Source organism: Blautia sp. HCP3S3_B11, from assembly GCF_052064435.1.
GTDB lineage: Bacteria > Bacillota > Clostridia > Lachnospirales > Lachnospiraceae > Blautia_A.
Genome location: NZ_JBQHVP010000008.1, coordinates 115,343 through 173,013, shown reverse-complemented (window position 1 = coordinate 173,013; position 57,671 = coordinate 115,343). Strand labels below are relative to the sequence as shown.

The following is a 57,671-nucleotide window of genomic DNA, read 5'->3' as shown; positions in this document are numbered from 1 at the left end:
TTTTCAACCAGATATTATCCTGACCGTGAGGATCTTCAGCTAAAGATTCTTGGTGGTAAATTTAGGGGGAATCTCTGGAATCTTCGGAAAATGATATTCACAAAATAAGAAAATAAACGTATAATAAAGCAGGTGGGAAAGAAAATCCTCAGTCGGTTTCCCTGCCTGCTTTTTTGACATATAAATAGTTCTGATATTGTAAATGCAAGTCAGAAAAGGATATGTCCGGATGAGATACGTGTTTTATACCGGCTGTTTATTATAGAAATAAGGATGATTGCAGAGATGCTAATGCAATTGTCCTTTACATAAATTGTAACTGATCAGTCTTCTCACAGGAGATTGCTGAATAGTTACTATAAATCAATAATAAATAAGCAGATGCTAATAACAAGTCTGCGGAAACAAAAGAAATCGAATGTATGGCAATATAGCCGGAGATTTGTAATTTAGATGGAGAGTTCGATGAATTATACTTACATTGTCAAATGTGCAGACGGAACTTTTTATACGGGGTGGACAAACTGTTTGCAGAAACGGCTGAAAGCACATAATGAGGGAAAAAACGGAGCGAAATATACAAAGGCCAAAAGGCCGGTGACGCTGGTATATTATGAAGGTTTTTCCACAAAGGAAGAGGCAATGAGACGGGAGTACCAGATTAAGCAGCTTACCAGAAATAAAAAACTGGAATTGATGGATTTCTGACCAGATTGTACAAGGAGGACAAAAAAGATGAAAAGGATGACAAAATGGCTTGCAGTGTGTGCTGCATGTATGGCGTTCAGTGTTCCGACCATGGCAGCAGAGATGCCTGGAGTTACAGTGACACCGACTCCGGTTGAGACACCGGATATTACACCAATCGAAACACCGACACCAACACCGAAACCACAGGTAAAGAATGGCTGGTATACTTACGCGTCAAAGAATAAAAGATATTATAAAGATGGACAGTATCTGACCGGAATGCGTAAAGTTCAGGGAAAAATCTATTACTTTAGTCCTAAAGGTTTTATGAAAACAGGATGGATAAAGTATAACAATAAGAAATATTATTTCGGCTCAAATGGAGTAAGATACAGTGGTGTCAAAAAAATTGATGGAAAATATTATTATTTCAGTGATAAGGGTGTTCTGAGAACAAAGACTGTCAAAGTTGGAAATACGACATATTACTGTACAGAAAAAGGAATTCTGGAAGCCTGGAAGAAGGGAAGCACTTTTTATTATCCGAGTGGAAAGAAAATGAATTCCACAAAAGCATATGAATATGAAACTTTACAGAGAGCAAAACAGGTTGTCAATGCGATCACAAAACCAAGTATGTCAAAAAGTGAGAAGTTTGAGACTTGCTTTAGATGGGTAATGTATCAGCATTATTATGATACCAGAAGAATTTTCTACAACCAGACTGCATGGCCGGCATTATATGCTAATGACTATCTTATCCTGAGTGGAAAAGGCGGAGACTGCTTCTCTGATGCATGTTCTTTTGCATACCTTGCAAAGGCGCTGGGATATACAAATATTTATGTTTGTGTAGATACAACAGCAACTGATGGAAGCGGACATTGCTGGGCTGAAATCGGCGGCAGAGTATATGATCCATTATTTGCAGAAGCTAAGAGCTACTATGGATACTTTGGTGTAGGATATGGTTCTTATGGATTATATCCGGAGAGACGAGTGGCTGTTTAACCGAATCAAGTAAGTCCCCTGCGGAGGTTGCGAGGAGCAATAAGCAGTGGGTGGGACTTGCTTGTATCAGGAGGGGTACAAGCCCCGCCTGATAAACTGCGGAGCAGTTATTCGGTTATGAGCAAGTAGCGAAAGTGGATTGCGAATATCCGATTGACTATATAAATTTTGAAGAGTTTTAAAATTGAACATATAAAAAGATGCTCTGGCAGATTACATTGTGACTGTTCAGAGCATCTTTTTGAGTTATTCGGTGTAGAGCCACGTAGCGGAAGCGGATTGCGAATATCCGACTTTATGACAATTCCAGAAAATAAGATACATTGTTTATACTGGTAATGGTGCTACAAAGAAATACATTACAACAAAGTGGCAGGCACTTCCAAGCATAACAAAAATGTGGAAGATTTCGTGAGAACCGAAGTTCTTATGTCTGGAATCAAAGAATGGAACTTTTAATGCATAGATCACACCGCCAATAGTATAAATGATTCCGCCAGCCAGAAGCCAGCCAAATCCTGCGCGTGGGAGTGCATGGAAAATAGGAACAAATGCCAGTACACACAGCCATCCCATACCAATATAGAGCACAGAGGACAACCATTTAGGACAAGTGATCCAACAGCCCTTTAAGATGATGCCAAGAATCGCAACGCTCCATACCAGTGCACATAAAATATAGCCAATGTGGTTATGAAGGACAATCAGGCAGACCGGAGTGTAACTTCCTGCAATCATAACGAAAATCATCATGTGATCCATTTTCCGAAGTCGTCTGTTGACTTTTTCCGTAGAGTCTACGGAATGGTAGATAGTACTGGCTGCATAAAGCAGAATCATAGTCAGGATAAAAATACTCAGAGCTACGATGTGGATTACGTCATAGGAACGTGCAGCCTTTACAATAAGGGGAATTGCCCCGGCAACAGCGAGAAGCAGAGCGATTCCATGTGTAATAGCACTTCCGGGATCTTTTAATTTGAGTTTCATAAAAATCGCCTCCATTTATGTGAGTAAATAAAAACAATGACATGTAGTTATCGAAACTATATAATAAGTATACGATTACTATAACACAAATATTCAAAAAATCAAGTATATATTTTGAGAATCAAAGAAAAAGATTTTGGAAAAGATTTTGGAGTATGGAAAATAGTTGAAAATACGCGATAAAGCTCATATAATGAGATTAATTGAAAAATCAAGTATTGTTGGATAAGTAAGTGACAAGGGAGGCAGTTCCATGGGGAAAACCATAACGATATGTTTTACAAATAATAAAGGCGGAAGTGGAAAATCTACCACTTGTTCTAATCTTGGAGCGGCAATGGCTCAGGCTGGAAAGAAGGTTCTTCTAATTGATGGAGATATGCAGCTGAATTTGTCACTTGCGTTTTTTTCAGAGGACTGGGTGCTGGAGCATGCAACAGGGGAGAAGAATCTGTATTATGCGATTAAAAAGCAGGAAGACCTAAGTAGTTATGTGGTACATACTCCATATGAAAATCTGGATCTGATTCCGTCTTCTACCTTAATGAGTTCTATAGAATATGAACTTTTTACAAAATGGCAGAGAGAATTTATTCTTCGGAAATGTCTTCAGAAGATTAAAGAGACAGGAGCTTATGATTACATTTTGATTGATGCACCGCCTACACTTGGAGGCTGGGTTATGAATATTTTGTGCGCTTCAGACAAAGTGATCATTCCTGTTGAGGCAAGCCCATGGGGGATGTTTGGACTTGCAAATATGTTTGAATTTCTTAACGAAGTCAGACAGATTTCTCCGGATCTGGAAATAGCCGGAATTGCAGTGACGAAGGTGGATACAAGAAAGAATTACTATAAGCAGACTATGGAAACTTTGCATGAACTGGAGGATATCCATGTATTTGAACAGATCATCAGAGTGGACAGTTCTGTAGAATGGTCCCAGGATAACAGTATTCCGGTTGTTGAATATAAAAGATCAAGCAGAAGTGCCAAAGAATATACAAAGTTAGCAGAGGAGGTAATGAAGCTATGCCAGTAGGAAAAGAAAGTATTAAGCGGGCTGCAAATGCAGGTGCAAAGAAAACCGTAAAAAGATCTGTGATTTCCACACAGGATGCGGAAAAACTGGAGGCGGTATTTGTTACAGAGGACAGGAAAGAATCAATAGATGGACCTGTTCATATTAAGGATGAACTTCCGGTTTATCTTCTTTAAAAAAGGAAAAGGAATCATTTTTTTATTGATAGATTAGTCAAACGGATTATCAATAAAAGAAAGATTCCTTTTTATATAATCGATTGTGTGATGGTAATGGGGTGTTATTGTTATTATGGAGACAGAAGAAAAGAAAATATATACAATTGATGATATTGCCCGGGAACTGGGAGTCAGTAAAACAACGGTATCCAGGGCAATTTCAGGAAAGGGACGAATCGGACAGGCAACCAGGGACAGGGTTCTTGCGTTTATCAAGGAGCATGATTATCGTCCAAATGTTGTTGCAAGGGGACTGGCACAGAGAAAAACTTATAATATTGCATTATTGATGCCAAAGGATTATGTTGCTACAGAATTTCTTTTTTTTAAAGACTGTATGAATGGAATCTGCGAGGTTGCTTCAGCCCACGATTATGATATTATCATTTCGATGGTTGATGGGGAAGATGTGTCACAGATTGAGAGGCTGGAGGCAAACAGAAAGGTAGACGGAATTATAGTAAGCAGAGCTGTGGTCAGTTCGAAAATACAGAAATATCTGAAGAATTGCAGAGAACCTTTTGTGCTTATAGGCCCTACAAGTGATCCGGAGATTCCCTTTGTAGATAATAAAAATCAGGAGGCCGGAAAAGAATTGACCAGCATTTTACTGATGAAGGGAATGCGCCATCTTGCACTGCTTGGCGGAAATGAGTCTTATAATGTTACAGGAAGCAGATATCAGGGATTCTTGGATGCACATCAGGAATTGGGAATTCCTGTTGATAAAAATCTTATTTTCATGAATGCAGATAATCAGCTGGTTATATCGGATGCAGTAAGTAAATTATATGAAGCAGGTGCAGACGGCATTGTATGTATGGATGATGTGATCTGCAGCATGTGTATGAGCAGTTTAAGGGAAAAAAAGATACAGGTTCCGATGCAGATGAAGCTTGCAAGCATGTATGACAGTAAAAATCTGGAATATCACAATCCTCCGGTTACCAGTATTAAATTTGATACCACAGGACTGGGGCAGATGGCATGTATCAAGCTTCTGGAAATACTGGGAGAAAATCCACAGGAAGAGATAAAACCACTTAATTATCAGGTGATTTTAAGGGAATCAACACAGTAAAAAGCAGAGGCAGTGTTGCTTTCTGATATCATAAAAGTGTAGTTGTCAGAGAATAATTAATGCTGGCATCTGCACTTATTTTGTTGCAGAAAATTATAAATCCCGACAGGATTCTTTACTATAAAAATTATGATGGAAACGATTGCGCAAAAAGAGTGAAACAGTAACATGAATTGTGCAATATAGCAAAAACAAAGATGAAAATTTAGATAATAATGGCTAATTGACTTTGAGAATATATTGGAATATACTAAAAACATGAACAAGCGGTTGCGCAAACAGAATAAAAGAGCTTTTAGGCAGCGGAAATTATGGGATGTTTGTGTATGACACCAGAAATCAGGAGGAAGAGAAAATGAGAAAAAATGTAAAAAAGGTAATCGCACCATTACTGGCAGCAGCTATGGCACTTTCCTGCACAGTATGTGTAAGCGCAGCAGAGGATGAGACAATTAAACTGACTGTATGGGGCGCTGAGGAAGATCAGAATTTATTAAAAGAACTGACAGATAAATTCCAGGAGAAGTATGCAGATCAGAAATTTGATATTCAGATTGGAGTAGAATCTGAGTCTACTGCAAAAGATACAATTCTGACAGACGTAGAGGCAGGTGCAGATGTATATGCATTCGCAGATGATCAGCTTCCGGATCTTGTAAAAGCCGGAGCACTTCTGAAACTTGATGATTATGCAGAGGCGCTGCAGCTTGCAGATACAACACTTGATGATGTAAAAGCTGCAAACGTTGAAGGCGCTATTGATGCAGCAACAATTGATGGCAGTCTGTATGCATTTCCAAGAGCAGCTGACAACGGATATTTTCTTTATTATGATTCATCTGTAATTTCAGAGGAAGATGCAGCAAGCTGGGACAGCCTTCTTGAAGCAGCTGATAAGGCTGGAAAGAAAGTTGGTATGACACTTGCTTCCGGATGGTACAATGCTTCTTTCTTCTATGGAGCAGGATTTACAACAGGACTTAACGATGACGGAACAACAACTATGGACTGGAACGGAACAAGTGCTGACGGATATACAGGTGTTGATGTAGTAAAAGGAATGCTTGATATTGCATCCAATCCGGCATTTATGGCAGTTGCTGATGGTGATATGTCTAATCAGCTTGCATCCGGTAATCTGGTAGCATGCGTCTCCGGTACATGGGATGCGATTACAGCACAGGATGTATTTGGTGACGGATATGCAGCAGCAAAGCTTCCTACATTTACAGTTGGTGACAAACAGGTTCAGCAGGGATCTGTTGCCGGTTACAAATATGTTGGTGTAAACGGTTATTCTGAGAATTCCGGATGGGCAGTTCTTCTTGCAGAGTACCTTACAAACGAAGAGTCTCAGCAGATGTTCTTTGATCAGAGAGAAAGTGGTCCTTCAAACAAGAATGTGGCAGCATCTGATTCTGTTCAGGAAAATGTAGCTCTTGCAGCACTTGCAGCTCAGTCTGAATATGCACAGGCTCAGAAGGTTGGCGGAAAATATTGGGATCCTGCAAAGACATTCGGAGAACTGATTGCACAGGGAACATTATCTGCAGACGATGATAACGCAATCCAGGAAGCACTTGATAATCTGGTAGAAGGTGCTACTGCTTCTGTAGAATAATTGTAAAATAAAAAAATTATATAACAGATTTTAAAAATGGCCCATATGCATAACGACATGTGGGCTGTTTTAAGAAAACGGCAGATGCTGTCTGAGAAAAGACAGTAACAAAAATGAAATGACGAGGAGGAGAGATATGGCAGCACAGGACAATAATTCTGCTGCAGCGGCAGTGAGTGGATTCTTTAAATCCATCGGTGGATTTTTCGCTGACTTTGGTACTGCTGTAGTGAAAGGTGATGCCTTTGTAAAGCTGTCCCTGATCTGGATGGGCGCAGGCTATGCAAAGCGTAAACAGTATGTGAAAGCAGTACTGATGACATTGCTGGAGATCGCAGTGATCGTTTTTTCAGTGAAATTTGCAATGCAGTATGTACCAAAATTCAGTACCCTTGGTACTGTAAAGATGGAAAAAGTCTTTAACATGAAAACAATGAAAAGTGAATTTAATGATTATGATAATTCCTTTACGATTCTGTTGTTTTCATTGTTCAGCTTTGTTGTATGGTTTGCGGCAGCTGTTGTGTGGTTTAAGAACGTGATCAATGCTTATACACTTCAGAAAATGGAAGAAGCGGGAAAGCATATCAATACTTTTAAAGAAGATCTCAGATCACTGACAGAAGAGAAGTTTCATATTACATTACTGACACTTCCGGTACTTGGAGTTGTGATTTTCACATTAATCCCAATCTTACTTCTGATCTTTGTAGCATTTACAAATTATGATCAGCAGCATATGCCTCCTACTGAGTTGTTCTCATGGGTAGGTTTCAGTAACTTTATCAGTTTGTTTGGCGGCGGCGGTCTTACATCTACGTTCGGATATGCATTTGTGCGGGTTCTGGGATGGACACTTGTATGGGCTTTCTTCGCAACATTTACAACTTATATCGGAGGTATCCTGCTTTCACTGCTTCTTAACAGCAAGAAGACAAGACTGCCGAAGATGTGGCGTACTTTATTTATCGTAACGATTGCAGTCCCGCAGTTTGTATCACTTCTGCTGGTGCGTAATTTCTTCTCCAATGGTGGTATCGTCAACACAATCTGTCACAGCATTGGACTGACCGGATTCTTAAGAAGCATAGGACTTGTGTCCACAAGCTATATTCCGTTTCTTTCTGCTCCGGGCTGGGCACATGTAATGATCATTCTCATTAATATCTGGATCGGTGTTCCGTATCAGATGCTGATCGCAACAGGTGTCCTGATGAACCTTCCTTCTGACCAGCTTGAGAGTGCAAGAGTAGACGGCGCAACAACCTTCCAGATATTCAGAAAGATCACAATGCCATATCTGCTCTTTGTAACAGGACCTGCTCTGATCACAGATTTTGTAAAAAATATTAATAACTTTAATGTTATTTATCTGCTCACACAGGATGTTTATACAACAACGAACCAGGCAATGGCAAGCTCACAGGCAAAAGAGGTTGACCTTCTGGTTACCTGGCTGTTCCGTCTGACTCAGGATTACTACAACTATAAGATGGCATCAGCAATCGGTATTATCGTGTTTATTATCTGTGCAGTATTCACCCTGGTTGCATTTAACAGGATGATCAAGGGAGATAAGGAGGGAACATATCAATAATGAAAAAGATGAAAGATAGTCGTACTTCTTCTATAGTATTACATAATTTATTGATCGCAGTGCTGGCATTTATCTGGCTGATCCCGATCATCTGGCTGGTATGTACCTCCTTCAGTGAATATTCAGGAATGAATACCAGTACATTTTTTCCGAAGGAATGGAGCATCAGCAATTACATGAAGCTGTTTCATTCAGATTCTGTATCTCAGTTTCCGCAGTGGTTTCTGAATACATTTATCATTGCATGCTTTACATGTGTAATTTCCACTATGTTCGTACTGATGGTTGCATATGCCACATCTGTTATGAGATTCAAGATGAGAAAACCGCTGATGAACATGGCAGTTATCCTGAATCTGTTTCCTGGTATGCTGGCAATGATAGCAGTTTATTTCACACTGAAATCCTTTAACCTGACAAACAGCTATGCCGGTCTTATCATGGTTTATTCCGCTTCTTCAGGTCTTGGTTATCTGATCGCGAAAGGATTCTTTGATACAGTTCCGAGAGCGCTCTGTGAGGCTGCCAGAATTGACGGATGCAGTGAGGCAAGAATCTTCTTCCAGATGGTTCTGCCCATGAGCCGCCCGATCGTTGTTTATACAGTTATCAGCAGTTTCCTGGTACCGTGGATGGATTTCGTGTATGCGAAGATGATTCTGAATGCAGGTATTTCTTCTAAATATACAGTTGCAATTGGTCTGTACAAGATGCTGGATAAGAGTCTTATCAATTCTTATTTCACTCAATTCTGCGCAGGTGGCGTACTGGTATCTATACCGATTTCTATCTTGTTTATGATCATGCAGAAATTCTATGTGGAAGGAATTACAGGCGGTGCTGTAAAAGGTTGATGTTATGAATATGACAACGGGAAGAAGAGGAATCGTCTGGAAAACTCCGGATATCACAGCTGATGGGCTGAAGATGTTTGCATGTATTGCCATGCTGATCCAGACAATCGGAGTTGCTGTTATTGAAAAAGGACTGATCCATCTGGATCAATATACACAGGACAGTCTGAATCAGGCGATGGCCCAGGATTCCCGTTTGATGACACTTGCGGGAATCGGTTCCATCATGCAGCTTATCGGCGGGATGGCGATTCCCGTATTTACATTTCTGCTGGTAGAAGGCTTTCGGAATACTTCTGATTATAAGAAGTATCTGCTTCTGATGGTATTGACTGCGGTGATCAGTGAGATTCCTTATGACCTGGCAGTGGGCGGGAAAATTATGGACTGGTCAAGCCAGAATGCGATGGTTACCATGAGTATCTGTCTGATCATGCTGAAATGTCTGGACATCTTCAAGGATGGTTCTGGATTTACAGGAGGGCTGGTCAGAATGCTGATCGTGCTGGCTGCTGTGGTCTGGGTAAGTCTGTTTAGAGCGGAATATGGATTATGTATGGTGCTTTTGACAGCAGTATTTTATGTGTTTTATACACAGAATATTTTGAAAACAGTACTTGGCTGTATCATCAGCCTCATGTATATAACAGGTCCCCTGTCTTTCTATGGGATTTGGTGTTACAACGGTGAACGAAAAGACCGCATTAATAAATATGTTTATTATGCTTTTTATCCAGTGCATCTGCTGGTGCTTGGAGTAATTGCGAAATATGTTCTGTAAAGACTAAAACGAAGATAGCGAATTAAGAGGAGAACAAGTATGGACTTTAGAACGGACAAGCTGCTCCACGGCGGCGACTACAATCCTGAACAGTGGTTAAAAAGACCGGATATTCTGGAAAAGGATATTGATATGCTGGAGGAATCCGGATGTAATGTGGTAAGCCTGGGTATTTTTTCCTGGTCTACACTGGAACCGGAGGAGGGAGTTTTTAACTTCGGATGGCTGCAGGAGATCATTGATAAACTTTATAAGAGAGGAATCTCTACGATCCTGGCTACACCTTCAGGTGCCAGACCGAAATGGATGGCAGACAAATATCCGGAAGTGCTCCGTGTAGATGAGACACGTCATAGAGCACTGTTTGGATTCAGACATAATCATTGCTATACTTCTCCTGTTTACAGAGAGAAGGTACATATCATCAATAAGAAACTGGCGCAGGAAGTTGCCACACATCCGGGTGTTATCCTGTGGCATATTTCAAATGAGTATGGCGGAGAATGCCATTGTCCTCTTTGCCAGGAAGCATTTCGTAACTGGCTGAAAGAGAAATATCAGACGATTGAAAACCTGAATGATCAGTGGTGCACAACATTCTGGAGCCATACTTACAACAGTTTTGATCAGATTGAAAGTCCTTCTAAAATTGGTGAGACACAGCTTCATGCATTGAACCTGGACTGGAAACGTTTTGTTACTCATCAGACAGCAGACTTCATTCATCAGGAGATTGCCGCGCTGAGAGAAGGTGGAAGCACACTTCCGACAACCGCAAATCTGATGCATTATTTCGGAGGTCTGGATTACTTTAAAATTGCAAAAGAAATTGATGTGGTTTCCTGGGATACTTACCCGACATGGCATAAAGAAGCAGTGATCGATACGGCTTATGATAACGGAATGTGCCATGATCTGATGCGCTCTCTGAAAGGTAAACCATTCTTCCAGATGGAGTCCTGCCCGACTTCTACAAACTGGCAGAGCGTCAGCAAGTTAAAGAAACCTGGAATGCTTTTTGCACAGTCTATGCAGGCAATCGCACATGGTGGAGAGGGTGCTCTTTATTTCCAGATCCGCCAGAGCAGAGGTGCTTCTGAGAAGTTCCATGGCGCGGTGATCGATCATTACGGTGGAAATGATACGAGAGTATTTAAAGAGGTTTCCAAAGTCGGAGCAACTTTAAAAGAGTTAAAGGAACTGGCGGGAACGACAATGAGCAGTCCGGTGGCCATGATTTATGACTGGGACAGCCAGTGGGCAATGGAAGACAGCCAGGGCCCGAGAAATAAAGGTCTGCATTATCTGGAAGCAATGCTGAAATTCTACAGAGGTTTCCGTAAGCAGGGCGTGAATGTAGATGTGATCGATATGACTTGTGATCTGGACAATTATAAAGTGCTGGCGCTGCCAATGGTTTATATGTTCAAAGAAGGTTTCGCAGAAAAAGTTCGTGTATTTGTGGAGAACGGCGGTGTTCTGGTGACAAGTTACTGGTCAGGAATCGCAGATGATACTGACAGATGTTATCTGGAAGGAACTCCGCATGGACTGATGGATGTGCTGGGAATCAGAAGTACAGAGATTGATGGTCTTTATGACTGGGAAGAGAATTCTTTCGTTCCTGTACCGGGTAATGAACTTGGAATGGATAAGACTTATACTTGCAAGTATCTGTGTGACCTTGTAGAACTTCGCGGGGCACGTACTTTAATGACTTATGGAAGTGATTTCTATGAAGGATATTCCTGCCTGACTGTCAATGAATATGGCAAAGGCAAGGCATGGTATGTGGCAGCAGATGCAGATAAGGAATTCTATGGAGATTTCCTTGAGAAAGTATTAAAAGACAGTGGCGTTTCCTGTGGAATCAAAGAAGAGATTCCGGATGCACTGGAGATTACAGTGAGAGAGAATGGAAATGCGAAATATTATATTTACCAGAACTTCGGAACAGAGGCTGTCAGCATTCCTGCACCGGAAGGAGAGGTAAGCTGGATCTATGGCAACGGAAACGATAAACTTGAAGTTTATGGTCTTGCAGTTGCAAAGGTTATCGTGTAAAATAAATAGCGATGGATGAGGAAATCCCTTCACTTTGAGCAGAGATTGAGGCTGCCTGGTGGAGGGGTTCTTTTTATAGAGAGGTACATAAAATATGATTTCAAAGACGCAGATGAGAAATATGTCGGGAAACGCTTCTTAATTGAATTAAAGGTAAAAAAGTTTATCTGTGCTGCGCTTACAGAACAGTAATGAATATGAAAAATACAGTTTTCAGTGTGAGATTATTGATGAGGCACAGTTTATTAAGAATGCCAATACACAGGCTGCTAAAGCAGTAAAAGAGATTCAGACAGGATTCAGACTGGCGTTGACAGGAACACCGGTGGAAAATCGTCTCAGTGAATTATGGAGTATTTTTGATTATCTGATGCCAGGTTTTCTTTACAGCTATAAGAAATTCCGGGAAGAGGTTGAGATTCCGGTAGTTCAGAATTCTGATGAAGATGCGATGAAGCGTTTGCAGAAAATGATACGTTCATTTGTACTTCGAAGATTAAAGAAAGAGGTTCTGACCGACCTTCCGGACAAACTGGAAGAGAACATGTTTGCCCAGCTGACAGGAGAGCAGCAGAAACTTTATGATGCTCATGTAAAACGAATGATGTTGATTCTTGATAAACAGTCTGAAGAAGAGTTTAAATCATCTAAAATTACAATTCTGGCGGAACTTACCAGATTGAGACAGATTTGTTGTGATCCGTCATTAGTCTTTGAGGATTATAAAGGTGATTCTGCAAAAACAGAGATGTGCCTGAATATGATTCGTAATGCGGCAGATATTGTAATTCATTTCGATCCATGGTGGAATCTGGCAGTGCAAAATCAGGCCACAGACAGAGCTCACCGAATTGGCCCGAAGAATGTGGTAAATGTTTACAAACTGATCGTAAAAGATACGATTGAAGAGAATATTATGAAGCTTCAGGAAAAGAAACGTGAGCTGGCAGATCAGATTCTGGAAGGTGAAAATCTGAATGGCAGCAGCTTGACAAGAGAGGAATTAGTAGAACTGCTTACCGGAAAATAATAAAAGAAAAATAACGATTTTTGGTAAATATGGAAATGTATATTCTGCCTGTTTTTCCACATAATAACCATACAGCACATGATGTAAAAATTCTTGCAGACAGAAGCGTAAAAATATAATGTTTAAGATATATTTAGACGAAGTGTTGCAGGGAGTGTAAAAAATCTGAAGACTAATATTATAGCCTTCAGAACAGGAAAAACAGGAGGAAGAAAAGTGCATGAAAGCTACAGGAATCGTTCGGCGTATTGATGACCTTGGCAGAGTTGTAATTCCTAAGGAAATCAGAAGAACTTTGCGGATAAAAGAAGGAACACCTTTGGAGATTTTTACGGATCGGGAGGGAGAAATTATTCTTAAAAAATATTCACCGATCGGAGAGTTAAATATTTTTGCAAAAGAATATGCAGAGGCTCTGGCTCAGTCTAGTGGGATGGTAGCGTGTATTACTGACCATGACCAGGTAGTAGCTGCGGCAGGTCAGGGCAGCAGGGAATACGTGGGGAAACCTATCAGTAAAGCTCTGGAAGAAACAATTTCGGAGAGAGGTTCGGTGTTTGCCAATGGAAATGACAGAAGCCGGATTCCAGTGACACAGGAGCAGAGAGAACCACTATATTCGCAGATCATGCAGCCGATTATCAGCGCAGGAGATGCAGTGGGTTCAGTGCTTCTGCTTGGAAAGAATGAGAGAGATGTGATGGGAGAGTCGGAGAAGATGCTGATAAAGACGGCAACCGGTTTTCTTGGAAGGCAGATGGAGCAATAATAATTTATAATAAATTAATGGAATCTTCAGAAACCAATAGTGGTAACTGAGGATTCTTTTTTGTATAATAAAAAACGATGAAAAGGAGGAGCTATACATGATAGCAATTTATTTAGCACCGCTGTATTTGTTGGTGTGTGCTTATATTCTGTTTAGAAGTATACATTGGATTCAGGTATTGCATGCTGTTTTTCAGAATGTGTGGGTGTGCAGGGGAATCGGTTTTGTTTATCTTTTTGTTGTGTTCAGTATTCTGATTGCATTTATGATGCCGGATTCTGGTTTTCGGAGATTTATGAAACTTCTGAGTAATTATTGGCTTGGCGTTCTGGTGTATGCAATTATGACGCTGGGAATCGCTGATGGCGTGAGATTGATCATTAAATATACACTGAAGAATATCAATTTTCCGGGAAGAGAGATTCTTTTCAGTAATGTGGGAACTGCGGTCATTGGTACGATATGTGCGGTGATTATTTCAGTAATAAGCATTTATGGAGTAATCAACGCCGGAAATATACAGACCACGAAGTACGAGATTTCCATTTACAAGAAAGCGGGGAAATTAAAGTCGCTAAATGTGGTACTGATTGCGGATCTTCATCTGGGATATAACATTGGATGTCGTCAGATGGAGCAGATGGTAGAGAAAATTAATGCTCAGAATCCGGACCTGGTTGTAGTTGCAGGAGATATTTTTGACAATGAATATGAGGCATTGGATAATCCGGACAGGCTGGCAGAAATTTTGAAGGGAATCCATTCAAAGTATGGTGTGTATGCCTGTTATGGAAATCATGACATTCAGGAAAAGATTCTTGCCGGATTTACTTTTGGTGGTAGGGCAAAGAAGCAGAGTAGTGTGGAGATGGATGAGTTTCTGGAGAAAGCCGGATTTACGTTGCTTAGAGATGAGTATGTATTAATTGAGAATGCGTTTTATCTGTATGGACGACCGGATTATGAAAGACCAGGCCGGGGAATTGAGGAGCGAAAGACTGCGCAGGAAATTACTGATAATATGGATTTATCATTGCCAGTGCTGGTGATTGACCATGAGCCGAGAGAACTTCAGGAACTGGCTGATGCCGGTGTGGATGCGGATTTGTGTGGGCATACTCATGATGGACAGTTATTTCCGGGAAATATCACGATTAAATTCTTATGGGAGAATGCGTGCGGGTATCTGAAAAAGGATAACATGCACAATATTGTGACATCCGGTGTGGGGCTTTTCGGACCAAACATGCGTGTTGGTACGAAAAGCGAAATCTGTGATATTGTAATGCATTTTAATTTGTAATCTGTGAGTGTACAGAACCGAGCCAGTGCAACTTTATTATAAAAATGTCTGATGAGGGTAAAAAGATAATGTAATAGTTAAGTGGAATTGAATTATGAAATAAAAAATACAAATTATGGGACTTTGGATTCGGGATTTTGTAGAGGTGCCCCGAAGGTAGTGTAGTATTCTTCGAGAGTGAGTCCTGTCAGTGCAAGACAACTGGCAAGTGGACGGGTTACATATCGGATATGCCATGGCTCCCAGGGAATGCCGGTGACGGATTCTTTATTTGCAGGGTAGCGAATAATAAAACCGTATAGAGATGCATTTCTGGCAAGCCATTTACCTTCAGGAGTTTCAGCAAATTCTGTAATTAATTCATGATTAACAGCAGGACAGGAAACATCCAGTGCAAGTCCGCTCTGATGCTCACTGGTGCCGGGTAATGCAACATAAGGATTAACAGGAGCAGGAGATATCTGTTGGTATGGAGTGGAGCTGGCAGGATATGAATGTCCGATACATAGTTGTTGCTGGCGTTTGTAGGAGCGATATCCGGAGATTCCGGTAAGAATCAGAGATTCTCTTTGGGCTGCCTGTATCAGCATAAGGGCTGCATGTGCGGTGCGGATTTCCAACAGACGTTTCGGATCACCGCAGGGTGCGTCAAATGGAATTCCGATGTCAGTCAGATTTTCAGGAACATAGTCTGGTGGCAGAGGATAGTCTTTGTTGATCAGACGGGTATACAGATTCATAAGAAAAGCCCCCTTTCCCTTTTATGTTTATGAGGGAAGGGGGACTTTTATGTGGATTAAATTTAAATGAGGGAGTAATTCAGTTATAAATAGCCAATAATTTATAGCAATTAGTCGAGGGCTTTTTCACTCATTTCTTCAAGAAGATCTTTCTTCAGATCCCAGAGCTTCTGGGAAAGGTCTACATAAACTTTCTGTGGGTTTACGAAACGTCTGGATTCATCCCAGAGAGTGCCCTGCTCTTTCTGGCAGTAGTCACGAAGTTCCATAACGGATGGAGATTCATAAACACGTTTTCCTGTTTTGATAATCGGAACGAGAAGCTCGCGGACTTCATATGTTCCACCGAGGACTTTGGTCTTTTTCCATGTGTCAATCGGGTCAAAGAGAACCATGTTCTCTTCCTCATTTAATTTCTCATCAGCGAGGCAGATAAGGTCAGCTTTGATCTTGCCTGTTTTTTTGCTGTAGAGACGATATACGGTTTTATTTCCAGGATTGGTAACTTTCTCAGTGTTTTCAGAAAGCTTGATCTTAGGTGTAAATTCTGTGCTGTCAGCATCTTTAACAGCAGCGAGTTTGTAGACACCGCCGAAAGCAGGATTATCGTTGGATGTGATCAGTCTTGTACCAACACCCCAGGAATTAATTTTGGCATCCTGAGCTTTCAGGCTGTCGATGAGGTATTCGTCCAGGTCACTGGAAGCGGAAATGATCGCATCGTCAAATCCGGCAGCAGCAAGCATCTTGTATGCTTCCTTGGAAAGGTAAGCAAGGTCACCACTGTCGATACGGATGCCGTATTTGGTAAGTGGAATACCTTCTTCGCGCATTTCTTCGAATACACGGATGGCATTCGGAACACCGGATTTCAGAACATCGTAGGTATCAACCAGTAAAGTGCAGGCATTCGGATAAAGTTTTGCATAGGTTTTGAATGCGGTATACTCGTCCGGGAAGCTCATGATCCAGCTGTGTGCATGAGTTCCAAGTACCGGCACATCGAACATTTTACCGGTGAGTACACAGGAAGTACCGGCACATCCGCCGATCACTGCAGCGCGGGCACCGAAAATACCGGCATCAGGTCCCTGGGCGCGGCGAAGACCGAATTCCATGATTGCATCACCTTTTGCTGCATAGCATACACGAGCTGCTTTGGTAGCGATAAGGCTCTGGTGGTTAATGATGTTGAGGATTGCTGTTTCTACAAGCTGGGCTTCCATGATAGGTGCAACAACTTTTACAAGCGGCTCTCTCGGGAATACAACAGTTCCTTCCGGGATTGCATAGATATCACCGGTGAACTGGAAGTTGCTTAAGTATTCAAGGAAGTCCTCTTCAAAAATATCCTGACCTCTCAGATATTCAATATCTTCGGTTGTGAAGTGAAGATTCTCAATATATTCAATCATCTGTTCCAGACCTGCTGTGATCGCAAAGGCACCGCCACACGGATTGGTACGGTAGAACATATCAAAAATAACAGTCTGGTTCGTCGGGTTCTTAAAATAGCCCTGCATCATAGTTAACTCATAGAGGTCTGTGAGCAGAGTAAGATTATTAGCTCTCATGATAAATCTCCTTTTTGGTTAATAATAATATCTCATTATCTGGAGAAAATTATTATTAAAATTTCCTGTTAAAAGTATTTCCTGCTGTTTCTTTTGGCTGCGGAAAAAATGAATTACTATTTATAAGCTGCTATTTTATCAGTTAAATGTGAAAGAAATGGATATAAACAGTAATGAGTTGTTATTGATTATATCATAATTTCACGCTGAGTACATAAAAAAGTCCCTGAAAAAGGCGCTATTTTCACGCTTTTGAAGAAAAATAAAAAAAATTAAAAAAAATTCAAAAAAGGGGTTGCATTTTCTGGAAGACTATTATATAATACCAATTGTCGCGAACGAAGTAGCGAAAACAAAATAAAGGGCTATCGCCAAACGGTAAGGCAACGGACTCTGACTCCGTCAGTTCAAGGTTCGAATCCTTGTAGCCCTGCTAAATGAGACATCTCGGTATGAGGTGTCTTTTTTTATGGCTTAAAGGATATGAGTGTCTAGAGCGTGTTTGAAAAAGGCTTTCCGCAAGATGTATGTCACAATTTGTGGGAGATTTTGCCCGGATGAAGGCGCCGTAGCGGGCTACGGCAACCGAATTCGGGCAAAATATGCTGCAAAGTGGGGCGTGCATCTTGCGGGAATGATTTTTCAAACACGCTCTAATTTAATTCGAGGCTATCTATTTTTTTCTGTGTTTCAGAAGAGACATGAGGATATACCTCTTTCAGATAATATTGGATATCGTAGTGATCCGGATACTGATAGGTAAAGTCTCCCACTTCTTTTATTTTTTCTGCAAGGTCTATTAGCTTAAGTGCAAAAGTTTCATAGTCTTCCAGACGGGTATAACAGAGGCAGTAAAACTGGAAGAGTACGTACTCGGAACTTCCGTTAGCCTTCTGTTCATCGCATAGTTTCAGAGCGGCTTCGTAATTCTCTTCTTTTATTAAAGCAGAAATAGAAGAAAACTTTGCAGCAGATTGCTGGCAGGCATTCATGCAGGTTTCGTATTTATCCTTTTCAGCAGAAGAAAGCTCCATATTTCCTATTTCAACCATACGTGTATAAAGTGGAGAAGCGTCCAGAATACTTTGTGTTCCCATGACATCAGTAATAAATGTGATTATCACATCGGCGGCCTCATCGTAATTTCCTTCCGCCTCATAAAGGGAAGAATAGGTCAGAGCACCTGCAAAAGTATCCGATGGTGTATTGGTGCTTTCCAGGATGTCTCGTGCTTTTTGCAAATCTCCGTTGTCAATAGCTTCCTGCGCCTGAGTGCAAGGTGTTTCAAAGTTAGGCTCTGGTGTGGAATGCAATGAGCTAAGCAGAAGAACTACGGTGATCAAAAGTATGATACAGGCAAGTATATTGGACAATATAAATGAAAGCCTGTATGTGCCGGTATGGTGATTCATGCGATTGCACTGTTCCAGAATCTGTGAGGTATATTCACCGGGAATCTGGTTTCGTAATTCCTGAAGTTGATGTGGCGAGGTAATATTTTGTTTTTTCAGATATTCGAGATCCTGCTGTTTATGCAGAATCTTCAGTAGTTTTTTGTTCATATGATTTCCTCATTGTCAGGATAATAATTAAGGATAATACCGGAAAAATCAGTGGAATAATGAAGCAAGAAGTAACATTAAAAATCCACAAAGAGCCGAAATAATTGTAGCCTTCAGTGGCGTTGCAGTACGAAGTCCCGGGATATGGCTGAGGGGTAAATTCTTCGGTGGTGCGGTTGCTGCAAGTAGTTTTTCCAGATCACGCCTCAAGGCAGATAGTTTTTTGTATCTCTTAGAGTAATCAGCAGTACATTTAAAAATAATCCTGCGGATTTTTTTGCTGCATTTTCGGCGGAGATCTTCGGGAGAAATCTGTTTGGGAGATTTTCCCGCGATCATAAATGCGAGAACACATCCAAGGGAATAAATGTCTACTCTGTCGGTTGGATTTTTGAAATCCAGAATCTCCGGTGCTGCGTAAGGGTTGGTTCCGGCAATTACTGTGACCATATGATTTTCATTTTTAAAACGGCTTGTGATGTCGAAATCTATCAGTTTACAGCAGATTTTCTGGTGAAGTCCGCTGATATGTCTGTATGGATCGGTAAGCGCAGAGAGGCGGTCGGTGAGCAGAATATTCTGAGGTGCAACATCGCCATGCACAAAAGAAAGAGAAGCAATACTTTCCAGTCCAATGCAGAGCTGAATGAGGAAAATAAGAGCTTCTGTTTCAGATAAACAGCCATATTCATTTATGTAATCTTCCAGGGACAGACTTCTCTTTTCGGCAAGCCTCCTTGAGGAATATTTCAGGCATACAGGTTTGCGGATAAATTCATTAATGGAGATAAATTGATTGTCGGCGGATACGACTCCGAAAACTGCTTCTGTATATGGATTCCATACGGTACTTAATTTTTCGTATATTGCTGCCTGCTCCGGAGAAATTTCCTTAAGAATTATGGATGTTCTGTCAGCTGCAAGTGACGCGTATTCAGGTTGAAGTTCGGCAGTGTAGATGCTGTAAAAATTTCCATCTTTCTTCTGCTTTGGTGCAGAAAGTTCATCCAGAAAATCAAGATCAATATATTCCTGCAATGTTTTTTGCATAGTTTGTGAGAGTGCCATGATAAGAAAAGTTATCCTCCAAAGTGTTTGATCAAATCGCCAGGCAGATGTTTTTCGTCCGTCTGACTTTTAAGTATAGTATATGGCATGCTCCGGAATTTTGCAAAGAAAATGGCATGTTAATTAAGGAGAGTTAAGTCTTTGGCGAGTAGAATCTCATTGATGTCGTAAAGACTTTTTCTCTGGCGTATTCCACACATGATCTCGAAGTCCCGCTCGTTTTTCGGATAAAAATCTGCCTGGATCAGGCGTTTAAGAATATTTCTGGATTCCTGAAGGTTTAATTTCAGCATAATACAGACAATGATAAGTTTGTCGCGGCTGAGATTCTTATTTCCCTTTAAGAAATCATGAAGATGGGAAGGGTAGATGTTGCACATGCCTGCAAATTTATTGATGCTGGCAGGAATCGCAGCAATACGGTTGTAGAGTTCCAACAGGATTTCCTCCTGTTCAACAAAATGAATGTTTTCCCGGTTTACAGTTCCTCTTTTTTCTATTTCCTGAAAAAGGATGTCAGTGCTTAATTTTTCATTTCCTGATTTTTCTGTCATGATTGTTATTCACCTCGGATTTATAGTATATAGGCGGGATATGTTACCCGTCTATTTGTGTTATGTGATATGTTTCGCAAAGATATCGTCTGCGAATAATAATCAGTATAGTACCAAGTTGGCAGGAGCGCAAAGCAAATGTAGAAATATGGGGAAAACATACACTGGCAGTGAATAAAACGTAGAACAGGCAGAGGTATAATCATACGAAAGAGAAATGTTGGGAGGAGAAAAATGTCGATAGTTTTAGGAATTTTGATATTGGTAATGGGCGTGATTGTTCATAAGATTTATGCCAGCTGTGTTACTGTGATTCATTTTGGTTTTCAGAGTGTTTTTACGGAGTGGTTCTGGTGTATTATGGCGGGAGCTATTATTGTAGCACTCGCTGGAAAAGCATTGGGCTTGCTGTAAATACAAAAGAGCTGAAAGAACGATTCAGAAAGTCTGTTGACAGTAAGAATAGAACTGTTATGAGAGACGTAAGGGAAGGCAGGAAAAAGCTATGAAATGTAAAAAGTGCGGAACCGAATTTGACGGAAAGTTTTGTCCGAATTGCGGAGAACCATTAGAGAAGCCGAAGAAGAAAAAGAAGAAAGTCTTATCGAAAGTTATTATTGCGTTGGTAATTATGGCAGGAATTGGAATTGTTGCAGGAGAGAGTGACGACAGTGGATCCGGAAGTGTAACAAGTACGAATGTGACACAGAATACCTCAGATGCAGCGAGTGCGGAAAGTGATACGGAATCATCAAAGGTGAGATTGTATCAGCTGCTTGGACAGGAATCTGAAGGTGACAGGGGTTACAATATGAGTCAGAAATCAATTGATTTTATCAATGAGCATGAAGATTTGTTCCCTGCTTCAGGAGTAGATGCATTGACTCCGTATATAAACAGTGAGATCGGTTACAAAAACATTTCAAAAAGCCCGGATAAGTATGGAGATCAGGTTATGGTAATTGATTATGCCGGAGTATTGCAGATAAGTGAGCAAGATGCAGGAGATGAGACACTTACAATATTACAGGCATATGATGAGGAGGGCGAGAATTATATGGTATATTATTTTGGAGAATTACCGAATGTGCTGGATGATGATACTGTAAAGATTTACGGAATACCTCTGGGAACTACAAGTTTTGATAACATCAGTGGTGGAACTACACTTGCTGTTGTACTTGGCGGATGTTATGTAGAAAAAATACAGGAATAAGAAGACGTTGGTCAGGAATAGGAATATTTCTTAAAACGATAAGTTGATTAAATATAGTAATTGGATTAGATAATTATATGATATTGAAAAAAGGCTACAGCTTTACGAAGTTATATTCGTTAAAACTGTAGCCTTTTTGATAAGTGTATAGCCTTTTTAGCTTGTGTGTCTGTCTAAATCCTAAAGTACTTAGAATATTGTAAGAAAACCTTACAATGCAGAATATCCGTAACTGCTGACAATAGCGTCAATTTTCTGCTTCTTCTGGCACATTGGGCAGTTGTTGGAAGGATAGGAATGATAATCTGGTACATCCTTGGTATTGAAAATGGAGTGTACAGGGAGAGAAGCGACACTGTCAACTCTGCTGAAAATGGCAGCAACGCCTCTTATGATACCGCCATAATACAGGATGCTTTCAATTGATTTTGATAAAGTGGAACCGGTAGTAATAGAACCATTCAGAATCAGGATATTTTTACCTTTGATCATCGGCTGATAATTATCGCGGAAAATAATCTGTCCGGAATTTCCTAATTCAGGTGTGATTACATAAATTGTCTGGTGAGCATTCAGGGAGAAGATGCCGGCTTTCGTCAGTTCTTCTGAAAGATACGCGCCAATTACTTCCAATCCATCCATACAGATGATGGTGTCAATCGGGGTAGAAACTTCATAATTGGAAGCCAGTTCATGTGCGATATTTTGTGCTTCTGCAGTTCTTGACTTCATGGTTGTAAGGTCAAGATAGTGCGTGATATGGGACTGGGATGTTACGAAATGTCCTGGAATTACTTTGAGCTGAATACGACTGTCACTGCGGGCATAAATTTTTGTCATGTTTTCCTGATTCATAAAAATACCTCCCATTCATTTTTATTCTTTTCATATTATACCATTGTACAGCAAAAAAATAAATAAAATTGTGCAAAATTAATAAAAAATAAGTAGCTGTTACAATGGTTTTGTGGAATTGAGATGAAGGGAATGGTATAATAAGATTCTCCGGGCAGAATTGCCCTGCAGTGGAGGGGAAATTATATTGATGGGATGATTTTCAAATATGCTCTAAAGGAGTTTATTGTAAATAGAGAATCTTGTGAAAGAGATTCTATTCTGGCAATATATGAAAAATTATCCAGAGTAAATACGAAGTGGAGGAAAATGTTAATATGAAATACGATTTTACATCAATCATAGACAGACACAATATGGATGCGATTGCAGTAGATGGATTAGGAACAAGCGCAATGAGTCCCGCGAAGCCAAAAGATGGATTTGATATTATTCCAATGTGGGTGGCGGATATGAATTTCCCGACGGTACCGACGATTCCGGAGGCAATCATTGAGCGTGCAAAACATCCGGCATACGGATATTTTTCACCGAGAGAGGAATATTTCCAGTCTATTAGTGACTGGCAGACGAAGCGAAATGGTGTGACTTGATTCTGGAGGGCTATAAACACGTTCCGACTCAGTCTGTAAGTGAGGATGCACGAAACAGAACAATTGCGGTGTATGCGCCAAGTAAGACTTTTAATCTGGCAGGACTGGTAGGAAGCTATCATATTATTTATAACAAATATCTGCGAGACAGAGTTGTGGCAAAGAGCAGTAAACCGCATCATAACGAGATGAATGTTCTGTCTATGCACCCATGCGCAATCAGAATGAATCTGGCACTGCCGCTTAGCAGAGTAAAAGAGGCGTTTGCGAGACTGGATAAATATGTGTTTAATGCAGATCAATAACCGGGCAAGATTAAGAAAGTTTATTTATCTGGCATGAGTTGGATAAGAGGATAATAAAGAGAATGTATACAGTAGAACGAATTGAGGAACTGGACTTCGGATGTGAAGGCAGACCGGAAGGCATGAAAGATATGGTCCGCGTAATTTTGAAAGGCGATAATGGAGAAGAAGAGTCCATGAAAGTGGAGGATGACTGGCTGTATGTTCATGGGATTGACGAGGGCAGCAGAGTGTATCTGGATGAGGACAGGAAGCTGATAAAATCAGAGGAGTAAATCAAATCATAAAGCTAAATTATAAAGCTAAATTATAAAGCCATGTTCATAAGCAGAAAAACCGTCAGAACATGGCTTTACAGAAAGAGGGATACAAAATGATAAAAGCAGTAATCTTTGACATTGATAATACATTGTATGATTACGATAAAAACCATATTTACGGCATGAAAGCGCTGGCGGATTATTGTGAGAGTGCGTTTGGAGTATCCGGGGAAGAGATGAAAAGATGCTATAAAGAAGCGCAAATAATTATGCCGGACAGAATCCGGACGGATACGGCGGCTATTCACAGTCGTCTGCTTCGAATGCAGATTATGTTGGAATTATGGGAAAAGCCGTTGTTTCCACATGCTTTAAATATGTACCATGCATACTGGGATACACTGATCCGGCAGGCCCAGCCATCACCAGGGGTTCAGAAATTTATGCAGGAACTGAAAAAGCGGGGAATATGTATTGGAATTGGTACGGATATGACTGCTTATGTTCAGTATAAAAAATTAAGTGCTTTGGGGCTGGATTCTTATATTGACTTTATTGTAACCAGTGAGGAAGCCGGTGCTGAGAAGCCGAATCCACATTTATTTGATATCTGTGTGGAAAAAGCCGGATTTTCTGCGGATGAATGTGCATTTATCGGTGACAGTCTGAAAAAAGATGTGGAAGGTTCCGCAAAAAGTGGTCTGAAGGGAATCTGGTATACACAGGGAAAAGAGCCGAAAATCGAAGCAAAATTCCCGGCGATAAAATCATTTGAAAATGTAAATATTAAGGAGCTTCTGAAATAATCATAAGAAAATCTTAAGAATTTGTCCCTTTCATATTAAGATACTTTGATTATTCTAATAACAGAAAAACAAAAAAATGTTTAAAAAACCGGAAATTTAACCGAATCAAGTAAGTCCCCTGCTTCAATTGCGAAGAGCAATAAGCAGTGGGTGGGGACTGTTAAAAGTTATGGAAATTGAGCCGGGGATTTGAAAAAAAGAGGGAGGTGTATGAAGTGGCGAATATTCTGGTCTGCGATGACGATAAGGATATCGTGGAGGCGATCAGCATTTACCTGGAACAGGAAGGATATACGATTTTCAAGGCGTATGATGGCCTGGAGGCAATTAATGTGTTGCGAAGTCAGAAAGTAGATCTGCTGATTATAGATATCATGATGCCGAAACTTGATGGAATCAGGGCTACTTTGAAGATAAGAGAGGAGAATCCGCTTCCGATCATTATTCTTTCTGCGAAGTCAGAAGATGCGGATAAGATTCTGGGATTAAATGTAGGTGCTGATGATTATGTGACCAAACCGTTTAATCCGCTGGAACTGGTGGCACGAGTGAAATCACAGCTTCGAAGATATACAAGACTGGGAGCAGCAGTGCCACAGGAGAGCGCTCATGTTTATGAAACCGGAGGGTTAAGTGTCAATGATGATCTGAAAGAGGTCCGGGTAGATGGAGAATTGGTAAAACTGACGCCGATTGAGTACAACATTTTGCTTTTACTGATGAAGAATCAGGGCAGAGTTTTCTCTATTAACCAGATTTATGAAAATATCTGGAACGAGGAAGCCGTGGCGGCAGATAATACGGTAGCGGTGCATATCCGGCATATCAGAGAGAAAATCGAGATCAATCCGAAAGAGCCAAGATACCTGAAAGTTGTGTGGGGACTTGGATATAAAGTAGAGAAGATATCGTAAAAAATGACATTAGTCAGTTAACAGTTATTTTTGGCGAATAAATTATCATTACCGTTGTATGACAGCAAGATAAATGAGTGGATAAGAATAAAAAGGAAAGGGACAAAACAATGAAAGGAAAGAGATATAGAAGCAATTTTGCCAAGACGGTCTGGATCGTGATTGCACATCTGGCTGCGGTTTCAGCAGCAGTCTGCATGGTAGCTTTTGTCGCACTCTATGAGAAAGGAATCCGTCTGGATGACAGAAATAAAAATTATATTGAATCAGAGGAATTTAACAATGAACTGCGTCAAAAAGGAACGGATATTATCGGTGGTTTATCTGCACAGGAGGATATAAATTTTCTTAAAAACGCAGGTTCATCAGCAGTGATTGATCTTTTTGAATTTAAGGAAAAAGGTAACTCATGGGATGCCATTAAAGAGCTCTCGATGAAGAATGTTTCTGGTCTTGCATATTCTGTAAATGATATTCTGGAATGGGCAAAAGACTGGGACGGAAGCGAGGCATATTATGATAATGGAAATATTATTCAGTGCCGGACAACTGATGGAACCAGTCATTGCTTTTATCTTGATGATTTCAAAAAGAGGATAGCAGATGGAACCCTGAAAATAGATTATAATAAAGATTACTTTGATTCAGATGCTGATGAATTCTGGGACAAGACAGATGCTCAGAAGGTGGATGCGGCATATGATCTGATTTACTGGAATTCAGATGCGAGCCAGAATATTGGAAGTGTCACGGATGTTACGACCGGGGTGGAATACTCAGAGACTTATTTCCTTTCAGTGAATGGACTTGCAGAGAAATTTGCACCGCAGGGAGCGGATAATCTTCTGGATGCAGTAAATTCCAGTGAGGAATGGAGTGGAAGTCCTCGGGGAGCTTACGATGAACTGGCTAATCTTCTGGATTGTATCAGTTCCGTACAAAATGATGCCAAAACTTATGAATATACAACTGCACAGGACAATTCTTTTCAGCCCACAGGGGAATGTGAGGAAGGGAGTAGTAACCTCACATATCTTTTCGCGGATAAAAAAGCAAAGACAGTCTATACAAATAAAGAGGCATACGGTGACTACACACAGCTGGAGCAGAACCTTGAGAAGATACTTAAGGAGCATACATTTGCGGTTGTTTACCCGGATTTAAGTGAATGTGTTACAGATATTCCAAATATCAGCCTGCAGGTATGGAATCATACGATTAAACAGAGCCTTGACACAGAAGATTTTGTTTTTGCAGTCAATGTAGACATTGAATTTCCGATAGCAGATTCTATTGCGTCTGATGCAGAGACTTTTGAAAAATATGCAAATTTGATGCTGCCGGTATTGCTTGGAACTATTCTTAGTTGTGTGATCTGGCTGATTAGTATGATCTGGCTGACAGTAGCAGCAGGAAGAAAACCGGAAGACGAAGAAATCCATCTGAATAGTTTTGACAGATGGTATACAGAGATTGCGGCGGGAATTGTGATTGGTGTATGGCTTGTTGGCGTTATGGGAATGGTAACAGTGATTTCAAACTCACTGATCGGGACTTTCAACAATATGCAGATTCTGATAATTTTACTGGTAATATGCGGAATTTATACAATGGCATGGTTCCTGACAGGATATCTCAGCCTGGTAAGAAGAATCAAGGCAGGTACGTTCTGGAAAAACAGTTTGCTTAGAAGAATTTTGAAATGGATTGGAAAATGCAATAGAAAGATCATAGATTTTATTGGCAGCTTTTCTCGAAATACATCAGAAAAAATAAAAGTTCTGTTTGGTATTGGCGGATTTGTGTTTTTACAGTTTTTGCTTATGCTTTTTATGATAAATGCGTCAGGAATATTTGCGTTGGTGCTGATCGTGGCAGATGTAGCGGCAATCGTTTATGCAGTTCGTAAAGTGGATGGTCTGGATCTTGTTATGGACGGACTGAAGAAAATCAGTGACGGAGAATTGCAGTATAAGATTAAAACAGAGCAGCTTACCGGAAAATACAAAGCAATGGCTGAATATATCAATAATATCGGTGATGGTCTGGATGCTGCGGTGGAAAACAGCCTGAAGAAAGAACGAATGCAGACAGTACTAATCACAAATGTTTCCCATGATCTGAAAACACCGTTGACCTCCATTATTAATTATGTAGATTTGTTGAAACGTGAGAATCTGACAGACCCGAAAGTACAGGAATATTTACGTATTCTGGACGAGAAATCCCAGAGACTGAAGGTGTTGACAGAGGACGTAGTGGAAGCGTCCAAGGCAAGTACCGGGAATATCAAATTTGAGATGAATGACATTGATTTCGTGGAGATGGTGCAGCAGGTTATCGGAGAATTCGAAGAAAAATTTCAGGAAAAGAACCTTACCATGATGGTGCATTTTACAGATGAGCCGTCCATGATCTATGCAGATGGACAGAAAATGTGGAGAGTCCTGGAAAATGTATTTGGTAACGTTGTGAAGTATGCAATGGAAGGAACCAGAGTATATGCAGAAATCAGAAACAGCAATAAGAAAGTGGTCTTTTCTTTAAAAAATATCTCTGCACAGCCATTAAATTTCTCAGCAGATGAGCTGACGGAGAGATTTATCCGTGGAGATGTTGCCAGAAACACAGAAGGAAGCGGACTTGGTCTCTCCATCGCTAAGAGCCTGACGGAATTGCAGGGTGGAGAATTTAAGCTGTATCTGGATGGAGATCTGTTTAAGGTAATGATTACGTTTGCTGCGAATATGTCGAAAAAATAGTATGGTAAGTATGGAAATGGTCTGATAAAATAGAGATATAGTTTTTGTATAAGGCCATAAGAGAGAAGGTGAGCGTAAAGTGAAAACTCTGAACATTCCGGTAGGGATATCTGATTTTGAAAAAATTCGAAAGAACCAATATTATTACATTGATAAAACGGGACTGATAAATAGTCTGTTACAAAATGAACCAGCAGAAGTTACGCTGATTACCAGACCACGAAGATTTGGAAAAACTCTTGCGATGAGCATGGTAGCCAGTTTTCTGGATATTCGTAAGAAGAATCAGAATCTGTTTGAGGGATTGGAAATTTCTCAAAATTCTAAGCTGTGTGAGTCATGGATGAATCAATGGCCGGTTATATTTTTCTCTTTTAAAAATGTTGATGGGTTGAGCTTTAACAGTGCTTATGGTCAATTGATATTTGATATTGGAAGTCTGTTTGAGGAACATTCTTATTTACTAAATGGTAAGAATATCAGTGAAAATGAAAGAGATATTTTTGAGCGGTTAAAAACAAGAACTGCCGGAGAAATCGAAGTATCCCGGTCTTTGCAGTTCCTTTCTCAGATTATGAGCAGATACTATGGAAAATCTACGATTTTGCTGCTGGATGAATATGATGTTCCATTGGCGAAGGCAAGCAGCCATGATTATTATAAACAGATGCTTGAATTAATGAAAACGATGATGATCACGTCATTAAAAGACAATCCGGCATTACGCTTTGCAGTGATAACCGGATGTCTGAAGATTTCCAAAGAGAGTATCTTTACGGGAACAAACAATTTTGTTTCTGATACAATTACCGCCGCAAGGTTTAATGAATATTTTGGCTTTACGCAGAAGGATGTTGACCAGCTTTTAATAGATGCGGATGTTTCGGAAAAAACGGAGCAGGTCAAAGTATGGTATGATGGATATCATTTTGGAAAAACGGATGTATATTGTCCCTGGGATGTGATGAACTATTTGCGGGATCTCCAGGAGAATCCAGATGCAAAGCCGACAGGATACTGGAAAAATACCAGTGATAATTCTATTATTCGCTCCTTCATAGATTTTGCAGGAAGCAATATTACAGAAAAGCTTGAAACCCTTTTGACTGGGGGATATCTGACGGAACATATAGATGAAAATCTTACTTATGATTATTTACATTCTTCAGAGGAAAATTTATGGAGTGTGCTGTATCTGACCGGTTATCTGACCAGAGTGAGAGAGGTGGATCTGAAAGAAAAGCCTTCAGATGGAGTAACTGCATTGATGATTCCAAATGAAGAAATCAAGGAAATATTCCAGACAACAATCAGAAAATGGTTTGATGACAATGCAAAAGAGTGGGACAGGAAACCATTGTTTGACGCTGTGTGGAATGGAAAAAGTGAAGAAATCACCAGAGAAATGACGAGATTGCTTCGCATGACGATTAGTTATCATGATTATAAAGAAGATTTTTATCATGCGTTTCTGGCGGGGATTTTTACAGGAGCAGGTTATGTGGTGCAGTCCAATAAAGAACATGGAGAAGGACGCAGTGATGTTGTGGTATTGGACTCAAGAAATGGCAGGGTAGCTGTTTTTGAGGCGAAATACTCTAAGACTTTGGAACATATGGAATCAGATTGCGAGAAAGCTGTCCGACAGATAAATGACAGAATGTATGCAGAAGAGTTTGCGGATAATTATGATGAAGTGTTCTGCTACGGAATTTCCTTCTATAAAAAAAGATGTATTGTGTTAAAAAAATAATGTGAAACGGCAGGGAACTATTACGTGATGCGTAAAAGATTTCCTGCTTTTTTACTTTTATTTCAATTATATTGCATCAAAAATGTATTATTACATGTCGAATAATAAGCCTTGAGAATACTTACAGTATGGATTATAATGATTAACATACTTAACAATAATTCATTAAATATTCTTGGCAGTTCTGCCTGGAGTTTTCCCTGTTAGAAAAAATTATAAGAAGCGGATGGAAATAAAACAACATTGACATTATGGTATATATACCATAAAATGAAAGAAGGATTAAATGAAAAAATTTGAGGTGATTTTTTATGAAACATTGGATGGAGAATGTCCTATAGAAGAGTTTTTGAATTCTCTTGATAAAAAGATGCGTGCAAAAATAATTGGAATGCTTGAAATTCTGGAAGAAAGAGGAAACATGTTGAGAGAACCCTATAGTAAATTTTTTGGAGATGGTATTTTTGAACTTCGATGTAAATTTGGAAGCGATATTACAAGAGTTTTATACTTTTTCGTTTATGAAAGAAAAATAGTATTAACAAATGGTTTTGTGAAAAAGACTATAAAAACACCAGTAAAGCAAATTCAGACAGCAAAAGTAAGACGTATAGATTTTATAGAAAGGATGGAGCGGAATGAAAACATTTGAAGAGTATAAGAAAAAGCAGATGCAGGATCCGGAATTTGTAAAAGAGTATGAAGCAATTCAGCCGGAAATGGATGTGATCAAAGCTATTGTTAATGCGAGAACATCACAAAATCTTACGCAAAGTGAACTGGCAAAACGAACTGGTATTAATCAGGCTGACATCAGTAAATTGGAAAATGGAACCAGAAATCCATCTATAAATCTGCTGAAGCGTTTAGCAGAGGGAATGGGAATGAATCTTAAAATTGAATTTGTTCCAAAACAAAAAATATAGAATTTCGTGAGGCTACTGAACAGTTGTGAATTATAAAAGACAAAATACAAGAAAAGAGGACATAAACGATGAACTACAGTTTTAACAGCAGAGTCAGATACAGTGAGACAGGCGAAGATGGCAGACTGACATTGCCAGGTGTTTTGAATTATTTTCAGGATTGTTGTACGTTTCATGCGGAGTCAATAGGGCTTGGAGGGGAGGTTCTGAAGGCGAGAAACAGGGCATGGGTACTTTCTTCCTGGCAGGTAGTGGTGGATGAGTATGCAAAAATGGGAACTGAGATTAAGATTACGACAGTGCCGTATGAATTCAAAGGATTTATGGGTATGCGTAATTTCATTATAGAGGATGCTGAAGGAAAAAAACTTGCATGGGCAAATTCCAACTGGACGCATCTTGATATCAGTACAGGATTACCTGCCAGACTGACACCAGCAGATACAGATAATTATGTACTTGGTGAAAAGATGGAAATGGATTATGCACCAAGAAAGATCAAACTTCCGGAGAATATGATTGCGCAGGAAGCTTTCACGGTACAAAAACATCATCTGGATACAAATCATCATGTAAACAATTGCCAGTATGTATGCATGGCAGAAGATTTCCTTCCGGAAAGTTTCAAAATATACCAGATGCGCGCGGAATATAAAATGCAGGCAAAGCTTGGAGATGTAATTTGCCCGAAGGTAAAAACGGAAACAGATAAAGTGGTTGTATCTCTGGATAATATAGAAGGAAAAGCTTATGCGATACTAGAATTCCTGAAAAATAAATGAGATATATGAGTAAAAACACCTGTGATTTTTCAATAATTTACTGGTAATGACAGGATTAATTAACGACAGTTATCTGTAAAAGACCTTTATAAAGATATAAGCGAAAAGTATGCAAAAACACAAAATTTTGTCAGAAATTACAACACATAATTGAAAACAAGGAAAAAAGTTTCATACAGAACTGACAAATATATTCCAGAATCCATATGTGGTTTCGTGAGAGTTTTTTTGAATAAATTGTTTACAAACCACACAAAACAATATATACTAAAACGGTAAACAACAAGAAACAACGAATTGTTAAAAATAAACAACATAAAACCACAAAAATGGAGGATATATACTATGAAAATTCTGGAATCTAAATTTGTACAGGGCTTTATCAAAATGGCCAATGATGGTTATCAGCAGGGATGGCATGAGAGAAATGGTGGAAACTTAAGCTACCGTCTGAAACCAGAGGAAGTTGAGATGATCAAACCTCGTCTGAATGCACCTGGAGAATGGACACCGATCGGAGTAGAGGTTCCGGGATTGGCCGGAGAGTTTTTCCTTGTGACAGGAAGCGGTAAATATTTCAGAAATATTATCGTGGATCCTGAGGTATGTCTGGCAATCATTGAACTGGATGAGACAGGAGCAAACTACAGAATCCGCTGGGGACTCGTCGAAGGCGGCAGACCTACCAGCGAACTTCCGACTCATCTGATGAACCATGAAGTAAAGAAGAAACTGACAAATGGAAAACATCGTGTTATTTATCATGCACACACAACAAATACGATTGCACTGACATTTGTTCTTCCACTGGATGACAAGATTTTTACCAGAGAATTATGGGAATCTGCTACAGAATGCCCGGTTGTTTTCCCAGATGGAGTTGGCGTTGTCGGCTGGATGGTACCAGGCGGAAGAGAAATTGCTGTAAAGACAGCAGAATTAATGAAGAAATATGATGTTGTTATCTGGGCACATCATGGTATGTTCTGCTCCGGTGAAGACTTTGACCTTACATTCGGTCTGCTCCACACAGTAGAGAAATCCGCAGAGATTCTGGTAAAGATTCTGTCCATGACACCACATAAACTCCAGACAATCACACCGGATAACTTCCGTGCACTCGCAAAAGACTTCAAAGTAAGCCTGCCGGAAGAATTCCTGTATGAGAAGCAGTAAACCGCATTAGAAAAAGTCTGCAATTGATCGGTACCTTCACAGTAACAAAAAGTTCTAAAATAATTAACATACAAGTTGGTACATGTACCGTACAAGTGTTATAATACAGATATTAATAAGGGATTTTCCGGATGGGATATGCAAAACCGGAACATCTGAAAGATACTGCAATTAATATCTGAAAAGCAAAAGGAGAGGTACGAATTATGCTGGAAAAATTAAAAGAGGAAGTTTACAAAGCAAACATGGATCTTCCGAAATACGGACTTGTTACATTTACATGGGGTAATGTCAGCGGAATTGACAGAGAATCGGGACTTTTTGTTATCAAACCAAGTGGAGTAGATTATGATTTACTGACACCGGACGATATGGTTGTTGTTGATCTGAACGGAAACAAAGTAGAGGGAAAATATAATCCATCTTCTGATACAGCAACTCATGTAGAACTGTATAAAGCATTCCCGAATATCGGAGGCGTTGTTCATACACATTCTTCATGGGCAACAAGCTGGGCACAGGCAGGAAGAGGAATTCCTTGCTATGGAACAACTCATGCAGATTATATGTATGGAGAAATCCCATGTGCACGTTGTCTGGAAGGTAAAGAATTTGATGAATACGAAAAGAACACAGGACTTCTGATCGTTGATATGTTCAAAGATAAAGATTACGAAGCAGTACCAGCAGTACTCTGCAAGAACCATGGACCATTTGCATGGGGCAAAGATGCTCACGAAGCAGTACATAACGCAGTTGTACTTGAAGAAGTTGCCAAGATGGCGGCACGCTGCGAGATGATCAATCCACAGGTAAAACCTGCACCACAGGATCTGCAGGATAAGCACTATTTCAGAAAACATGGTGCAAATGCATATTATGGACAGGGAAATAATAAATAAGAATTAAATGAATAAAAAATCTCCCGGGAAAGAGTGAGCGCTTCTCTTAAATATCCGGGAGATTTTTTTGTGCGGCAGAAGGAATTAGGAGGATTGCTCTGCCACTATTGCGGAAAGTCTGGGGAACCTTCGCAATTTTATCAAAAGGAGGAGACCATATCAGGATAGCACAGGGAATGCTTCCTGATCGTCTTCATATAAGGAAAAAAGGCGTGTTAATAATAAAGAATTACAATATGCGTCAAATGCAAATCCGAGCAAAACCATAAAAATCTTTGCCTGTGGAACAGCGATACAAGCAATGATAAATACTGCCTGTATTGCCAGAAGTCCCAGAGTGGTCTTCGGATGGGTAACTGCGATTGCTACTGAATTCTTTAATGTCTGCTTCAGGCTGTTCTGGAATCTTGCTAAAAGAGGAAACGTATATAGGAAGGAAAAAGCCAGTACAACCAAAAGCAGAGTCATAAGAAACATGCAGATATTTCCGGAAACTGTATTCTGTTCGCCCCAGAAAACTGCATTAAATACAAATATAAAAGCCAGCACAAGCTGAATGAGGAAAGCTGCCGCAGATTGTGGAAAATTTTTCTTAAATGCTTTCAGATATGTGGAAAAAATATATCCCTGTTCCTTGCGTGCTTCTTTTAATGTTACGGTATATAGAGCCGATAAAGCCGGACCAATGGTAACAATAGGAAGACATGTAATAAGAAACAGGACATTCAGTCCGATAAATGCAGCCAGTGTGTTCATAAATTCAAAGAACGGGCTGTCCGGGTTAAATTTCATGTGGGCTTTCCTTTCTGCCAGAGTGCTGTGGCTATTGCTATAGTTAATGTTTCTATTTGTTTGTGCTTCTATCTTATTAAAGAGCAACTTTCAAGTCTACCGCAAAAATAATAGTTTCATTACCATAAAAATTAGTGATTTCTTTTTCAAATCTCCATAAATTCTAAAATTTCCATAAAGAGTGTAAAATTTTTAAGGTATTTCCCTCTAAAAATTAATGCTACTATAAGTCCAGAATTTCAAAGGACGAGACAACAAAGGCTTCCTGGCCATCGGCATGGACAGGAACTATATGACAGAATAAGCACTTTGAAAATTAAAAAGAAGGTTAAAAGGAGGAGGAAGACCAAATGTCTAAACAGACATCCGGGGCGAAAGCCGTTAAGGTGAACCGTCCTAAGACAAACAAAAAACTTACTTTATTCATCGTACCATTTATCGTATTGTGTTTTTTGTTTTCCTATTTCCCGCTGCATGGCTGGATTTATGCATTTTATGATTACAAACCACCGCTTCCATTAAGCAAGTGTCAGTTTGTAGGCTTCCAGTGGTTTAAAATGCTTTTTGGAAACGAAACACAGTTAGCGCATATCGTGCAGGTTATGAAGAACACATTTGCAATGAGCTTACTGGGAATTGCGACATCAATGCTTCCATTATTTTTCGCAATCCTGTTAAACGAGATTAAATGCAAATGGTTTAAGACTGTAGTACAGACACTGACAACACTTCCAAACTTTATCAGCTGGGTTATGGTATATTCCGTAGCATTCTGCCTGTTCTCCAACACAGGTATGGTAAACACCTTACTTCAGAATCTGGGACTTATTACAGAACCGCTGAAATTCCTGGACAGTGACTCTCACACATGGCTTGCAATGTTGTTGTGGAACACATGGAAAGGACTTGGATGGGGGGCGATCATGTATCTGGCTTCCATTACAGGTATTGATCAGGAGCTCTATGAAGCAGCGAAAGTTGACGGAGCCAATCGCTTCCAGCTTATGAAACACATTACATTTCCGTCACTGCTTCCTACATATTTTGTAATGCTGATGCTCTCCGTGGCAAACTTCCTGAACAATGGTATGGATCAGTACTTCGTATTCCAGAACTCATTTAACAAGACTCATATTCAGGTGCTTGATCTTTATGTTTATAACATCGGTATGACCGGAGGAAGTTTATCCATGGCGACTGCGATTTCCATGCTTAAGAGTATCGTCAGCGTAACACTTTTATTTGTAGTAAACTTTGTTTCAAAGAAAACACGTGGAGAATCTATTGTATAAGGAAGGAGAATGAGAAAAATGAAAAAAGCAGCAGTAAAAGAACACAAACGTCCTCTTTCGACTTCCGATAAGATTTTTAATGTATTCAATTATTTACTGTTTGGTATACTGACACTCATCTGTCTGTATCCATTTTATTACCTGATCATCAACACGATCAGTGCCAATGATCTGAGTGCCAACGGCATGATCAATTTCCTGCCGAAAGGAATTCATTTTGAAAACTATAAACAGGTACTTGGACTGAGCGGACTTCCTACAGCAGCGATGGTTTCTGTAGCAAGAACCGTGATCGGAACTGCTCTGACTGTACTGTCTTCCGCATTCCTGGGATTTATGTTCACACAGGAAAAGATGTGGGGAAGAAAATTCTGGTATCGTTTTATGGTAATTACCATGTACTTTAATGCCGGAATGATCCCAATGTTTATCACAATGAAAAACCTGCACCTGACAAATACATTCTGGGTATATATTCTCCCGGCGATCGTGCAGCCATTTAACATCGTTCTGGTTAAAACTTATGTAGAATCTATCCCGAGAGCTCTTCAGGAAGCTGCCGAGATTGACGGTGCCGGAATCTTCAAGATTTTCTATAAGATCATTCTTCCGGCCTGCACTCCGATCATGGCAACTGTAGCAATCTTCGCGGCAGTTGCACAGTGGAACTCTTTCCAGGATACACTGATCTACATTACGGATCAGAAATTGTATTCTTTACAGTATCTGTTGTATACTTACATTAACCAGGCAAGTTCTCTTGCGGCAATGGTTAAGAATAGTGCAGGCGGTGCGCTGAACATGGCGGCAGTTGCCACTCAGCAGACTCCGACTTCCATCCGAATGACAGTTTCTGTTATCGTCGTATTACCGATTCTGTTCATCTATCCGATGTTCCAGAGATTCTTTGTTAAAGGTATTATGATCGGATCTGTTAAGGGTTGATGTAAAGCCTGAAACAAAAAATATCAGTGAAAAAACTGTTCTGTTGCTTCCAAAGCAGCAGAGCAGGATAAAAAGAAAGTCAAATAAAATAAACAGATAAAAGAATCAAACAAATAAGTAAAGATTTATGTGATCAAATGACCACAACACTTCACAGGGAGGATTTTTAAGAAATGAAGAAAAAAGTGATCAGCGTTTTAATCAGTGCTGTACTTGTAGCCGGAACTTTCGCAGGCTGCGGTTCTTCTGATTCCACATCAGATTCATCTGCTTCCACAGACAGCAGTGAGAGCACAGACACAGCGGACAGCAGCGATGCTTCATCCGATGACAGCTCAACAAACTCCAAATACAAAGACTTCATTACAGTTGATGTATTTGACGGACTTGCAAACTATCAGGGTATCCAGTCTGGATGGTTCGCAAAGATTGTAAAAGACAAGTTTAACATGGAATTAAACATCATTGCCCCGAATGTAGCTGGCGGCGGAGATACTTTATTCCAGACGAGATCTGCTTCCGGAGACCTTGGAGACCTGATCATCACAGGTGCACAGAACGGACGTCTCCAGAACCTGGTTACAGCAGGGCTGGTCATGGACATGACTGATCTTTTAAAGGATGCAGAGAATGTACATCGTTATGACAGTGCGATCGAGAATACACAGGCACTGGTTGATGAGGATGGAATCTATGCAATCCCGTCTGAGGTTTCCAGCAACGCGCCGACAGTATCTTCCGAGGGTCTGGATCCAAACTATGGTGTTTATGTAAGATGGGATGCTTACAAAGCAGCAGGTTATCCTGAAATCGATACACTGGAAGATCTTCTTCCGGCACTTCAGAAAATGCAGGAAGCAGTACCGAAGAGCGACAGCGGCAAGCAGACATATGCAATTTCCCTTTTCAAAGACTGGGACGGAAACATGATGTCCAATGCAAAACCAGAGGCTTCTTATTATGGATATGATGAAATGGGATTCGTACTTGCAAAAGCAGACGGTTCTGATTATCAGAGCCTGATTGATTCTGATTCCGCTTATGTAAGATCACTGAAATTCCTTTTCGAAGCAAACCAGATGGGACTTGTTGATCCGGAATCTACAACTCAGAACTATGATACTCTGTTTTCCAAATATCAGGATGGACAGATTCTCTTCTCTCCATATCCATGGCTTGGACAGGGTGCTTACAACACAGATGCAAACAAAGAAGCAGGAAAAGGTTTCATGTTCGTACCTGTTAATGATGAGAAAATCTTCTCCTATGGATGCCAGGTTAACGGTAATGCACAGAATGCATGCATTATGATCGGAAGCAAGGCAGAAGATCCTCAGAGACTTGCAGATTTCATCGACTGGCTGTATTCACCGGAAGGTGTTATGGATTCCTGTGCACAGACAGCAAACACATGTGGACCGGAAGGACTGACATGGGAAATGAAAGACGACCAGCCAGTACTGACAGATTTCGGTAAACAGGCTCTCTACGGAGAAAGCGTAAATGTTGTTGATGAATGGGGAGGCGGTTCCTGGAAAGATGGTGTATCTGCATTAAACTACAAAGCAGTAAACCAGCTTGACTCTGACCCGGATACAGGTATCTGCTATGATTATACGACATGGGATTCTGTAATCGCGGAACAGACTTCTGAAACGCAGAAAGACTGGACAGATCACTTCAAAGCAGATACAACAATGGATTATCTGACACAGAATGATCAGATCCTGGTTGCACCTGGAAGTGGATACGTAGTTCCGGAAGAAGATTCCCAGATCACAACACTTCGTGGCCAGTGTAAAGCATCTATCGTAGATTATTCCTGGAAGATGGTATTTGCGTCTGATGAAAATGAATTCAACTCACTTCTGGAAGAGATGCAGAAGACACTGAAAGGTCTGGATTACGATACAGTTCTTGAATATGATATGCAGTGTGCAAAAGACCAGCAGGCAGCACGTGAGCAGGTTGTAAAGGATTATGAAGCTCAGAATGGTTCCACAGATTCTGCCGCAGCAGATGCAACAGAAACACCGGAAGCAACAGAAGCTGCAACAACAGAGTCAGCAACAGAAACACCGGCAGCATAAAGATAAAACAGAATAAGTGGTTAATTAGTATTAAAGTAAATAGGGTGCCCACATGTGGCACCCTATTTTAATGAATGGATTTTAAAGAGAAAATATAATCGGACATTTGCAGATATATGTAAAGATAAGAAGAGGAGAATGCAAAAATGATCAATGATGAAAAAATAAAAAAAGTCCTTTACGGAGGTGATTATAACCCGGAACAGTGGCCGGAGGAAATCTGGGAAGAAGATATGCGCCTGTTTAAGCTTGCGGGAATTGACGTAGTAACTCTGAATGTATTTTCCTGGGCGGCATTGCAGCCGGATGAGAATACTTATAATTTTGAAAAACTTGACAAGATCATGGATCTGGTAGAGAAAAATGGTCTGAAAGTATGCATGGCAACTTCCACAGCAGCGCATCCTGCATGGATGGCAAAGCGCCACCCGGATGTACTCCGTACAGAATTTAACGGTATGAAACGTAAATTTGGAAGCCGCCATAATTCCTGCCAGAACAGTCCGACTTATCAGAAATACTCAGTACTTCTGGCAAAAAAACTGGCAGAGAGATATGGAAAAAGAGATTGCATTGTTGCATGGCATGTGAGCAACGAATATGGTGGTGAGTGTTATTGTGAGAACTGCGAAAATGCTTTTCGTGTATGGTTGAAGGAGAAATATCAGACTATCGAAAATCTGAATCAGGCATGGGATACTGCATTCTGGGGACATACTTTTTATGACTGGGATGAGGTGGTTTTACCGAATCTTCTCAGTGAACATTTCGCAGAAAACAGAACCACATTTCAGGGTATTTCTCTGGACTACCGCAGATTTAATTCTGAGGGAATGCTGAAATGTTTCCAGGCAGAATATGATGCGATAAAATCTGTCATTCCGGATGCAAAGATCACAACAAATCTTATGGGATTCTACAAACCTCTGGATTATCAGAAATGGGCAAAATCTATGGACTTCATTTCCTGGGACAATTATCCTGCAAATGAAGATCCTTATTCAAGGATTGCCATGAATCATGATCTGATGCGCGGGATCAAAGGCGGGCAGCCATTTGCACTGATGGAACAAACTCCGAGTGTGACAAACTGGCTGGCATATAATGCGCTGAAACGTCCGGGAGTTATGAGACTCTGGAGCTATCAGGCAATGGCTCATGGAGCAGATACTGTAATGTTTTTCCAGATGAGAAGAAGCATCGGAGCCTGTGAGAAATATCACGGCGCAGTCATTGATCACGTGGGAAATGAGAATACCAGAGTATTCCGTGAGATTGCTGCTATGGGTCAGGAATTAAAAGAACTGGGGGATAAAACTCTTGGTGCCAGATATCATGCAAAGGCAGCTGTATTTGTTGACTGGGATAACTGGTGGGGAATTGAATATTCTGCAGGTCCAAGCTGTGATCTGAGATATCTGGATGAAGTTTTCAATTATTACCGTGCGCTGGAAGAACAGAATTATGCAGTGGATATCATCGGAACAGAGGATGATCTGGAGCTGTATGATGTGGTAATCGCACCGATTCTGTATATGACAAAAGGTGATTATGATGAAAAAATCAGAAGTTTTGTGAAGAATGGAGGAACTTTTGTGACTACATTTTTCAGCGGTTATGTGGATGAACATGATCTTGTTATTACAGGCGGATATCCGGGAAGACTTCGCGATATTCTGGGAATCTGGGTGGAAGAATCCGATGCACTGCCGACAGATAAATGCAATCATTTTATATACAATGGCAATGTATATCAGGCAAAATTGTTATGTGATATTATGTATCTGGAAGGTGCAGTGGAACTGTCTGAATATCAGGAAGATTTCTATGCACAGACTCCGGTGATCACTGTAAATTCATATGGAAAAGGTAAGGCATATTATGTGGGAACACGTTCTACAGAAGACTTTTACAGAACATTTGTAAAGGGAATCCTGGAGGAAAAAGATATTCATCCTGTACTGGAAACACCGGAGGGCGTGGAAGCAACCGAGCGATTTAAAGGAGAATATAGCTATCTCTTTGTACTGAATCATAAAGATGAAGAAACAGAATTTGTTCTCAAAGAAGACAGAACAGATCTGCTTACAGGAATTAGATATACAGCAGGACAGACAGTTAGTATGAATGCAAAAGATGTTCTGATTCTTGAAAGAAAATAACAGATGAACTCTAATACTATATGGTTCGTTTAGTTTGCAGCAAATGGGACAGTAACATTTTATTTTGTACCTTAACAATTATATATATTTATCTTATAATAAACTCATAAGAAAATGCAAGAGATTGGGTTGATATGCTGGAATAGGAGAAAGTGAGGATTTCAGATAATCGGAGGAAATGCATATGAAAGAACAGCAGGAAAAAATCAGAGTAATAGATCCTCATATAATACTGATATTATTTATATCAGTGTTTGGACTCGGCATAGAAGTGCTGATGATTTTTCTGGAAAGAAAAGAAATAAGAGTAGAGATATATGGATTTATATTTAGTGAGGCAATATTACTGTTATTGATACTCTTGTATTTTATGAGAACAGTTGTACTGAGCAGAGAAGGCTGTACGGTATCCTGGCTGTTTTGGAAGAGAAAATATAAATGGGAAGAACTTGCTGTTATTCGGGAGGATGTCTGGTATACATATGGTAAAGGAGGGAGCATACGTTATCAGGGGATTGTATTTTCCAAATATGCGGTAAACAGGAAGAAAAAGAAATATACTACCCGGATGATTGTCCATGCACTTCCATTTTCAGATTGCTTTTATATTACTTTTGATGAACATGGCAATGTTTCTTCTTATAAATTAGAAAAAGGGAAAAAACAAGTTATTAGAAAAATGTACGTAAATGTTCGTGAAAAAATGAAAGAATGGGGAGCGGAGGCAGAAAAAGGGGAAGGAATAAAAGAAGAAGAAAAACAAAGACAATATGATGAAATGGTAGAATTGAGGAGACAAAAAAGAAAAAAAATCCAAAGTAACGGGGCAGACTGTACAAATAATTTAGAAGAATATCAGCAGGAAGTAATAAAGATCAGAGACTTTTTGCAGATGATCATGGTAGCATTTATTACGGTACTGCTTATTTGGATAGGGCTGACCGCTGAAGAGGGAGAAAGAATTCCAATATTGATTCTTGAGGCTTTGCTTGATGCACCATTATTGTTTTTGTCTTCAAAAGTCGTAACATTAAATAAAGAAGGTTGTAAAATATCTTACTTGTTTTTAAAAAAAATGTATAAATGGGAAGAACTTGAAATCATACGTGAAGATTATTTCAAAAGTTTCAGGGATCGAAGAAGCAGAGGAATTGTTTTTTCTAAAAGAAAAAAGAACAAAGCAGGGTATGTATATACAACACGGGAAATTGTGAATTCGAGTCATATTTTTGAGTGTTTTTATATTGTTCTTGATGCTGATGGAAATATATGTTTATATAAGCGTCTGCCAGTAAAGAATGGAAAATCAAGACTGAGAAAAGTGCCTGTAAATATTCCCGGGAAATTAGAGGAATGGGGAGTAGAAATGGAAAAGGATGATGAAAATAAATGAAGTATACAGGAGGATCTTATGATTTATAAAAAGATTGAAATTAAAGTAGACGGATACAAAGAGACAGCAGATTTATATACTTATTTCCTGGATAATTCTATTGAAATGCATATCAACAGAAAGCGCCCGGTAGTTGTAATCTGTCCGGGAGGTGGTTATTCCATGACTTCTGACAGAGAAGCAGAACCGATTGCCATGCAGTATCTGGCAAAGGGATATCATGCAGTGATCCTGCGCTACAGCGTAGAGCCTGTCAGATATCCGTTGGCACTCTTACAGCTTGCGAAGTCGGTTGCTTTCTTAAGAGAAAATGCGGCAGAATTTCACATTGATACGAATAAAATTGTACTGCAGGGATTTTCGGCGGGCGGTCATCTGGCAGCAAGTCTTGGTGTCTTTTGGAAGAAAGGGTTTATTGCAGAGGCACTTGGAGTAAGTTCTGAGATGGTGAAACCAAATGGCATGATCTTGAGTTATCCGGTTATCACTTCCGGAGAGTTTGCACATACAGGATCTTTTGAATGTCTGCTTGGAGAGGATTGTAATGATCCGGATAAGAGAAAAGAACAGTCTCTGGAATTTCAGGTATCCAGAGATACACCGCCTACATTCCTGTGGCATACAGTAACAGATGACTGTGTTCCTGTAGAGAATTCGCTGCTGTTTTTCAATGCACTGCGTAAATTTGAAATCCCGGTAGAGATGCATCTTTATCCGGTTGGTGGACATGGGCTGAGCCTTGCAAATGAGGAGACAAGCCATGAAGACGGCGGATGTGTACAGAAAGAATGCCAGTCCTGGATAGAACTGGCATGTAAGTGGATGCAGAATATATAACCAGATCAAGCAAAGAATTTGCTTGATCAATCAGGAGAAGCATAAGCTTCTTCTGATCAACTGCGAAGCAGTTAATGGTTATATGAGCAAGTAGCGAAGCGGATTGCGAATTTCCTATTTTATAATTTTTGTTTCCTGTATTCTGCGGGGCTTTCTCCGACATACTTTTTGAATTTCTTGTGGAAGTAATCCACGTTTTTATAGCCGATGCGTTCGGCTATCTCATAGACCTTTAAGGTCTTATCTTCAAGGAGAATTTTTGACTGTTCAATTCTTACCCGGTCGAGGTAAGAATTGAAGCTTTCTCCTACTTTTTTCGTAAAAATCTTTCCCAGATAAGCACTGTTATAACCGAATAAAGGTGCCAAAGTTTCCAGTTTCAGGTTGTCCATATAGTTGTGATTAATATAGTGAAGAATATCATTCATAATATTTTCACCGGACGGACCACCGATGGCATTCATGCACATTTCAAACTGCTGGTTCAGGATCTGCAGGATTTCATAGAGATAGAATCTGCTGTCTATGGAATCAATGATCGCAGAATTCGTGGAAAACGGAATCTGGATATTGGTGTAAACCTGTGCAATCTTCTGTTTGATCTGCAGGTAAATATCAATCAGAAAACGCTTAATCGTGGAGATGCCATCTGCACAGTAATAGAGATTTTCTTTTAGTTCATTCAGTACATCTTCAATACATCTGCGGTTCTGAGTCTGTATATAATTGGTCAGAACAGTAGAACAGCGTTGAGCCTCTTCGTCTGTTGCATGGTAGGTACGTGCATCCTCAGAAGGCAGTGCCTCGAAGCCAAGAACATGTTGGTTATGTTCACAGAAGAACCGTCGGTCCAGAAGTGCAGATGCATCCAGATAAGAATGGAAAATCTCTTCCGGTCTGTATACCTGACGACCATAAGTCAGAAACAAGGAGTCCAGCGGAGAACCTTTCTGCGGATTGATCCGGTAATGAGTCAACAGACGATTAAAACGCTCCAGTGCAAAAGAACCTTTCAGCAGGATGACCTCACGGTGATCAATACTGATATGGTCAAAGGAATTATGATCCTGATTGGAAACGCGCAGAAGTTCTGCGAAATCCCAGGTAACCTGGAACGGATCTTTGGTGAAACGTTCATATATAATGACCTGATAAATATCCGTAGACAGATGCAGATCCGACAAATTCAGGCTTGAGATATCACGAAAATCACCTGTAAGAAGATTGCGGATAATGGTATCGCGGGCATTCTCACGGTACTGATTCAGAGTCTGGGCGGATTTGCGTTCATCCTCGATCTGTTTCTTGACTGTAACTACAGCATTCTCCAGTTCATCCTCATCAATTGGTTTGGTGAGATAGAAGTCCACACCATATTTAATAGCGGTCTGTGCATAAGAGAAATCAGAGTATCCGCTGAGAATGATAAAATGTCCTTTAAAGCCCTTTTCACGTGCAATCTGAATGATCTCGGTACCTGTAAGTTTCGGCATACGGATATCCAGAAGCACCAGGTCAGGCTGGAGATTCAAGACTTTTTCAAGGGCTTCTTTGCCATTCTGGGCTTGGCTGCAGATAGAGAATCCCAAGTCTTCCCAGTCGATGATATATTTCAACCCTCAAGTACAATTGCCTCATCATCGGCGATAAGAACTTTCATTGTTATTTCCCCTTCTTGATCTTGTCCAGTGGAAGTGTCAGCAGGAAGGACGTTTGTTGTCCTTTGATGCTGCTGATCTGAAGCTGGCAGTCAGAACCGTAGCACAAGTGAAGCCGCTGGTTAATATTGTAAAGTCCGATGCTTCTGGTTCTGGTTTCATCTTTGGTACTGAGCCTTATTTTAAGATTTTCAAGTTTCTCCGGTGTCATTCCCTTGCCGTTGTCGGAGATTTGGATGTGCAGACAAGCGTCCTGTTCAAAAATTTCAAGCAAAACAATGCCGCCGTTTTCCATTCCCTCAAGTCCGTGGGAAATGGCGTTTTCTATAATTGGCTGGATCATCAGAGGAAGGATCTGATACTCTGAAAGGTCCAGGTTTTCTGCAATTTTTTCCTCGAAGTTGATTCGGTCACCGAACCGTAACTTCTGAATTGAAATGTAGGTGTGGATATAATTGATCTCTTTTTCCAGTGGGATTGAAACCGTGCCTGTATTTTCCAGTACATAGCGAAGGGATTTGCCGAGGAGCTTGATAGCTGTGGCAACTTCTCTGTCTCCTGATGTGAATGCTTTCATTCGGATAGTTTCCAGTGTGTTGTACAGGAAATGCGGGTTGATCTGGCTTGCCAGCATTTTGAATTCCATCTGCTGCTGGCGGTTCATGATCTCCTGCTCGGTGATCCGTGCCTGATAGATTTCAGCTTCTTTTTCTTTAATCTCGGTGATCATGGTACGGAGATCCTGGAAGGTTTCGGAGATTTCGTCATTTCCTGTAAAGGAATCCATGATGTCATAGTTTCCGTGGCTGGCCTGATACATGGCTTTGCGTAGCATAAGGATCCTGCCGCTGAAATATCTGGAGAAGAACAGGAACAGGATACATGGGATGAGGATGACAAGACAAGTGACACAAAGGTAATCACGCAGCAGTCGGTTCATCTCTGAAAGTGCGCCTGGATTATAAGATACGATATACATGGTATCCCTGGAATTCAGCGGGATCAGGGTGCTTACAGCAGTCATGGTTTTCCTGTTGTTAAACATCAGAATGCCGGATTCACTGTAGTATGGCTTGTCGTGATTTACACTGATCGGCAGAACTTTTCCTATAAATGATTTCGGACCATAGAAAACAGCATCCTGGTTAATGGACAGAACTGTTTTCTGTGAGGTATTGTCAATCCGGTTGCGCAGGTAGTTGTCGCTGACAGCGATATTTATCACTGCGAAGCCGCCGGTTTTCGGAAGCACAACTCTGCGGAAAAGATTCAGTTCCCAGTAAACATTTTCATATTTGTCTGTCCGGTTCATGGTTTTCCAGAATACAGATGGGTCATGGGAGGCTTTCTGATACCAGTCAGAGGATTCAAGCTCATCTGTGACAGCACAGAAGTTGGCGTAATCGTTGATGGTGGGATTGGAAGTATATATTTTTACAGAGGAAATAGATGTGTCTCTGTAAAGAATATTGTAAATCCCACGGTAAGCATCTACGGTCTGCTTTTCCTGAGATTCAGAGTTGAAGTGGGTGTACAGGATATCCAGAAGCTCATCATCTGATGCCAGATTTTCTGCTACATTGTAGAGATTTGTGGTGACATCAAACATTACGGATTTCACTCGCTGGCTTTCCGCCTCCGCCTGTTCCTGATAATGCCTGCCAAGTGTTTTGTTGGATTCTTTTAACATAAACAGGGCAAAAAGTACAGGGATGATCAGTACGATCAGAAATATGGTGATCAGCTGTTTCTGTACTTTTGGCCTGCTGAAGATGGATTCAGGAATAATACGGTGATTCACGGTCATGCCTCTTTTCTATGTTAGTGATATTATGTACTGTTTCCAGATGAGAAATCATTTTTGGTCAGTAGTTGATATAGCTTCAGTATACCGAAAAAAGCTGAGTTTTGCAATGTGTGAGAGGCTTATGAATTTCTCTAAAAATGAGCGTATTTTAGGTGGAATAATGATGGTATTAAATTAAAAAAAATTTTATTATAATCATCCTAGTTCATCTTGAGATTAAATCTTGAAATCTGGTTTCAGAATCAAATCTTGAGAATTAATTTGGGAAGCCGGCTTTCTGATTGTATTGAGAGAATTGTGGAGAAAACTACAGGGACGATTCCCGAAAAAATGAATGTAGAAATGACAGATAAAACTATATGAAATATAAAAAAGGGCAAAGGAGTAAAAGAATATGAAATTTGGAAATGGCTGCTGGCTGCAGAAAGAAGGAATCGAATGCTTCGCACCACAGGAAGCATATTTTGTAAATCATGATGAGGATGCAGTAGTAATCTGTGCACCGACTCATCATATCGGACACAGAGGAGATACACTTGGCGGGATTAACTTGACTGTACGTATCACAACACCTGCACCGGAAGTGATCCGTGTACAGACAAGCCACTACCTTGGCGTACAGAAAAAAGGACCTGAGTTTGAATTAAACATGAGTGATTCTTTTAAAGGCGAAGTGGAAGAAACAGAGGATGAAGTGATCGTAAAGAGCGGAAGCCTTGCTCTTCATATTAATAAGAAAAACTGGAGCATGGAATATACAAGAGACGGAAAACTTCTGACAAAGAGCTCCGGACGTGACCTTGCATACATGCGTACCCAGTGGACAGGTTTTGCCTACGACATGGATCCGGAAGGAAAAGCATACATGAGACAACAGCTTGATTTGTCTGTAAATGAACATGTATACGGACTTGGAGAGCGTTTTGGCGCATTTGTAAAGAACGGCCAGTCTGTAGATATTTGGAATGAAGATGGCGGTACAAGTACAGACCAGTCATACAAGAACATTCCTTTTTATCTGACTGACAAGGGATATGGTGTATTTGTAAATCATCCGGAGAAAGTTTCATTTGAAATAGCAACTGAACAGGTTGCCAAGGTTGAGTTCTCTGTACCTGGTGAGGCTCTGGATTACTTTGTGATCAACGGACCGACAATGAAAGAAGTTCTTACGAGATATACAGATTTGACAGGCAAGCCGTCACTTCCGGCACCGTGGACTTATGGACTGTGGCTGTCTACTTCTTTCACAACAAACTATGATGAGAAGACAGTTATGAGTTTCATCGACGGTATGCAGGAACGAGGAATCGGTCTGAGAGTATTCCACTTTGACTGCTTCTGGATGAGAGAATTCCACTGGTCTGATTTTCTCTGGGACAGCCGTGTATTCCCTGATCCTGAAGGAATGCTGAAACGTATTAAAGAAAAAGGCCTGAACATCTGCGTATGGATTAACCCGTATATCGGACAGGAATCTGCACTTTTTGCAGAGGGTGTAGAGAAAGGATATTTCATCAAACGTCCGAACGGAGATGTATGGCAGTGGGATATGTGGCAGCCGGGAATGGCACTTGTTGACTTTACAAACAAGGATGCACGTCAGTGGTTCCAGGACAAGCTGGAAGTTCTTCTGGACATGGGCGTTGACTGCTTCAAGACAGACTTCGGTGAGAGAATTCCGGTAAACTGTGTTTATGCAGACGGTTCTGATCCTGAGAAAATGCATAACTACTATACCTATTTATATAATGAATGTGTGTATGAGCTTCTGGAGAAAAAACGTGGTAAAGGACAGGCAGTTCTTTTTGCCCGTTCTGCAACAGTCGGTGGTCAGAAATTTCCGGTACACTGGGGCGGAGATTGCTGGTCTGACTATGTTTCCATGGAAGAGAGCCTGCGTGGCGGACTTTCCCTTACCATGTCTGGTTTCGGATACTGGAGCCATGATATCGGTGGATTTGAAAATACTTCAACAGCAGACGTTTACAAACGCTGGGCAGCATTTGGCCTGATGTCTTCCCATTCCAGACTTCATGGAAGCACTTCTTATCGTGTGCCGTGGGCTTATGATGAAGAGGCAGTTGAAGTTGTTCGTTTCTTCACAGAAGTGAAAGTGAAACTGATGCCTTATTTATACAGAAATGCAATTGAAACATCTAAGACTGGTGTGCCGGTAATGAGAAGTATGGTTATGGAATACACACAGGATCTGAACTGTGCTTATCTGGACAAGCAGTATATGTTTGGTGATTCCTTACTTGTTGCGCCGATCTTTAATGATGAGAGCAAAGCGGTTTATTATCTGCCGGAAGGAACATGGACACATTTCCTGACTGGTGAGGTAAAAGAAGGCGGCAGATGGTATACAGAAGAATGCGGATATTTAAGCATTCCGGTATTTGTCAGAGAAAACAGTCTAATCGCTGTTGGTGCAAGAGGTGATAAGCCGGATTATGATTATGCACAGGATGTGACTGTCAAGGCTTATGCGCTGGTTGAAGGTAAAGAGACACAGACAATTGTTTATGGTATGGATCAGGATGAAGAGACAGTTGTTTCTGTACTGAAAAAAGATGGAAAAATTACTGTGAAAGTAAATGCTGAGAAACCTTGCAGAGTTGTGCTGGTGAATATGGTTGCCAGTGGTGCAGGTGCTGAAGTTCAGGGATATGATACAGTGATTTCCTTTGAAAAGAGCGGTGAGGTTTGCTGCGAACTGTAAGAAAGCATGAGGTTTTGAGATAAATGTTAAAGAAAGATCAGGCAGTAGAAGAAAAAATTGAGAAACTGGTCTCTGAGCTCACTCTGGAAGAGAAAATCGGAATGATCCATGGAAATGGGTTGTTCCGTACAGAGGGAGTAAAGCGGCTTGGAATTCCTCCGGTCACTATGTCAGATGGTCCGATGGGCGTCCGCAATGAGTTTGAAAATGCGCATTGGGTAACAATCGGCAACAGCGATGATTATGTATCTTATCTGCCAAGCAACAGTGCACTGGCAGCTACATGGAACAGAGAACTGGCATATGAATCCGGAAAAGTTCTTGGTGAGGAAGCCAGAGGACGTAACAAAGATATGATCCTGGCTCCGGGAATCAACATTAAGAGAAGTCCTCTTTGTGGAAGAAACTTTGAATATATGAGTGAAGATCCGTACCTGGCAGGTGAGATGGCAGTTCCTGTTATTAAGGGAATCCAGACAGCAGATACAGCGGCCTGTGTGAAGCATTTTGCATTAAATAGTCAGGAAACAGAACGTCTCTGGGTAGAGGTTGAAGTCAGTGACAGAGCACTTCGTGAGATTTATCTTCCTGCATTTAAGAAAGCAGTGGAAGAGGGAGAATCTTATTCTCTGATGGGTGCGTATAACCGTTATAAAGGAGAACATTGCTGCGAGAGTAAAGCACTTTTAAATGGCGTACTTCGTCAGGAATGGGGCTATGATGGAATGGTAGTTTCTGACTGGGGTGCGGTTCATAAGACAAAAGAAGCAGCAGAGAGCGGACTGGATATCGAGATGTCCGTAACAGATAATTTTGATGAATACTGCATGGCAAATCCGCTTCTGGAAGCAGTAAAGAAGGGTGAGGTTTCTGAAGATTGTATTGATGAAAAAGTAAGAAATATTCTACGTATGCTGTTCAGACTTCATAAGATGGGTGATGAAGAACGCCAGGCAGGATGTTACAATACACCGGAGCACAGACAGGCAATTCTGGATACGGCAAGAGAATCTGTAGTGCTGCTGAAAAATAAGGCGAAAAAACTTCCGTTAGATCAGAAGAATACAAAGAAGGTTCTGGTAATCGGCGATAACGCAGACAGAATCCATTCCAATGGCGGTGGAAGTGCGGAGATTAAAGCTCTGTATGAAATTTCTCCGCTTATGGGAATTAAGAAATTGCTGGGAGGCAATGCAGAGGTTGTATATACAGAAGGCTATCTGGCAAATGATTTTGATCAGGAAGATTCAGGAACAAACTGGCAGGCAGACAGTCTGGAAAACGGCGGTGGAAGTACCGGTGAGGTGCAGGCTGTAAATAAAGTGCTTCTGGAGAAGCAGAAACAGTTTCGTGAAGAGGCTCTGAAACTGGCAGAAGATACAAGTTTTGACACTGTTATTTTTGTAGGTGGTCAGAATCATCTTCAGGATCTGGAAGGTCATGACAGACCGGATATGAAACTTCCTTATGCACAGGATGAACTGATTACAGAACTGCTGAAAGTAAGACAGGATACGATAGTTGTGATCGCATCTGGTTCACCTGTAGAAATGCCATGGGAAGAGCAGGCAGATACACTTGTATGGCACTGGTATGCAGGTATGGAAAGCGGCACTGCACTGGCAGAGGTTCTGTTTGGCAGAGTAAATCCGTCCGGTAAACTGCCGGAGAGTTTTCCTTACAGCCATAAAGATTGCTCCGCACATTCTATTGGAGAATTTCCAGGTGGCGAGACGGTAAAATATACAGAGGGAATCTTTGTAGGATATCGTTATTATGATACAAAGAGTGTACCGGTAAGATTTCCGTTTGGTTATGGATTATCTTATACAGAGTTTGCATATCAGAATCTGAAAGCAGAAGGAAATTATCCGAACATAAAGGTTTCTGTAGATGTGACAAATACAGGTAAAGTGGCAGGAAAAGAGACTGTTGAAATTTATGTGGGTAAAAAAGATTCCGCTGTAGAGCGTGCGGCAAAAGAGCTTCGTGGATTTGCCAAAGTGGACCTGAATCCGGGAGAGACAAAGACGGTTACAGTTGAACTGGAACCGGAAACTTTCCAGTATTATAATGAAGAAAAGGCATCATTTGTAACAGAATCGGGTACATATCAGATTTATGCAGGTAAATCAGTAGAAGATATCTGTTGTGAATGTGAAATTGAATTGAAATAATATCGTTGCTGAAAGCGGAAAGGATAGCATGTAAATATCCAATAAAATAAGATAATAAAAATATAAAGGCGGCATTGTGCCGCCTTTATTATTTGTGTTATACTGAAATATAAAGCCAATATTAGTGTACCGGAAATAACACAACAGAAATGGAGATTATATGATAGAGTTAGGAAAAAAACAGAAATTAACAGTAGTAAAGTCCGTAGATTTTGGTGTATATCTTGGTGAGGATATGCATGCGGATGCGAAGAATCGAGTGCTTCTTCCGTCCAAACAGGTTCCAGAAGGAACAAAAGAGGGCGACAGCATTGAAGCATTTATTTATAAGGATTCTCAGGATCGCCTTATCGCAACAACAAAAGAACCAAAGCTTCAGGTGGGTCAGACAGCAGTTCTGAAAGTTTCTCAGGTGACAAGGATCGGAGCATTCCTTGACTGGGGACTGGAGAAAGATCTTCTGCTTCCATATCATGAGCAGACTCTGAAAGTAAGAGAAGGTGAGGATGTACTGGTAGCTCTTTATATTGATAAGAGCAGCCGCCTCTGCGCAACTATGAAAGTTTACCATTACCTTTCCACAAGAACTCCTTATGTAGTAGGAGATATGGTAAAAGGCCGTGTCTATGAGATCAGTGACAGATTCGGCGTATTTGTAGCAGTTGATGATAAATACTCCGCATTGATCCCTGCAAGAGAAGCCAAGGGGAAATACCGTCCGGGCAAGATTCTGGAACTGCGCGTCAGCGAAGTAAAAGAAGACGGAAAAATGAACGTTACAGACCGCCAGAAAGCATATCTGCAGATTAATGAAGATGCGGAGAATGTCCTTGAAGTGATCAATGAATTTGCGGGTGTTCTTCCGTTTGATGACAAAGCTTCACCGGAAGTTATACAGAGAGAATTTGGCTTGAGCAAAGGTGCGTTCAAACGTGCCATCGGTCATTTAATGAAAGAAGGCAAGGTGGAGATTAAAGATAAGAGAATCTATGCAAAATAGTACCAGATTCTAAATCATTTAGGATTTTGAAGACAAAGCGCAAATGTCGGAACAGTAAATATAATAGTTAGAGTAATAGAACAGGAGAGATACAAAGTTGGAGTTTACACATCTTCACGTCCATACAGAATACAGTCTGCTGGATGGTTCCAATAAAATAAAAGAATATGTAGCCCGTGTCAAAGAACTTGGCATGGACAGTGCGGCGATCACAGACCACGGAGTTATGTACGGTGTGATCGATTTTTACCGTGCAGCAAGGGCCGAGGGAATCAATCCGATCCTGGGATGTGAGGTTTATGTAGCTCCCGGCTCCCGATTTGACCGTGAAGCAGGAAGCGGCGAGGACAGATATTACCATCTGGTCCTCCTTGCAGAGAATAATCAGGGATACGCCAATCTGATGAAAATCGTATCCAAAGGTTTTACCGAGGGATTCTATTATAAACCGCGAGTAGACCTGGCAGTATTAAAAGAATACCATGAGGGAATTATTGCATTAAGCGCCTGCCTGGCAGGTGAAGTAGCCAGATATCTGCAGAGAGGTATGTATGAGGATGCAAAGGCAGCAGCTCTGCGTTACCAGGATATCTTTGGAAAAAGTAACTTTTTCCTGGAGTTACAGGACCACGGAATTCCTGCACAGCAGGTAGTAAATCAGGAACTTCTTCGTATGCATGAAGAAACAGGGATTGACCTTGTAGCAACTAACGACGTGCATTATACAAAGGCAGAGGATGCAGCACCTCACGACATTCTGCTCTGTCTGCAGACAAACAAGAAACTTGCTGATGAAGACAGAATGCGCTATGAAGGCGGTCAGTATTATGTGAAATCTCCTGAGGAAATGGCACAGCTTTTTCCATATGCACTGGAAGCACTGGAAAATACTCATAAGATTGCTCAAAGATGTCATGTGGAGATTGAATTTGGCGTGACCAAGCTGCCACGATTCGATGTGCCGGATGGTTTTACCTCATGGGAGTATCTGAATAAGTTATGCTTCGAGGGATTAGAGGAGCGTTATCATCCGGTTACAGACGAACTGAAATCCCGCCTGAATTATGAATTATCTACCATCAAAAATATGGGATACGTGGATTATTTCCTTATTGTGTGGGACTTCATTAAATATGCCCGCGACCATGATATTATGGTAGGACCTGGACGAGGTTCTGCCGCGGGAAGTCTTGTTGCCTACACTTTGGGAATCACACAGCTTGATCCGATCCGTTATGATCTGCTCTTTGAGCGATTCCTGAATCCGGAACGAGTTTCCATGCCTGATATTGACGTTGACTTCTGCTTCGAAAGAAGACAGGAAGTAATTGAATATGTGCGTCGCAAGTACGGTGATGACTGCGTCGTTCAGATCGTTACTTTCGGTACTCTGGCTGCCCGCGGTGTAATCCGTGATGTTGGACGTGTATTGGATATGCCTTATGCGCAGGTAGACTCTATTGCGAAGATGATCCCACAGGAGCTGAACATTACCATTGATAAAGCGTTGACCATGAATCCTGAACTGAAGAAAGCATATGAAGAACAGGATGATGTTCACTATCTGATCGATATGGCGAGACGTCTGGAGGGTCTTCCAAGACATACTTCCATGCATGCGGCAGGTGTAGTTATCAGTCAGAAAGATGTATCGGAATATGTACCGTTGTCCAGAGCACAGGACGGTTCCATTGTCACTCAGTTCACCATGACAACACTGGAAGAACTGGGACTTCTGAAAATGGACTTCCTGGGACTTCGTACCCTGACTGTAATCCAGAATGCAGTAAAGCTGATCCAGAAGGACGCAGGTGTTACTCTGGACATGCAGAAAATAGATTATGATGATAAGAAAGTTTTTGATTCCCTCGGTACCGGTCGTTCTGATGGGGTGTTCCAGCTTGAAAGTGCAGGAATGAAGAACTTCATGAAAGAGCTGAAACCACAGAGCCTTGAAGATGTGATCGCGGGAATTTCCCTTTATCGTCCGGGCCCAATGGATTTTATTCCTCAGTATATCCGCGGTAAAAACCGCCCGGATACCATTAAATATGACTGCCCTCAGCTGGAACCGATCCTTAAGCCAACGTATGGCTGTATCGTATATCAGGAGCAGGTTATGCAGATTGTTCGTAACCTGGCAGGTTATACGCTTGGACGAAGCGACCTTGTACGTCGTGCCATGTCCAAGAAGAAAGCCGCAGTCATGGAAAAAGAACGCCAGAACTTCGTATACGGAAACGAAGCAGAAGGAGTTCCGGGATGTATTGCCAATGGAATCGACGAGGCAACTGCCAATAAGATTTACGATGAAATGATTGATTTCGCCAAGTATGCGTTTAATAAATCTCATGCAGCGGCATATGCAGTTGTTTCCTATCAGACTGCATATCTGAAATATTATTATCCGGTAGAATTTATGGCAGCGCTAATGACATCAGTTATTGATTTTCCGACAAAGGTAGCAGAGTATTTCCTGGTATGCCGTCAGATGGGAATCAAAATCCTGCCGCCGGATATCAATTGCGGAATGTATGGTTTCTCTGTAGACAATGGTGCGATCCGATACGGATTGTCTGCAATCAAAAGTGTAGGCCGTCCGGTTATCGAGAGTCTGGTAAGTGAACGTGAACAGAACGGATTGTATCGTTCCCTGAAGGATTTCATGGAGCGAAACACACAGCAGATGAATAAACGTGCAGTAGAGAACTTTATCAAAGCCGGGGCACTGGACTGTCTGGAAGGTAATCGCCGTCAGAAGATGATGGTTTATCAGCAGATTGCAGATAACATCAGCCAGGAACGAAAGAACAGTCTGGTGGGGCAGATGAGCCTTTTTGATCTGGTCAGTGAAGAGGACAAAAAGGAATTTGAGATTCGTATGCCGAATGTAGAGGAGTTTGGCAAGGAAGAACTTTTGGGCTATGAAAAAGAAGTTCTCGGAATTTACCTCAGTGGACATCCTCTTGAGAATTACCGTGCAATGATGGAGAAAACCATCTCCGCAAAGACTTCTGATTTCCAGCAGGATGAAGAAACAAACCTTCCGAAAGTTATGGACGGTCAGAAAGTAATTATTGGCGGAATGATTACGGATAAAACAATCAAATATACAAAAACTAACAAGGTTATGGCATTCCTCACAGTAGAAGACCTGGTAGGAACAGTAGAAGTAGTCGTATTCCCACGTGACTATGAAAAAAGCCAGCAGTTTCTGAATGAAGATGCCAGAGTTTTCATCCAGGGAAGAGTATCTGCAGAAGATGACCGTGCGAGCAAACTGATCCTTGAGAAAATCCGTCCTTTTGACAACATGCCAAGAGAAATCTGGATCCAGTTTGATAACAAAGAAGCCTATGCACAACTGTCCCAGGAATTACTCTCAGATATTCGAAGATCCCCTGGTGACAGTGCTGTTGTGATCTATCTGAAAGATGTAAAGGCCATAAAGAAGCTTCCAGTTGGTTATCATGCACAAATTCAGGACTCATGGATGAATTACATGTACGAAAAATATGGTCAAACCAATGTTAAAGTTGTAGAAAGAGGATTGAAAAACTTATAAAAATGCGCTAAACTATACCCGAATATGTGTATAGTAAAAAGATGAGATAGATTCATAAGATGGAGGAAGAAAAGATGGCAGAAAACAAGATAAAAACCATTGGTGTCCTTACCAGCGGTGGTGATGCACCGGGAATGAACGCTGCAATTCGTGCAGTTGTCAGAAGAGGTTTAAGCGCTGGACTGAATGTAAAAGGTATTCTGAAAGGATACAATGGTCTGTTAAACGAAGAGATTATTGACATGAGCGCGAAAGACGTTTCCGATACAATCGAACGTGGTGGTACAATCCTTTACACAGCACGTTGTGCAGAATTCCGTACAGAAGAAGGACAGAAGCGTGGTGCAGAGATCTGTAGAAAACATGGTATCGATGGACTTGTTGTTATCGGTGGTGACGGATCTTTTGCAGGTGCTCAGAAGCTTGCAAACCTTGGAATCAATACAATTGGTCTTCCGGGAACAATCGATCTTGATATCGCATGTACAGAATATACAATTGGTTTTGATACAGCTGTAAATACAGCAATGGAAGCAATTGATAAAGTACGTGATACTTCTACTTCTCATGAGAGATGCAGTATTATCGAGGTTATGGGCCGTGGTGCAGGATATCTTGCTCTGTGGTGTGGTATTGCCAACGGTGCTGAGGATGTTCTGATCCCTGAGAAATATGATTATGATGAACAGAAGCTGATCAACAACATCATCGAGAGTCGTAAGAAGGGCAAAAAACATCATATCATCATCAATGCAGAAGGTATCGGTCATTCAGAAGCAATGGCAAAACGTATCGAAGCTGCTACTGGTATTGAGACACGTGCTACAATCCTTGGACATATGCAGCGTGGTGGAAGCCCGACATGTAAGGACCGTGTATACGCATCTATGATGGGTGCTCTGGCTGTAGATCTTCTTGTTGCAGGTAAGAGTTGTCGTGTAGTTGGATATCGTCATGGCGAGTTCGTAGACTTCGATATCAACGAAGCGCTTGCTATGCAGAAAGGTATTTCCGATTATCAGTGGGAAGTATGCCAGTCACTTTCTCATAACTATGATAAAAACAACAAATAACAAATGAATAAAAGGATGCAGTTATATAACAGACTGCATAAATTAAATACTGCTCAGATAATTACCCTCGGTTTTGCGGGGGTGATTATCTTAGGGGGATTGCTTCTGTGGCTGCCGTTTTGTACGGCGCCCGGATACCATACTTCTTTTACAGATGCCATGTTTACGGCAACTACAAGTGTCTGCGTAACAGGGCTTGTGACCGTTGTTACGGCAACGCAATGGACATTGATCGGCAAGATCATCATTCTTGTTTTGATCCAGATCGGAGGTGTGGGACTGATTTCTCTGGGCAGTATTATTTTTATAAGTCTGCGTAAAAAAATATCGCTGAGAAATCGCCGCATTATCCAGGA

49 protein-coding genes, 1 tRNA gene and 2 pseudogenes (2 of these 52 running past the window's edge) are annotated in these 57,671 nt (G+C 40.8%); 41 read left to right on the top strand and 11 right to left on the bottom strand.

Going from position 1 to position 57,671, the window contains the following annotated elements:
- The 3 genes from ACTNC0_RS08175 to ACTNC0_RS08165 form a co-directional block, all read left to right on the top strand.
- Window positions 1–108, top strand: the final stretch of a protein-coding gene (locus tag ACTNC0_RS08175; protein WP_441086996.1) for a sucrose-6-phosphate hydrolase. 1,332 nt of this gene lie to the left of the window's left edge; 108 of the gene's 1,440 nt are visible here — the last part of the coding sequence; the start codon falls outside the window, past its left edge; the stop codon is at window positions 106–108.
- A 357-nt stretch (window positions 109–465) separates the two neighbouring features.
- The gene (locus ACTNC0_RS08170) at window positions 466–708 is read left to right on the top strand and encodes a GIY-YIG nuclease family protein (RefSeq protein WP_441086995.1); all 243 of its coding nucleotides are present in this window, start codon (window positions 466–468) and stop codon (window positions 706–708) included.
- Window positions 709–735: 27 nt separating this feature from the next.
- The gene (locus tag ACTNC0_RS08165; protein WP_441086994.1) at window positions 736–1,701 is read left to right on the top strand and encodes an N-acetylmuramoyl-L-alanine amidase family protein; all 966 of its coding nucleotides are present in this window, start codon (window positions 736–738) and stop codon (window positions 1,699–1,701) included.
- Between the two features lie 327 nt (window positions 1,702–2,028).
- On the opposite strand, the gene trhA is transcribed toward ACTNC0_RS08165, so the two are convergent.
- Complete coding sequence (gene trhA, locus ACTNC0_RS08160) at window positions 2,029–2,691, bottom strand: PAQR family membrane homeostasis protein TrhA (protein ID WP_441086993.1); 663 nt, start codon at window positions 2,689–2,691, stop codon at window positions 2,029–2,031.
- Window positions 2,692–2,944: 253 nt separating this feature from the next.
- Here trhA and ACTNC0_RS08155 point away from each other — a divergent pair, with 253 nt between their 5' ends.
- The 11 genes and pseudogenes from ACTNC0_RS08155 to ACTNC0_RS08105 all read left to right on the top strand — a co-directional run bounded on the left by ACTNC0_RS08155 (window position 2,945) and on the right by ACTNC0_RS08105 (window position 15,051).
- Complete coding sequence (locus tag ACTNC0_RS08155; RefSeq protein ID WP_441086992.1) at window positions 2,945–3,733, top strand: ParA family protein; 789 nt, start codon at window positions 2,945–2,947, stop codon at window positions 3,731–3,733.
- Entirely contained in the window at window positions 3,724–3,909 is a 186-nt protein-coding gene (locus tag ACTNC0_RS08150) for a hypothetical protein (protein ID WP_019160308.1), read from the top strand. The genes ACTNC0_RS08155 and ACTNC0_RS08150 overlap by 10 nt, the downstream gene beginning before the upstream one ends.
- 115 nt (window positions 3,910–4,024) lie before the next feature.
- Window positions 4,025–5,032 carry a LacI family DNA-binding transcriptional regulator gene (locus ACTNC0_RS08145; protein ID WP_441086991.1) on the top strand — a complete coding sequence of 336 codons (1,008 nt, stop codon included), beginning with the start codon at window positions 4,025–4,027 and terminating at the stop codon, window positions 5,030–5,032.
- Between the two features lie 355 nt (window positions 5,033–5,387).
- Window positions 5,388–6,653: an extracellular solute-binding protein gene (locus tag ACTNC0_RS08140; RefSeq protein ID WP_441086990.1), complete on the top strand. Its 1,266-nt coding sequence runs from the start codon at window positions 5,388–5,390 to the stop codon at window positions 6,651–6,653.
- Between the two features lie 136 nt (window positions 6,654–6,789).
- The gene (locus tag ACTNC0_RS08135; protein WP_441086989.1) at window positions 6,790–8,250 is read left to right on the top strand and encodes a carbohydrate ABC transporter permease; all 1,461 of its coding nucleotides are present in this window, start codon (window positions 6,790–6,792) and stop codon (window positions 8,248–8,250) included.
- Window positions 8,250–9,104, top strand: coding sequence for a sugar ABC transporter permease (locus ACTNC0_RS08130; protein ID WP_441086988.1), 855 nt, complete (start codon window positions 8,250–8,252; stop codon window positions 9,102–9,104). Before ACTNC0_RS08135 ends, ACTNC0_RS08130 begins: the two co-directional genes overlap by 1 nt.
- A 4-nt stretch (window positions 9,105–9,108) precedes the next feature.
- Window positions 9,109–9,885, top strand: coding sequence for a TraX family protein (locus ACTNC0_RS08125; RefSeq protein WP_441086987.1), 777 nt, complete (start codon window positions 9,109–9,111; stop codon window positions 9,883–9,885).
- A gap of 39 nt (window positions 9,886–9,924) precedes the next feature.
- On the top strand, window positions 9,925–11,949 hold the full coding sequence (locus ACTNC0_RS08120) for a beta-galactosidase (protein WP_441086985.1): 2,025 nt from the start codon (window positions 9,925–9,927) through the stop codon (window positions 11,947–11,949).
- Window positions 11,950–12,130: 181 nt separating this feature from the next.
- Window positions 12,131–12,979, top strand: a pseudogene (locus ACTNC0_RS08115) (DEAD/DEAH box helicase); the annotation flags it as partial.
- 220 nt (window positions 12,980–13,199) lie between these two features.
- Window positions 13,200–13,748, top strand: coding sequence for a stage V sporulation protein T (gene spoVT / locus ACTNC0_RS08110; protein WP_118516658.1), 549 nt, complete (start codon window positions 13,200–13,202; stop codon window positions 13,746–13,748).
- Window positions 13,749–13,845: 97 nt separating this feature from the next.
- A complete protein-coding gene (locus tag ACTNC0_RS08105) occupies window positions 13,846–15,051 on the top strand; it encodes a metallophosphoesterase (RefSeq protein WP_441086983.1) in 1,206 nt (401 codons plus the stop codon).
- Between the two features lie 113 nt (window positions 15,052–15,164).
- On the opposite strand, the gene ACTNC0_RS08100 is transcribed toward ACTNC0_RS08105, so the two are convergent.
- Together ACTNC0_RS08100 and ACTNC0_RS08095 are read right to left on the bottom strand one after the other, a co-directional pair.
- On the bottom strand, window positions 15,165–15,791 hold the full coding sequence (locus ACTNC0_RS08100) for a M15 family metallopeptidase (RefSeq protein ID WP_441086981.1): 627 nt from the start codon (window positions 15,789–15,791) through the stop codon (window positions 15,165–15,167).
- 110 nt (window positions 15,792–15,901) lie between these two features.
- Window positions 15,902–17,365, bottom strand: a complete 1,464-nt coding sequence (locus tag ACTNC0_RS08095) for a nicotinate phosphoribosyltransferase (RefSeq protein WP_441086980.1) — start codon at window positions 17,363–17,365, stop codon at window positions 15,902–15,904.
- A gap of 361 nt (window positions 17,366–17,726) precedes the next feature.
- On the opposite strand from ACTNC0_RS08095, the gene ACTNC0_RS08090 reads away from it, so the two are divergent.
- Window positions 17,727–17,798: transfer RNA gene (locus tag ACTNC0_RS08090), tRNA-Gln, on the top strand.
- Here the strand turns inward: ACTNC0_RS08090 and ACTNC0_RS08085 are convergent.
- A complete protein-coding gene (locus ACTNC0_RS08085; RefSeq protein ID WP_441087008.1) occupies window positions 17,799–17,969 on the bottom strand; it encodes a DUF6783 domain-containing protein in 171 nt (56 codons plus the stop codon). It lies immediately after the preceding tRNA gene.
- On the opposite strand from ACTNC0_RS08085, the gene ACTNC0_RS08080 reads away from it, so the two are divergent.
- Window positions 17,889–18,128 (top strand): DUF6783 domain-containing protein, encoded by a 240-nt coding sequence (locus ACTNC0_RS08080; RefSeq protein ID WP_441087007.1) that lies wholly within the window; start codon window positions 17,889–17,891, stop codon window positions 18,126–18,128. The two genes, ACTNC0_RS08085 and ACTNC0_RS08080, sit on opposite strands and share 81 nt — an antisense overlap.
- Here ACTNC0_RS08080 and ACTNC0_RS08075 read toward each other — a convergent pair.
- The 3 genes from ACTNC0_RS08075 to ACTNC0_RS08065 form a co-directional block, all read right to left on the bottom strand.
- Entirely contained in the window at window positions 18,019–18,927 is a 909-nt protein-coding gene (locus ACTNC0_RS08075) for a hypothetical protein (RefSeq protein ID WP_441086979.1), read from the bottom strand. The two genes, ACTNC0_RS08080 and ACTNC0_RS08075, sit on opposite strands and share 110 nt — an antisense overlap.
- Before the next feature lie 48 nt (window positions 18,928–18,975).
- Window positions 18,976–19,995: a protein kinase domain-containing protein gene (locus tag ACTNC0_RS08070; protein WP_441086978.1), complete on the bottom strand. Its 1,020-nt coding sequence runs from the start codon at window positions 19,993–19,995 to the stop codon at window positions 18,976–18,978.
- A 119-nt stretch (window positions 19,996–20,114) separates the two neighbouring features.
- Window positions 20,115–20,549 (bottom strand): hypothetical protein, encoded by a 435-nt coding sequence (locus tag ACTNC0_RS08065; protein ID WP_441086977.1) that lies wholly within the window; start codon window positions 20,547–20,549, stop codon window positions 20,115–20,117.
- Window positions 20,550–20,783: 234 nt separating this feature from the next.
- Between ACTNC0_RS08065 and ACTNC0_RS08060 the strand changes: the two genes are divergently transcribed.
- Both ACTNC0_RS08060 and ACTNC0_RS08055 read left to right on the top strand, forming a co-directional pair.
- Window positions 20,784–20,963: a hypothetical protein gene (locus ACTNC0_RS08060; RefSeq protein WP_441086975.1), complete on the top strand. Its 180-nt coding sequence runs from the start codon at window positions 20,784–20,786 to the stop codon at window positions 20,961–20,963.
- A gap of 91 nt (window positions 20,964–21,054) precedes the next feature.
- The gene (locus ACTNC0_RS08055) at window positions 21,055–21,765 is read left to right on the top strand and encodes a hypothetical protein (protein WP_441086973.1); all 711 of its coding nucleotides are present in this window, start codon (window positions 21,055–21,057) and stop codon (window positions 21,763–21,765) included.
- 210 nt (window positions 21,766–21,975) lie between these two features.
- Here the strand turns inward: ACTNC0_RS08055 and ACTNC0_RS08050 are convergent, their stop codons facing one another.
- Window positions 21,976–22,620, bottom strand: a complete 645-nt coding sequence (locus tag ACTNC0_RS08050) for an orotate phosphoribosyltransferase (RefSeq protein ID WP_441086972.1) — start codon at window positions 22,618–22,620, stop codon at window positions 21,976–21,978.
- A 317-nt stretch (window positions 22,621–22,937) separates the two neighbouring features.
- On the opposite strand from ACTNC0_RS08050, the pseudogene ACTNC0_RS08045 reads away from it, so the two are divergent.
- The 11 genes and pseudogenes from ACTNC0_RS08045 (at window position 22,938) to ACTNC0_RS07995 (ending at window position 33,799) form a co-directional block, all read left to right on the top strand.
- Window positions 22,938–23,518: pseudogene (locus tag ACTNC0_RS08045) on the top strand (hypothetical protein).
- 62 nt (window positions 23,519–23,580) lie between these two features.
- Window positions 23,581–23,793 (top strand): hypothetical protein, encoded by a 213-nt coding sequence (locus tag ACTNC0_RS08040; protein WP_441086971.1) that lies wholly within the window; start codon window positions 23,581–23,583, stop codon window positions 23,791–23,793.
- A 98-nt stretch (window positions 23,794–23,891) separates the two neighbouring features.
- Window positions 23,892–24,584, top strand: a complete 693-nt coding sequence (locus ACTNC0_RS08035) for an HAD family hydrolase (protein WP_441086970.1) — start codon at window positions 23,892–23,894, stop codon at window positions 24,582–24,584.
- 215 nt (window positions 24,585–24,799) lie between these two features.
- A complete protein-coding gene (locus tag ACTNC0_RS08030) occupies window positions 24,800–25,498 on the top strand; it encodes a response regulator transcription factor (RefSeq protein WP_441086969.1) in 699 nt (232 codons plus the stop codon).
- Between the two features lie 77 nt (window positions 25,499–25,575).
- A complete protein-coding gene (locus ACTNC0_RS08025; protein WP_441086968.1) occupies window positions 25,576–28,260 on the top strand; it encodes a sensor histidine kinase in 2,685 nt (894 codons plus the stop codon).
- A 79-nt stretch (window positions 28,261–28,339) separates the two neighbouring features.
- Window positions 28,340–30,013: an AAA family ATPase gene (locus ACTNC0_RS08020; protein WP_441086967.1), complete on the top strand. Its 1,674-nt coding sequence runs from the start codon at window positions 28,340–28,342 to the stop codon at window positions 30,011–30,013.
- Between the two features lie 286 nt (window positions 30,014–30,299).
- The gene (locus ACTNC0_RS08015; RefSeq protein WP_441086966.1) at window positions 30,300–30,665 is read left to right on the top strand and encodes a type II toxin-antitoxin system RelE/ParE family toxin; all 366 of its coding nucleotides are present in this window, start codon (window positions 30,300–30,302) and stop codon (window positions 30,663–30,665) included.
- Window positions 30,652–30,939 (top strand): helix-turn-helix domain-containing protein, encoded by a 288-nt coding sequence (locus ACTNC0_RS08010; RefSeq protein ID WP_441086965.1) that lies wholly within the window; start codon window positions 30,652–30,654, stop codon window positions 30,937–30,939. The genes ACTNC0_RS08015 and ACTNC0_RS08010 overlap by 14 nt, the downstream gene beginning before the upstream one ends.
- Window positions 30,940–31,007: 68 nt before the next feature.
- Window positions 31,008–31,721: an acyl-[acyl-carrier-protein] thioesterase gene (locus ACTNC0_RS08005; RefSeq protein WP_441086964.1), complete on the top strand. Its 714-nt coding sequence runs from the start codon at window positions 31,008–31,010 to the stop codon at window positions 31,719–31,721.
- A gap of 345 nt (window positions 31,722–32,066) precedes the next feature.
- The gene (gene rhaD / locus ACTNC0_RS08000) at window positions 32,067–32,897 is read left to right on the top strand and encodes a rhamnulose-1-phosphate aldolase (protein WP_441086963.1); all 831 of its coding nucleotides are present in this window, start codon (window positions 32,067–32,069) and stop codon (window positions 32,895–32,897) included.
- A 206-nt stretch (window positions 32,898–33,103) separates the two neighbouring features.
- Window positions 33,104–33,799, top strand: a complete 696-nt coding sequence (locus ACTNC0_RS07995; RefSeq protein WP_441086962.1) for an L-ribulose-5-phosphate 4-epimerase — start codon at window positions 33,104–33,106, stop codon at window positions 33,797–33,799.
- A gap of 159 nt (window positions 33,800–33,958) precedes the next feature.
- Here ACTNC0_RS07995 and ACTNC0_RS07990 read toward each other — a convergent pair whose 3' ends face one another.
- Window positions 33,959–34,591 carry a YesL family protein gene (locus ACTNC0_RS07990; protein ID WP_441086961.1) on the bottom strand — a complete coding sequence of 211 codons (633 nt, stop codon included), beginning with the start codon at window positions 34,589–34,591 and terminating at the stop codon, window positions 33,959–33,961.
- 350 nt (window positions 34,592–34,941) lie between these two features.
- On the opposite strand from ACTNC0_RS07990, the gene ACTNC0_RS07985 reads away from it, so the two are divergent.
- The 6 genes from ACTNC0_RS07985 to ACTNC0_RS07960 all read left to right on the top strand — a co-directional run bounded on the left by ACTNC0_RS07985 (window position 34,942) and on the right by ACTNC0_RS07960 (window position 43,310).
- Window positions 34,942–35,883, top strand: coding sequence for an ABC transporter permease (locus ACTNC0_RS07985; RefSeq protein ID WP_441086960.1), 942 nt, complete (start codon window positions 34,942–34,944; stop codon window positions 35,881–35,883).
- A 9-nt stretch (window positions 35,884–35,892) separates the two neighbouring features.
- Window positions 35,893–36,828, top strand: a complete 936-nt coding sequence (locus tag ACTNC0_RS07980) for a carbohydrate ABC transporter permease (RefSeq protein ID WP_441086959.1) — start codon at window positions 35,893–35,895, stop codon at window positions 36,826–36,828.
- A gap of 173 nt (window positions 36,829–37,001) precedes the next feature.
- Window positions 37,002–38,918, top strand: a complete 1,917-nt coding sequence (locus tag ACTNC0_RS07975; RefSeq protein WP_441086958.1) for an ABC transporter substrate-binding protein — start codon at window positions 37,002–37,004, stop codon at window positions 38,916–38,918.
- Between the two features lie 146 nt (window positions 38,919–39,064).
- Window positions 39,065–41,080 carry a beta-galactosidase gene (locus ACTNC0_RS07970; protein WP_441086957.1) on the top strand — a complete coding sequence of 672 codons (2,016 nt, stop codon included), beginning with the start codon at window positions 39,065–39,067 and terminating at the stop codon, window positions 41,078–41,080.
- Window positions 41,081–41,264: 184 nt separating this feature from the next.
- Window positions 41,265–42,473: a hypothetical protein gene (locus ACTNC0_RS07965; RefSeq protein ID WP_441086956.1), complete on the top strand. Its 1,209-nt coding sequence runs from the start codon at window positions 41,265–41,267 to the stop codon at window positions 42,471–42,473.
- A gap of 18 nt (window positions 42,474–42,491) precedes the next feature.
- Window positions 42,492–43,310, top strand: coding sequence for an alpha/beta hydrolase (locus ACTNC0_RS07960; RefSeq protein ID WP_441086955.1), 819 nt, complete (start codon window positions 42,492–42,494; stop codon window positions 43,308–43,310).
- Window positions 43,311–43,429: 119 nt separating this feature from the next.
- Here the strand turns inward: ACTNC0_RS07960 and ACTNC0_RS07955 are convergent, their stop codons facing one another.
- Window positions 43,430–44,926 carry a response regulator transcription factor gene (locus tag ACTNC0_RS07955; RefSeq protein ID WP_441086954.1) on the bottom strand — a complete coding sequence of 499 codons (1,497 nt, stop codon included), beginning with the start codon at window positions 44,924–44,926 and terminating at the stop codon, window positions 43,430–43,432.
- 46 nt (window positions 44,927–44,972) lie between these two features.
- Window positions 44,973–46,769, bottom strand: coding sequence for a sensor histidine kinase (locus tag ACTNC0_RS07950; RefSeq protein WP_441086953.1), 1,797 nt, complete (start codon window positions 46,767–46,769; stop codon window positions 44,973–44,975).
- Between the two features lie 400 nt (window positions 46,770–47,169).
- Between ACTNC0_RS07950 and yicI the strand changes: the two genes are divergently transcribed.
- From yicI to ACTNC0_RS07920, 6 genes are all read left to right on the top strand, one after another.
- On the top strand, window positions 47,170–49,500 hold the full coding sequence (yicI, locus tag ACTNC0_RS07945) for an alpha-xylosidase (protein WP_441086952.1): 2,331 nt from the start codon (window positions 47,170–47,172) through the stop codon (window positions 49,498–49,500).
- Between the two features lie 23 nt (window positions 49,501–49,523).
- Window positions 49,524–51,677 carry a beta-glucosidase family protein gene (locus tag ACTNC0_RS07940; RefSeq protein WP_441086950.1) on the top strand — a complete coding sequence of 718 codons (2,154 nt, stop codon included), beginning with the start codon at window positions 49,524–49,526 and terminating at the stop codon, window positions 51,675–51,677.
- Window positions 51,678–51,837: 160 nt separating this feature from the next.
- A complete protein-coding gene (locus ACTNC0_RS07935) occupies window positions 51,838–52,677 on the top strand; it encodes a CvfB family protein (protein WP_441086949.1) in 840 nt (279 codons plus the stop codon).
- Between the two features lie 97 nt (window positions 52,678–52,774).
- A complete protein-coding gene (locus tag ACTNC0_RS07930; protein ID WP_441086948.1) occupies window positions 52,775–56,242 on the top strand; it encodes a DNA polymerase III subunit alpha in 3,468 nt (1,155 codons plus the stop codon).
- Window positions 56,243–56,316: 74 nt separating this feature from the next.
- Complete coding sequence (gene pfkA / locus ACTNC0_RS07925) at window positions 56,317–57,315, top strand: 6-phosphofructokinase (RefSeq protein ID WP_441086947.1); 999 nt, start codon at window positions 56,317–56,319, stop codon at window positions 57,313–57,315.
- A 99-nt stretch (window positions 57,316–57,414) separates the two neighbouring features.
- Window positions 57,415–57,671, top strand: partial view of a TrkH family potassium uptake protein gene (locus ACTNC0_RS07920; RefSeq protein WP_441086946.1) — the start only. 1,042 nt of this gene lie beyond the right edge of the window; only the first 257 of its 1,299 coding nucleotides appear in the window; it begins with the start codon at window positions 57,415–57,417; its stop codon lies off the right edge, out of view.

Bases quoted from the DNA above. Each gene is read 5' to 3' on its own strand.
- ACTNC0_RS08170 (WP_441086995.1), top strand. From the start codon at position 466: ATGAATTATACTTACATTGTCAAATGTGCAGACGGAACTTTTTATACG.
- ACTNC0_RS08165 (WP_441086994.1), top strand. From the start codon at position 736: ATGAAAAGGATGACAAAATGGCTTGCAGTGTGTGCTGCATGTATGGCG.
- trhA (WP_441086993.1), bottom strand. From the start codon at position 2,691: ATGAAACTCAAATTAAAAGATCCCGGAAGTGCTATTACACATGGAATC.
- ACTNC0_RS08155 (WP_441086992.1), top strand. From the start codon at position 2,945: ATGGGGAAAACCATAACGATATGTTTTACAAATAATAAAGGCGGAAGT.
- ACTNC0_RS08150 (WP_019160308.1), top strand. From the start codon at position 3,724: ATGCCAGTAGGAAAAGAAAGTATTAAGCGGGCTGCAAATGCAGGTGCA.
- ACTNC0_RS08145 (WP_441086991.1), top strand. From the start codon at position 4,025: ATGGAGACAGAAGAAAAGAAAATATATACAATTGATGATATTGCCCGG.
- ACTNC0_RS08140 (WP_441086990.1), top strand. From the start codon at position 5,388: ATGAGAAAAAATGTAAAAAAGGTAATCGCACCATTACTGGCAGCAGCT.
- ACTNC0_RS08135 (WP_441086989.1), top strand. From the start codon at position 6,790: ATGGCAGCACAGGACAATAATTCTGCTGCAGCGGCAGTGAGTGGATTC.
- ACTNC0_RS08130 (WP_441086988.1), top strand. From the start codon at position 8,250: ATGAAAAAGATGAAAGATAGTCGTACTTCTTCTATAGTATTACATAAT.
- ACTNC0_RS08125 (WP_441086987.1), top strand. From the start codon at position 9,109: ATGAATATGACAACGGGAAGAAGAGGAATCGTCTGGAAAACTCCGGAT.
- ACTNC0_RS08120 (WP_441086985.1), top strand. From the start codon at position 9,925: ATGGACTTTAGAACGGACAAGCTGCTCCACGGCGGCGACTACAATCCT.
- spoVT (WP_118516658.1), top strand. From the start codon at position 13,200: ATGAAAGCTACAGGAATCGTTCGGCGTATTGATGACCTTGGCAGAGTT.
- ACTNC0_RS08105 (WP_441086983.1), top strand. From the start codon at position 13,846: ATGATAGCAATTTATTTAGCACCGCTGTATTTGTTGGTGTGTGCTTAT.
- ACTNC0_RS08100 (WP_441086981.1), bottom strand. From the start codon at position 15,791: ATGAATCTGTATACCCGTCTGATCAACAAAGACTATCCTCTGCCACCA.
- ACTNC0_RS08095 (WP_441086980.1), bottom strand. From the start codon at position 17,365: ATGAGAGCTAATAATCTTACTCTGCTCACAGACCTCTATGAGTTAACT.
- ACTNC0_RS08080 (WP_441087007.1), top strand. From the start codon at position 17,889: ATGTATGTCACAATTTGTGGGAGATTTTGCCCGGATGAAGGCGCCGTA.
- ACTNC0_RS08075 (WP_441086979.1), bottom strand. From the start codon at position 18,927: ATGAACAAAAAACTACTGAAGATTCTGCATAAACAGCAGGATCTCGAA.
- ACTNC0_RS08070 (WP_441086978.1), bottom strand. From the start codon at position 19,995: ATGGCACTCTCACAAACTATGCAAAAAACATTGCAGGAATATATTGAT.
- ACTNC0_RS08065 (WP_441086977.1), bottom strand. From the start codon at position 20,549: ATGACAGAAAAATCAGGAAATGAAAAATTAAGCACTGACATCCTTTTT.
- ACTNC0_RS08060 (WP_441086975.1), top strand. From the start codon at position 20,784: ATGTCGATAGTTTTAGGAATTTTGATATTGGTAATGGGCGTGATTGTT.
- ACTNC0_RS08055 (WP_441086973.1), top strand. From the start codon at position 21,055: ATGAAATGTAAAAAGTGCGGAACCGAATTTGACGGAAAGTTTTGTCCG.
- ACTNC0_RS08050 (WP_441086972.1), bottom strand. From the start codon at position 22,620: ATGAATCAGGAAAACATGACAAAAATTTATGCCCGCAGTGACAGTCGT.
- ACTNC0_RS08040 (WP_441086971.1), top strand. From the start codon at position 23,581: ATGTATACAGTAGAACGAATTGAGGAACTGGACTTCGGATGTGAAGGC.
- ACTNC0_RS08035 (WP_441086970.1), top strand. From the start codon at position 23,892: ATGATAAAAGCAGTAATCTTTGACATTGATAATACATTGTATGATTAC.
- ACTNC0_RS08015 (WP_441086966.1), top strand. From the start codon at position 30,300: ATGAAAAAATTTGAGGTGATTTTTTATGAAACATTGGATGGAGAATGT.
- ACTNC0_RS08010 (WP_441086965.1), top strand. From the start codon at position 30,652: ATGAAAACATTTGAAGAGTATAAGAAAAAGCAGATGCAGGATCCGGAA.
- ACTNC0_RS08005 (WP_441086964.1), top strand. From the start codon at position 31,008: ATGAACTACAGTTTTAACAGCAGAGTCAGATACAGTGAGACAGGCGAA.
- rhaD (WP_441086963.1), top strand. From the start codon at position 32,067: ATGAAAATTCTGGAATCTAAATTTGTACAGGGCTTTATCAAAATGGCC.
- ACTNC0_RS07995 (WP_441086962.1), top strand. From the start codon at position 33,104: ATGCTGGAAAAATTAAAAGAGGAAGTTTACAAAGCAAACATGGATCTT.
- ACTNC0_RS07990 (WP_441086961.1), bottom strand. From the start codon at position 34,591: ATGAAATTTAACCCGGACAGCCCGTTCTTTGAATTTATGAACACACTG.
- ACTNC0_RS07985 (WP_441086960.1), top strand. From the start codon at position 34,942: ATGTCTAAACAGACATCCGGGGCGAAAGCCGTTAAGGTGAACCGTCCT.
- ACTNC0_RS07980 (WP_441086959.1), top strand. From the start codon at position 35,893: ATGAGAAAAATGAAAAAAGCAGCAGTAAAAGAACACAAACGTCCTCTT.
- ACTNC0_RS07975 (WP_441086958.1), top strand. From the start codon at position 37,002: ATGAAGAAAAAAGTGATCAGCGTTTTAATCAGTGCTGTACTTGTAGCC.
- ACTNC0_RS07970 (WP_441086957.1), top strand. From the start codon at position 39,065: ATGATCAATGATGAAAAAATAAAAAAAGTCCTTTACGGAGGTGATTAT.
- ACTNC0_RS07965 (WP_441086956.1), top strand. From the start codon at position 41,265: ATGAAAGAACAGCAGGAAAAAATCAGAGTAATAGATCCTCATATAATA.
- ACTNC0_RS07960 (WP_441086955.1), top strand. From the start codon at position 42,492: ATGATTTATAAAAAGATTGAAATTAAAGTAGACGGATACAAAGAGACA.
- yicI (WP_441086952.1), top strand. From the start codon at position 47,170: ATGAAATTTGGAAATGGCTGCTGGCTGCAGAAAGAAGGAATCGAATGC.
- ACTNC0_RS07940 (WP_441086950.1), top strand. From the start codon at position 49,524: ATGTTAAAGAAAGATCAGGCAGTAGAAGAAAAAATTGAGAAACTGGTC.
- ACTNC0_RS07935 (WP_441086949.1), top strand. From the start codon at position 51,838: ATGATAGAGTTAGGAAAAAAACAGAAATTAACAGTAGTAAAGTCCGTA.
- pfkA (WP_441086947.1), top strand. From the start codon at position 56,317: ATGGCAGAAAACAAGATAAAAACCATTGGTGTCCTTACCAGCGGTGGT.